General features: G+C 68.9%; 51 protein-coding genes and 3 pseudogenes (2 of these 54 cut by a window edge). 28 read left to right on the top strand and 26 right to left on the bottom strand.

The annotated features are described in order from the left end of the window. Positions 1-49, top strand: the end of a protein-coding gene (locus AC4BEG_RS00545; RefSeq protein WP_490703923.1) for a DUF8017 domain-containing protein. 788 nt of this gene lie to the left of the window's left edge; the window shows 49 of its 837 coding nt (coding positions 789-837); the start codon falls outside the window, past its left edge; the stop codon is at positions 47-49. 230 nt (positions 50-279) lie between these two features. Here the strand turns inward: AC4BEG_RS00545 and AC4BEG_RS00540 are convergent, their stop codons facing one another. Further along, complete coding sequence (locus AC4BEG_RS00540) at positions 280-969, bottom strand: TetR/AcrR family transcriptional regulator (protein WP_490703922.1); 690 nt, start codon at positions 967-969, stop codon at positions 280-282. A gap of 140 nt (positions 970-1,109) precedes the next feature. Here AC4BEG_RS00540 and AC4BEG_RS00535 point away from each other — a divergent pair, with 140 nt between their 5' ends. Together AC4BEG_RS00535 and AC4BEG_RS00530 are read left to right on the top strand one after the other, a co-directional pair. Then, a complete protein-coding gene (locus tag AC4BEG_RS00535; protein WP_490703921.1) occupies positions 1,110-2,576 on the top strand; it encodes an MFS transporter in 1,467 nt (488 codons plus the stop codon). A gap of 116 nt (positions 2,577-2,692) precedes the next feature. Further along, on the top strand, positions 2,693-3,361 hold the full coding sequence (locus AC4BEG_RS00530; protein WP_490707316.1) for an iron-dependent transcriptional repressor DtxR: 669 nt from the start codon (positions 2,693-2,695) through the stop codon (positions 3,359-3,361). Between the two features lie 113 nt (positions 3,362-3,474). On the opposite strand, the gene AC4BEG_RS00525 is transcribed toward AC4BEG_RS00530, so the two are convergent. Together AC4BEG_RS00525 and AC4BEG_RS00520 are read right to left on the bottom strand one after the other, a co-directional pair. Further along, entirely contained in the window at positions 3,475-3,981 is a 507-nt protein-coding gene (locus tag AC4BEG_RS00525) for a hypothetical protein (protein WP_490703920.1), read from the bottom strand. Between the two features lie 442 nt (positions 3,982-4,423). Continuing rightward, on the bottom strand, positions 4,424-4,972 hold the full coding sequence (locus AC4BEG_RS00520; RefSeq protein ID WP_490707315.1) for a YciI family protein: 549 nt from the start codon (positions 4,970-4,972) through the stop codon (positions 4,424-4,426). 187 nt (positions 4,973-5,159) lie between these two features. Here AC4BEG_RS00520 and AC4BEG_RS00515 point away from each other — a divergent pair, with 187 nt between their 5' ends. Then, positions 5,160-6,362, top strand: coding sequence for an erythromycin esterase family protein (locus tag AC4BEG_RS00515; protein ID WP_490703919.1), 1,203 nt, complete (start codon positions 5,160-5,162; stop codon positions 6,360-6,362). Between the two features lie 44 nt (positions 6,363-6,406). Here the strand turns inward: AC4BEG_RS00515 and AC4BEG_RS00510 are convergent, their stop codons facing one another. The 5 genes and pseudogenes from AC4BEG_RS00510 to AC4BEG_RS00490 form a co-directional block, all read right to left on the bottom strand. After that, on the bottom strand, positions 6,407-6,730 hold the full coding sequence (locus tag AC4BEG_RS00510) for a winged helix-turn-helix transcriptional regulator (RefSeq protein ID WP_490703918.1): 324 nt from the start codon (positions 6,728-6,730) through the stop codon (positions 6,407-6,409). Positions 6,731-6,781: 51 nt separating this feature from the next. Beyond that, the gene (locus AC4BEG_RS00505) at positions 6,782-7,543 is read right to left on the bottom strand and encodes an SDR family NAD(P)-dependent oxidoreductase (RefSeq protein WP_490703917.1); all 762 of its coding nucleotides are present in this window, start codon (positions 7,541-7,543) and stop codon (positions 6,782-6,784) included. A 135-nt stretch (positions 7,544-7,678) separates the two neighbouring features. Further along, positions 7,679-8,347, bottom strand: a pseudogene (locus AC4BEG_RS00500) (alpha/beta hydrolase); the annotation flags it as partial. 255 nt (positions 8,348-8,602) lie between these two features. Continuing rightward, a pseudogene (locus AC4BEG_RS00495) lies at positions 8,603-9,511 on the bottom strand (NADP-dependent oxidoreductase); the annotation flags it as partial. A 123-nt stretch (positions 9,512-9,634) separates the two neighbouring features. Next, positions 9,635-10,714: an alkene reductase gene (locus AC4BEG_RS00490; protein ID WP_490703916.1), complete on the bottom strand. Its 1,080-nt coding sequence runs from the start codon at positions 10,712-10,714 to the stop codon at positions 9,635-9,637. Between the two features lie 251 nt (positions 10,715-10,965). Between AC4BEG_RS00490 and AC4BEG_RS00485 the strand changes: the two genes are divergently transcribed. Continuing rightward, positions 10,966-11,568 (top strand): MarR family winged helix-turn-helix transcriptional regulator, encoded by a 603-nt coding sequence (locus tag AC4BEG_RS00485; protein WP_490703915.1) that lies wholly within the window; start codon positions 10,966-10,968, stop codon positions 11,566-11,568. 90 nt (positions 11,569-11,658) lie between these two features. On the opposite strand, the gene AC4BEG_RS00480 is transcribed toward AC4BEG_RS00485, so the two are convergent. Together AC4BEG_RS00480 and AC4BEG_RS00475 are read right to left on the bottom strand one after the other, a co-directional pair. Further along, entirely contained in the window at positions 11,659-12,951 is a 1,293-nt protein-coding gene (locus tag AC4BEG_RS00480; protein ID WP_490703914.1) for an MFS transporter, read from the bottom strand. Between the two features lie 52 nt (positions 12,952-13,003). Beyond that, entirely contained in the window at positions 13,004-14,128 is a 1,125-nt protein-coding gene (locus AC4BEG_RS00475) for an ArsR/SmtB family transcription factor (RefSeq protein ID WP_490703913.1), read from the bottom strand. Positions 14,129-14,395: 267 nt separating this feature from the next. Here AC4BEG_RS00475 and AC4BEG_RS00470 point away from each other — a divergent pair, with 267 nt between their 5' ends. Then, positions 14,396-15,181: a carbon-nitrogen hydrolase family protein gene (locus tag AC4BEG_RS00470; RefSeq protein WP_490703912.1), complete on the top strand. Its 786-nt coding sequence runs from the start codon at positions 14,396-14,398 to the stop codon at positions 15,179-15,181. Here AC4BEG_RS00470 and AC4BEG_RS00465 read toward each other — a convergent pair. Next, positions 15,088-15,291 carry an AMP-binding enzyme gene (locus AC4BEG_RS00465; protein WP_490703911.1) on the bottom strand — a complete coding sequence of 68 codons (204 nt, stop codon included), beginning with the start codon at positions 15,289-15,291 and terminating at the stop codon, positions 15,088-15,090. The genes AC4BEG_RS00470 and AC4BEG_RS00465 overlap by 94 nt on opposite strands. On the opposite strand from AC4BEG_RS00465, the gene AC4BEG_RS00460 reads away from it, so the two are divergent. Then, a complete protein-coding gene (locus AC4BEG_RS00460) occupies positions 15,274-15,795 on the top strand; it encodes an RBBP9/YdeN family alpha/beta hydrolase (protein WP_490703910.1) in 522 nt (173 codons plus the stop codon). The genes AC4BEG_RS00465 and AC4BEG_RS00460 overlap by 18 nt on opposite strands. Before the next feature lie 148 nt (positions 15,796-15,943). Here the strand turns inward: AC4BEG_RS00460 and AC4BEG_RS00455 are convergent, their stop codons facing one another. The 3 genes from AC4BEG_RS00455 to AC4BEG_RS00445 form a co-directional block, all read right to left on the bottom strand. Next, positions 15,944-16,891, bottom strand: a complete 948-nt coding sequence (locus AC4BEG_RS00455; RefSeq protein ID WP_490703909.1) for an immunity 49 family protein — start codon at positions 16,889-16,891, stop codon at positions 15,944-15,946. 127 nt (positions 16,892-17,018) lie between these two features. Next, the gene (locus AC4BEG_RS00450; RefSeq protein ID WP_490703908.1) at positions 17,019-17,702 is read right to left on the bottom strand and encodes a nucleoside/nucleotide kinase family protein; all 684 of its coding nucleotides are present in this window, start codon (positions 17,700-17,702) and stop codon (positions 17,019-17,021) included. Between the two features lie 173 nt (positions 17,703-17,875). Continuing rightward, positions 17,876-18,451, bottom strand: a complete 576-nt coding sequence (locus AC4BEG_RS00445) for a DUF6924 domain-containing protein (protein ID WP_490703907.1) — start codon at positions 18,449-18,451, stop codon at positions 17,876-17,878. 387 nt (positions 18,452-18,838) lie between these two features. Between AC4BEG_RS00445 and AC4BEG_RS00440 the strand changes: the two genes are divergently transcribed. The 3 genes from AC4BEG_RS00440 (at position 18,839) to AC4BEG_RS00430 (ending at position 20,610) form a co-directional block, all read left to right on the top strand. Beyond that, the gene (locus AC4BEG_RS00440) at positions 18,839-19,645 is read left to right on the top strand and encodes a serine hydrolase (protein ID WP_490703906.1); all 807 of its coding nucleotides are present in this window, start codon (positions 18,839-18,841) and stop codon (positions 19,643-19,645) included. 42 nt (positions 19,646-19,687) lie between these two features. Then, positions 19,688-19,927, top strand: coding sequence for a hypothetical protein (locus AC4BEG_RS00435; RefSeq protein ID WP_490703905.1), 240 nt, complete (start codon positions 19,688-19,690; stop codon positions 19,925-19,927). 89 nt (positions 19,928-20,016) lie between these two features. Next, positions 20,017-20,610, top strand: coding sequence for a DinB family protein (locus AC4BEG_RS00430; RefSeq protein ID WP_490703904.1), 594 nt, complete (start codon positions 20,017-20,019; stop codon positions 20,608-20,610). 142 nt (positions 20,611-20,752) lie between these two features. Here AC4BEG_RS00430 and AC4BEG_RS00425 read toward each other — a convergent pair whose 3' ends face one another. The 5 genes and pseudogenes from AC4BEG_RS00425 to AC4BEG_RS00405 all read right to left on the bottom strand — a co-directional run bounded on the left by AC4BEG_RS00425 (position 20,753) and on the right by AC4BEG_RS00405 (position 26,764). Then, the gene (locus AC4BEG_RS00425) at positions 20,753-21,970 is read right to left on the bottom strand and encodes a carboxylesterase family protein (protein WP_490703903.1); all 1,218 of its coding nucleotides are present in this window, start codon (positions 21,968-21,970) and stop codon (positions 20,753-20,755) included. Then, positions 21,967-23,224 (bottom strand): annotated as a pseudogene (locus tag AC4BEG_RS00420) (MFS transporter). The gene AC4BEG_RS00425 and the pseudogene AC4BEG_RS00420 overlap by 4 nt, the downstream one beginning before the upstream one ends. Positions 23,225-23,457: 233 nt before the next feature. After that, complete coding sequence (locus AC4BEG_RS00415; RefSeq protein ID WP_490703902.1) at positions 23,458-24,471, bottom strand: LysR substrate-binding domain-containing protein; 1,014 nt, start codon at positions 24,469-24,471, stop codon at positions 23,458-23,460. A gap of 52 nt (positions 24,472-24,523) precedes the next feature. Next, positions 24,524-25,252 (bottom strand): IclR family transcriptional regulator, encoded by a 729-nt coding sequence (locus tag AC4BEG_RS00410; protein WP_490707314.1) that lies wholly within the window; start codon positions 25,250-25,252, stop codon positions 24,524-24,526. A gap of 171 nt (positions 25,253-25,423) precedes the next feature. Beyond that, positions 25,424-26,764: an MFS transporter gene (locus tag AC4BEG_RS00405; RefSeq protein WP_490703901.1), complete on the bottom strand. Its 1,341-nt coding sequence runs from the start codon at positions 26,762-26,764 to the stop codon at positions 25,424-25,426. A gap of 214 nt (positions 26,765-26,978) precedes the next feature. Between AC4BEG_RS00405 and AC4BEG_RS00400 the strand changes: the two genes are divergently transcribed. After that, positions 26,979-27,416, top strand: a complete 438-nt coding sequence (locus AC4BEG_RS00400) for a cytidine deaminase family protein (protein WP_490703900.1) — start codon at positions 26,979-26,981, stop codon at positions 27,414-27,416. A gap of 19 nt (positions 27,417-27,435) precedes the next feature. On the opposite strand, the gene AC4BEG_RS00395 is transcribed toward AC4BEG_RS00400, so the two are convergent. Further along, entirely contained in the window at positions 27,436-28,308 is an 873-nt protein-coding gene (locus tag AC4BEG_RS00395; protein WP_490707313.1) for a dienelactone hydrolase family protein, read from the bottom strand. Between AC4BEG_RS00395 and AC4BEG_RS00390 the strand changes: the two genes are divergently transcribed. The 4 genes from AC4BEG_RS00390 to AC4BEG_RS00375 are packed head-to-tail and all read left to right on the top strand — an operon-like array spanning position 28,280 to position 32,136. After that, complete coding sequence (locus AC4BEG_RS00390) at positions 28,280-29,356, top strand: GlxA family transcriptional regulator (RefSeq protein ID WP_490703899.1); 1,077 nt, start codon at positions 28,280-28,282, stop codon at positions 29,354-29,356. The genes AC4BEG_RS00395 and AC4BEG_RS00390 overlap by 29 nt on opposite strands. 49 nt (positions 29,357-29,405) lie before the next feature. Beyond that, positions 29,406-30,059: a helix-turn-helix transcriptional regulator gene (locus tag AC4BEG_RS00385; RefSeq protein WP_490703898.1), complete on the top strand. Its 654-nt coding sequence runs from the start codon at positions 29,406-29,408 to the stop codon at positions 30,057-30,059. Continuing rightward, on the top strand, positions 30,056-31,189 hold the full coding sequence (locus AC4BEG_RS00380; RefSeq protein ID WP_490703897.1) for an aminotransferase class I/II-fold pyridoxal phosphate-dependent enzyme: 1,134 nt from the start codon (positions 30,056-30,058) through the stop codon (positions 31,187-31,189). The genes AC4BEG_RS00385 and AC4BEG_RS00380 overlap by 4 nt, the downstream gene beginning before the upstream one ends. Then, positions 31,186-32,136 carry an ornithine cyclodeaminase family protein gene (locus AC4BEG_RS00375; RefSeq protein WP_490703896.1) on the top strand — a complete coding sequence of 317 codons (951 nt, stop codon included), beginning with the start codon at positions 31,186-31,188 and terminating at the stop codon, positions 32,134-32,136. Before AC4BEG_RS00380 ends, AC4BEG_RS00375 begins: the two co-directional genes overlap by 4 nt. A 96-nt stretch (positions 32,137-32,232) precedes the next feature. Here AC4BEG_RS00375 and AC4BEG_RS00370 read toward each other — a convergent pair whose 3' ends face one another. Beyond that, the gene (locus AC4BEG_RS00370) at positions 32,233-33,066 is read right to left on the bottom strand and encodes a MerR family transcriptional regulator (RefSeq protein ID WP_490703895.1); all 834 of its coding nucleotides are present in this window, start codon (positions 33,064-33,066) and stop codon (positions 32,233-32,235) included. A 23-nt stretch (positions 33,067-33,089) separates the two neighbouring features. Then, positions 33,090-33,992, bottom strand: coding sequence for an alpha/beta hydrolase (locus AC4BEG_RS00365; protein ID WP_490703894.1), 903 nt, complete (start codon positions 33,990-33,992; stop codon positions 33,090-33,092). Positions 33,993-34,062: 70 nt separating this feature from the next. Between AC4BEG_RS00365 and AC4BEG_RS00360 the strand changes: the two genes are divergently transcribed. Beyond that, entirely contained in the window at positions 34,063-34,668 is a 606-nt protein-coding gene (locus tag AC4BEG_RS00360) for a GNAT family N-acetyltransferase (RefSeq protein ID WP_490703893.1), read from the top strand. Between the two features lie 266 nt (positions 34,669-34,934). Here the strand turns inward: AC4BEG_RS00360 and AC4BEG_RS00355 are convergent, their stop codons facing one another. After that, positions 34,935-36,509, bottom strand: a complete 1,575-nt coding sequence (locus AC4BEG_RS00355) for an SMI1/KNR4 family protein (protein ID WP_490703892.1) — start codon at positions 36,507-36,509, stop codon at positions 34,935-34,937. Positions 36,510-36,662: 153 nt separating this feature from the next. Between AC4BEG_RS00355 and AC4BEG_RS00350 the strand changes: the two genes are divergently transcribed. Then, positions 36,663-37,265 (top strand): DJ-1/PfpI family protein, encoded by a 603-nt coding sequence (locus AC4BEG_RS00350; protein WP_490703891.1) that lies wholly within the window; start codon positions 36,663-36,665, stop codon positions 37,263-37,265. 155 nt (positions 37,266-37,420) lie between these two features. Here the strand turns inward: AC4BEG_RS00350 and AC4BEG_RS00345 are convergent, their stop codons facing one another. Beyond that, positions 37,421-37,561 carry a hypothetical protein gene (locus AC4BEG_RS00345; RefSeq protein WP_490703890.1) on the bottom strand — a complete coding sequence of 47 codons (141 nt, stop codon included), beginning with the start codon at positions 37,559-37,561 and terminating at the stop codon, positions 37,421-37,423. A 609-nt stretch (positions 37,562-38,170) separates the two neighbouring features. Between AC4BEG_RS00345 and AC4BEG_RS00340 the strand changes: the two genes are divergently transcribed. From AC4BEG_RS00340 to AC4BEG_RS00300, 9 genes are all read left to right on the top strand, one after another. Then, positions 38,171-42,013 carry an nSTAND1 domain-containing NTPase gene (locus AC4BEG_RS00340; RefSeq protein WP_490703889.1) on the top strand — a complete coding sequence of 1,281 codons (3,843 nt, stop codon included), beginning with the start codon at positions 38,171-38,173 and terminating at the stop codon, positions 42,011-42,013. 87 nt (positions 42,014-42,100) lie between these two features. Then, positions 42,101-42,319 (top strand): hypothetical protein, encoded by a 219-nt coding sequence (locus tag AC4BEG_RS00335; RefSeq protein WP_490703888.1) that lies wholly within the window; start codon positions 42,101-42,103, stop codon positions 42,317-42,319. 514 nt (positions 42,320-42,833) lie between these two features. Continuing rightward, positions 42,834-44,153, top strand: coding sequence for a cytochrome P450 (locus AC4BEG_RS00330; protein ID WP_490703887.1), 1,320 nt, complete (start codon positions 42,834-42,836; stop codon positions 44,151-44,153). Between the two features lie 162 nt (positions 44,154-44,315). Further along, positions 44,316-45,260 carry a UbiA family prenyltransferase gene (locus AC4BEG_RS00325; RefSeq protein ID WP_490703886.1) on the top strand — a complete coding sequence of 315 codons (945 nt, stop codon included), beginning with the start codon at positions 44,316-44,318 and terminating at the stop codon, positions 45,258-45,260. Beyond that, on the top strand, positions 45,250-45,957 hold the full coding sequence (locus tag AC4BEG_RS00320) for a ubiquinone/menaquinone biosynthesis methyltransferase (RefSeq protein ID WP_490703885.1): 708 nt from the start codon (positions 45,250-45,252) through the stop codon (positions 45,955-45,957). Before AC4BEG_RS00325 ends, AC4BEG_RS00320 begins: the two co-directional genes overlap by 11 nt. 140 nt (positions 45,958-46,097) lie before the next feature. Then, a complete protein-coding gene (locus AC4BEG_RS00315) occupies positions 46,098-47,873 on the top strand; it encodes a non-ribosomal peptide synthetase (protein ID WP_490703884.1) in 1,776 nt (591 codons plus the stop codon). Further along, complete coding sequence (locus tag AC4BEG_RS00310; RefSeq protein ID WP_490703883.1) at positions 47,870-48,619, top strand: thioesterase II family protein; 750 nt, start codon at positions 47,870-47,872, stop codon at positions 48,617-48,619. Before AC4BEG_RS00315 ends, AC4BEG_RS00310 begins: the two co-directional genes overlap by 4 nt. Next, positions 48,616-49,800 (top strand): cytochrome P450, encoded by a 1,185-nt coding sequence (locus AC4BEG_RS00305; protein WP_490703882.1) that lies wholly within the window; start codon positions 48,616-48,618, stop codon positions 49,798-49,800. Before AC4BEG_RS00310 ends, AC4BEG_RS00305 begins: the two co-directional genes overlap by 4 nt. 26 nt (positions 49,801-49,826) lie before the next feature. After that, the gene (locus AC4BEG_RS00300; RefSeq protein ID WP_490703881.1) at positions 49,827-50,984 is read left to right on the top strand and encodes a DUF711 family protein; all 1,158 of its coding nucleotides are present in this window, start codon (positions 49,827-49,829) and stop codon (positions 50,982-50,984) included. Positions 50,985-50,991: 7 nt separating this feature from the next. Here AC4BEG_RS00300 and AC4BEG_RS00295 read toward each other — a convergent pair whose 3' ends face one another. Continuing rightward, a complete protein-coding gene (locus AC4BEG_RS00295; protein ID WP_490703880.1) occupies positions 50,992-53,934 on the bottom strand; it encodes an ABC transporter ATP-binding protein/permease in 2,943 nt (980 codons plus the stop codon). Between the two features lie 744 nt (positions 53,935-54,678). Between AC4BEG_RS00295 and AC4BEG_RS00290 the strand changes: the two genes are divergently transcribed. Beyond that, positions 54,679-55,332, top strand: a complete 654-nt coding sequence (locus AC4BEG_RS00290) for a DUF4232 domain-containing protein (protein ID WP_490703879.1) — start codon at positions 54,679-54,681, stop codon at positions 55,330-55,332. A 253-nt stretch (positions 55,333-55,585) separates the two neighbouring features. Here the strand turns inward: AC4BEG_RS00290 and AC4BEG_RS00285 are convergent, their stop codons facing one another. Continuing rightward, on the bottom strand, positions 55,586-56,071 hold the full coding sequence (locus tag AC4BEG_RS00285; RefSeq protein WP_490703878.1) for a carboxymuconolactone decarboxylase family protein: 486 nt from the start codon (positions 56,069-56,071) through the stop codon (positions 55,586-55,588). A 157-nt stretch (positions 56,072-56,228) separates the two neighbouring features. Here AC4BEG_RS00285 and AC4BEG_RS00280 point away from each other — a divergent pair, with 157 nt between their 5' ends. Beyond that, positions 56,229-56,813 carry the 5' portion of an RNA polymerase sigma-70 factor gene (locus AC4BEG_RS00280; RefSeq protein WP_490703877.1) on the top strand. The gene runs 396 nt beyond the window's last position, so only the first 585 of its 981 coding nucleotides appear in the window; it begins with the start codon at positions 56,229-56,231; its stop codon lies beyond the right edge, outside the window.

The following is a 56,813-nucleotide window of genomic DNA, read 5'->3' as shown; positions in this document are numbered from 1 at the left end:
CGCCGAGATCAAGAAGATCATGAGCACCGTCCGCTCGACGGGCAACTGACGCCCATTCGGTCAGAGTCCACCTGCTCATCCGTTGGGTGGCAGACATGGGACTGACCGCGGTGTGGGCCGCAGCCGGTTGCGGCCCACACCCTCACAGCGCTCCCTGGCTTGCTCGAGCACCCCAACCTCAACGTCCTGGTGTGTGCTACAGCTTCGCTGCGCCTTCTCCCCGTCTCCCTTGTGCGAGAGACTCCGTCGGGCCGGCCCAGCCCACCCCGACGCTTCTGCTCAGCCGGCGCCACGCGGAGTTGTCGGCGTGGCTTCCGGGAGTAGCCCGTCGACGAACGTACTAAGTCCCTGCGGGTAGATGTCCCGAGCGGCCAGTGCGGCCCATTGGTCGCCGATGGCGGCCAGGTGTGGCACGTGGGACGCGTCGAAGTTCTCGCGGAATGCGGGCAGTTCGTTGTCCGTCCGCCGGTGGGGGGAGCGGGCGCGGACGAGGATCTCGCCGACGGTGTAGTACCAGATGTTGCGGAAGACATCGACGGATTGCGCGGGTGTGCATCCGTGGTCGTCGGCCGCGGCCACGATGGCTTCGACCATCCACAGCGCTGATTCGTCGAGGAGACCGACAAAACCGTCGGCTGTGAGGATTTCAGCCGCCCACGGCCAGGCCGCGAGGGCGTCGTGCATCGCGGTGGCGGCCACGACGATGCGATCCCGTGGATCCCTGGGCAGTCGGGGGCGTTCGATCTCGTCGATGTAGTGATTCAGCAGGAGGACCAGCAGGTCGTCCTTGCCCCGAATGTGGTGGTACAGGGTTGTCGCCCCGATGCCCATCTCAGCCGCCAGCCGGCGGATGGTCAGTTTCTCCCAGCCGTCCTCGTCGATGAGCCGGCGGGCCGCGGTCAGGATCTGCGCACGGGAGGTCAGGGGTGGTCGGCCGGTGCGGCCGTGCGATGCGGGTGGTCGGGGCATCGCCCCATCATGCCGTCCCGCCGCCCTTCATCGTGAAGCCGGTGCTGGTTCGGCCTTTCCTGTTTCCCAGTGGCCGGTCTCAATGCTACTTTCGGAACATGTTCCGAAAGTTAGAGTCAACGCTGCGGACTCGATCCGCGATGACGCATGGTCCGGGTGATCGGCCAGGGCGCACGCTCGCCGCGGTGGCCGTCGTGCAGTTCATGGTGTCGTTGGACCTCTCGGTCGTGAATGTCGGACTCCCGCAGATCGCTGCCGGTCTCGGCTTCGGCGAGGTGGGCGTGACCTGGGTGATCCACGCTTACGCCCTCACCTTCGGCGGGCTGCTCCTCCTGGGCGGCAAGGCCGCGGACCGGTACGGCCGCAAGCGGGTCCTGCTGCTCGGGCTCGGCCTGTTCGGCCTCGCCTCGCTCGTCGGTGGCCTCGCCCAGGAACCGGGCCAGCTTGTCGCCGCCCGAGCCGCACAGGGCATCGGCGCCGCCGCGCTGGCTCCGGCCGCACTGGCGCTGCTGACCGCGACGTTCCCCACGGGCAGGGCCCGTGTCCGGGCCTTCGGGGTGTGGAGCGCGGTGAACGCCGCCGGAGGCGCCTTCGGCGTCCTGATAGGCGGCCTGCTCACCGAGTACGCCAGCTGGCGCTGGGTGATGTTCGTGAACGTACCGATGGCCGCTTGCGCTCTGGCCCTGGCCTGGCGGGGCGTCGCCGCCGGCCCGCCGGCCGCTCGCGGCGGACGTCCGGATGTTCTCGGTGCCGTCCTGGCCACGGCGGGCATGACCTTGCTGGTGTTCGGCGTCGTCCGCACCGATCGGTATGCGTGGACCTCGCCGGCCACCCTGACGACTCTGGCGGTCGCCGCCGCGCTGCTGGCCGCGTTCCTCTACGTCGAGCGGACCACCGCCCGTGAACCGCTGGTCCGGCTCGGCCTGTTCGCCCGCCGCTCGGTCGCCGGCGCGAACGCCTACAACCTGTTGGTCGGTGCGGCCATGGCCTCGGCCTTCTACTTCATGTCCCTCTATCTCCAACGAGTCCTCGGGACGGGGCCGGCGCTGACCGGGGCCATGTTCCTGCCGTTCGCCCTTGGAGTGGTCACCGGCTCCGTGCTCGCCATCAAACTCGGCTACCGTCTCGCCCCGCACACCCTTCTGATCATCGGCGGACTCCTCACCGCGACCGGACTCGCCTGGTTCGGTCTGATCAGCCCCGACGGCTCCTTCACCACCGACGTCCTCGGGCCCTCGATCGTCACCAGCGTCGGCTTCGGGCTCTGCCTCGGACCGGTCGTCTCCCTCGCCACCGCCGGTGTCGCGCCCCGCGAGACCGGCACCGCCTCAGGGCTGCTCAACAGCTCACGCCAAATCGGCGCCTCACTCGGACTCGCCTCCCTCGGCACCGCGGCCCACCACCGCACCGGGCGGACCGCCACACCCGAGACCCTCAACGATGGATACGCGCTCGGTCTGAGCCTGAGCGCCGCGCTCCTGGCCGCCGCCGTCCTCGTTGCCCTCACCGTTCTGCGGCGAACCAGTCCACCGTCACGAGCTGAGCAGACCGATGACCGCGAACCACTCCCCGCACGGGACCGACCGGACAGGCGGTGCGCCGGGTGAGCATCGATGAGATCGATGTGGAACGGGCGGCCGTACGCGCTCGGGCGATGCCGACAGGTGGTGTGCGGGGAGGGGAGAGAAGGTTGACAACTCATAGCCTGGTCGATCCGACGGAGATGTATCTCCGGACCATATTCGAGCTGGAGGAGGAGGGGGTGGTGCCACTTCGGGCGCGGATCGCCGAACGACTTCAGCAGAGCGGGCCGACCGTTTCACAGACTGTGGCCCGGATGCAGCGCGACGGTCTGGTACAGGTGGCCGGTGATCGGCGTCTGGTGATGACGGAGCCGGGCCGCCGACGGGCCGTGCGGGTGATGCGCAAGCATCGCCTGGCCGAGTGCCTTCTGGTGGACGTGATCGGTCTCCAATGGGAGGACGTTCATGTCGAGGCCTCCCGATGGCAGCACGTGATGTCCGACGCGGTGGCGAACCGAGTGACGGAACTCCTCGGCCACCCCGCCACATGCCCGCACGGCAGCCCCATTCCCGCATGGGAGCAGAACGGCGCCGTCCTTGAGTCCGTCCTCACCTTGACGGATGCGGCCAACGCCGCGGAGAGCACGGTGTTGGTCGTCCGGATCAGCGAACTGCTCCAGAACGATCCCTCGGTCCTGCTGCGTCTGAAGCGCGCTGGGATACACCCCGATCACACGGTCACGGTCGTGGCCACCGAGGGCGGAGTGAGGGTCACCGGCGACGAGCGGGCGACGTTGCCGCACGAATTGAGTGATCACATCTTTGTGGAAACCCAGAGTGGTGTACCCCAAGGAGACGAGCCCCGATGATGTGCGTGCGGCCTCGGGCCCCGCGACTCGTGGCACCGCGGTAGGCGGTTCCGACCAAGTGAGCTATGCATGCATGCTCATGACCCTCCGACGGCTGAGTTCGCGTAACCGGCCTACAGCATCACGGAGTTCACCAGGGTGCAGATGCCGCAGCCCAGCAGACCGCCGAAGAGCAGGCTGAGGCCCGTCATGAACATCCCACGCCGCATGGGGCGTGCGCCGGACCGGAAGGCGGAGATCAGCGGGAACGTCGCCACACCGAACATCGCCACGGCGACGCACCAGGCGCGCGCACCCTCGACGTAGAACGACGTGGAGGTGCCACGGTCGAACGACAGCGGGCCGGTCGCCATCGCCTGAACCTTCTCACCCTTGTCGTACTCCGTGCCGGGCTCGAAGTCCTCGACGGTGTAACGGAGTTTGCCGGTGTCGGAGCGGAAGGTGCCGGAGCACTCCACATCGTCCTGGCTGGTGTCCTTGCCGCAGTGTTCGATAGTGATTGTCCCGGGGGTGCTGTCGGCCACCTTCCCGGGGCCCTTCTCGTAACCGACGGCGACGAGGATCAGGCCGAGGAGCACGAAGAGGACGCCCAGCACACCGGCCCCGATGCGGCTCCCCACACTCCGCCTCGCACCAGGCGGCCCCGTGCCGGGCCCGCCCGACCCGACCTTCCCCAGGGCGTTCCCGGCTTTCGCAACCGTCCCCAACGCTGGTCCTCTCCCTCTGCGTGATGCTCACGCCCTGACTGCCTCGGGCGATCTTGCCCAGGTTGATTCGTACAGGTCAAACCACTCGAGCGGTGGCGGGAGCGCCTCCACACCGCTCTGCGACGGAATGCTCACCACGCCTGCCGAGATCCGCGATGCGATCGCTGCCTTCGTCGACCTCGGCTCCGACGACTACGGCCTCGACCCGAACCAGGTGGACCGTCTCGCCGATGTCCTGTGACGGCTTGGCCGGGCAACGACAGAGTGGTTGCCGGGTGGCGGTTGGTGCGTTTGGATTCCTCTCTCCTCCAGGGGGTGTGGGCCGGGACGCGCTGTCCCGGCACACGACGCCTCATCACCGGCGACCGCCGAACTCCCAGTTGTGTACTTCGATGTCGGCGTATCGCTCCGGGGCCAGTACGGTGCGTGCCATGTCCGGGTCCGTCGCCCGGAGCAGCGCCGCCGTGCCCAGCCAGGTGGTGCCGTCGTCGGACAGCAGCGGCCCGTAGGCGATGAACTCGTCCCGGGCGGGTGGCACGGCAAGGTCGGCCTCCCGCCCGGTGCCGAGACCGAGCACGAGGTACCGGTTGCCGTCGGTCCGGCCGCCGGGGAAGTCCCACATGGTGCGCCCCAGAGTGTTGCGCCACCGTCGTAGCATCACGTCCCGGTACACGCCCGCCTGGTAGCCGGGCTCGTCGAAGGCGAACACGCGGGCGGCGGCGGGATCGGGCAGGTCGACGATATGCACACTGCCGGTGGGAGTGTCGCCGTCGTCGGTGAAGGTCGGGCCCCGGGCGACCATCTCCTTGGCGTACCGGTCCATGTAGGACCAATGCTCTTCCAGCAGTTCGTCGCGCAGTGCCAGGGAGTCGGGCCGGTCGCGGTGGTAGCAGAAGAACTCCATGCCCCTAGTCATGCCCGACCGGAATTCGCCGCGCAACGCCTTTACCTTCCCCGCCGATCGGCAAGCACCGTGCCCGAGCGCCGGATCCACCGGCCTGAGTCGCTTACCGCTTTGAAGGTTTTGTCCCATGGTTCTGGCGATACTGCGGAAAAGCTTCAAACGAAAGTTCAACGATACCGTTGAAGGCATGGCTACCGAGATCAAGGACACCGCGCATGCCGTGGACGCCGCCGCCGTGATGAGGCTGCTCCCGGCCCGGCCGCGGCTGCTCGCCCTGGGCGAGCCCACCCACGGCGTGGACACTCCGCTCGACCTGCGCAACGAGCTCTTCCGTCAGCTCGTCGAGCAGGAGGGCTACCGGACGATCGCGATCGAGAGCGACTGCATGATGGGCCTGGTCGTGGACGACTACGTCACCGGGGGCACGGGCACGCTCGACCAGGTCATGGAGCGCGGATTCAGCCACGGGTTCGGCGCGTCCGCGGCCAACCGAGAGCTTGTGCGCTGGATGCGCGCCTACAACGACGGCCGACCCGTGTCCGAGCGGATCCGCTTCGCCGGTTTCGACGGCCCGCTGGAAATCACGGGTGCCGCGAGCCCCCGGCAGGCCCTCACCGCACTCCACGGCTACCTCTCTGCCTGTGTGGACACGGATCTGCTTCCCTGCACCGCGGAAACGCTCGACCGTCTGCTCGGCACCGACGGCCGGTGGACCAACCCCGCCGCGATGATGGACCCGGCCCAGTCCGTGGGGCAGTCGGCCGAGGCCAGGGAGCTGCGGCTGCTCGCCGACGATCTGGTGGCGCTGCTCGACGCGCAGACACCGCACCTGATCACCGCGACCTCGCGGGCCGATTGGGACCGGGCGCGCCTGTACGGGCGTGCCGCCACCGGCCTGTTGCGCTACCACTTCTGGATGGCCGACACCTCACCGTCCCGTATGACGTGGCTGGTGAGCCTGCGGGACCGGATGATGGCCGACAACCTCCTCGCCATCGGCGAACGGGGCCCGGCACTGGTCCACGCACACAACGCCCATCTCCAGCGGGACAAGAGCTCGATGCGGATGGGTGACCTGCCGCTGGAGTGGTGGAGCGCGGGCGCGCTCGTGAACGCCCACCTGGGCGAGGAGTACGCCTTCGTGGCCATGGCTCTTGGCACGATGCGCCACCAGGGCGTGGACACCCCGCCACCGGACACGATCGAAGGACTTCTGTACGCGCTCCCGGAAGACCGCTACGTCATCGACGCCCCCCGGCTGGCCACCGCCCTCGGCGACACGCCACCCGCCCCCCGCGTGTCGCCGTACTTCGGCTACTTCCCTCTCGACCCGGCACACCTGGCCGAGAACGACGGAATCGTATTCCTCAAGGACGTCCCGCAGAGCTAGTGCGACCATGGGCAGTCCTGCCTGTCCTCCGCACCACGCCGCGATCACCTGGCACGGTGCTTCCACCAGCTCGCGACCTGGTCAAGTACAGGCGTCAGAGCGTGCCCGTCGGATGTGAGGGTGTATGCGACCGGACCTGGCGGAAGTCGGGTGTGCGTGACGAGTCCCCTGTCGACGAGTTCCCGTAGCCGGTCACTGAGCATCTTGTCGCTGATGCCGGAGACCGCGCCGCGGAGTTCGCTGAAGCGGGCCGGCCGCTGGGCCAGGGTGTGGAGGATGATTCCGTTCCATTTCTGGCCCAACACCTCGAACGCGCTGATCAATGCGGGGTCCGTGGCCAGTGGTTCCACAGTGTCGGGAATTGCCATCCACGCACTCCCTCCGGGGGTATCCCTCCGCACCAGTCTTTTGACGAGGTGTCAGGCTCGCATGCGGGCCAGTTCGTTTCCCAGCTCCTCCACGGTGCCGAGGGTGATGCTCTCGTCCCGAACGGAGGGGGTGAGGGCCACGGCCACGGCAGCCTCTCCTACCTGATCGGCGGTGAGCCACGACGGGTCGCCGTTCGGACGGCTGCGGTTGATGATCGGGCCGAGGAGCAGGTTGTTGACGCGGCGTCGGCCACCCAGGTCGACACTCAGTGCCTCACGCATCATCAGCATCGCCGCTCCGTGCATGCTGATGATTCCCGCCTGCGGGTAGGGCTCGCGCGCGGCGAATCCGGCGATGAGTGTGTAGCTTCCGGCCGCATCGAGCCTGGGCACAAAGGCCCGGGCAACCGCGAAATGCGACGTGGTGGTCTCCACGAAATGCCGCTGCCAGTCGTTCTCGCTGACCTGCCACAGGGCCTTGCCCATCCACCACCCGCCGATGGAGGGGGCGACGTGGTCCATGCGCCCATGGTCAGCGACGATCCTTTCTGCCAGTTCCGTCGCCTCGGCGAAGGTGCCATATCCCGCCTGGAGCCGGATGAGGCGATTGCCCGGCTGGGGGTCGATCAACTCGGCGAGGTGATCCAGACGTTCCCGGCTCCGGCTGGGCACAACAACGGTGGCGCCGGCGTGGAGGAAACTGCGGACGATGCCTTCCCCGACGTTGCCCGTGCCACCGGGAACGACAACAACCTTGCCCTCGAGCGGTGTGTCACTCGGTGTTTCGGGGGAGGGGGGAGTGCTCATGAACATTGCTTTCTTGTCTCAGGGAGGTGTGCGGAGCGCGTGTGCGTGACCGCGGTTTCGGTGGGGTCGGTGGGCTGAAGACCGGCGTGCCGGCAGGGGTGGGCCCGGCGGTATCCGCCGGGCCCGTCAGCGCCGCATTACTTACGCCGAGGCCCGTCGCAGCGTCGAGGTGACGCGTTCGATGGCCTCCCTGGCCGCGGGGATGGCGGCCGGCATGCTGAAGAATCCGTGGATCTGGCCCTCGTAGCTCACCTGCTCCACCGTGACGCCGGCTTCGCGCAGCCGCTGCGCATACGCCTCGCCCTCGTCCCGCAGCGGGTCGTACCCGGCGGTGATCACCAGAGCCGGTGGGGCGGTGGCCAGCGTGGCGGCGTCCGCGTACAGGGGCGAGACGCGCGGGTCCTTCAGATCGACGTCGGCTCCGAGGTAGTGGCCCTGCAACCACGCGAGGCCGTCCTTGGTCAGCATCAGGCCCTCGCCGTTCTCCTCGTACGAGGGGAAGGGGTGGGTGAGGTCGGTCGCCGGGTACACCAGGACCTGAAGGGTGAAGGTGCCCGGCAGTTCGTTGGCGAGCACAGCACTCAGGTTGGCTCCCGCCGAATCCCCGCCGACGGCCGTCCTGGTGGTGTCGCCGCCGAGCGCCCCGATCTGGCTGGACACCCACTGTGCCACTGCCCGGACATCCTCGACAGCGGCCGGGAAGGGGTGCTCCGGCGCGAGCCGGTAGTCGACGCTGACCACCAGATATCCGGCGAGACGGCACAGATCCCGGGCCGTGGCATCGGATGCGGTGGCGCTTCCCAGCGTCCACCCGCCGCCGTGGATCCAGATCAGCACGGGGTGCGGGCCCTCGCCCTCCGGCCAATACAGCTTGACGGGAACGCCGTTGGCCACCGAGTCCTCGGTCCGGGCCACCGCGGCCGGTTCACCCCCGAGGTCGGCCCACACCCCGTCCATCGCCGCACGGGCCTCGGGCGCGGACAGTTCGTGCAGCTGGGGAACACCGGGCCGCATGGTCATGTCGAGCACCGCCCGCGCTGCCGGGTCGAGGGGCGTCCTGGCAGCGATGACGACCTTCCCTCGCAGATGGCCGTTGTCGAGGCGACGGTAGGCGTCGGCCGCCCGCTCCAGTGGGAAGACCGCTTCGATGGGCATGCGGAGGCGGCCGTCCTCGATCATGGGCAGGATCTCCGCCATGGCCTGCGCTATGGGGAGCATCCCGCTCGAGAAGCGCACGCCGTGCCGGGCGGCGTCGAGGTCGGCAATGGTGATGACCTTCTCCGGGTCTCCGGTCAGTTCGACGGACAGGGGCAGCACACCGCGTCCGGAGGCGTCGAGGACGACGTCGATGCCTTGCGGGGCCGCGGCGCGTATGCGTTCGGCCAGGCCGTCGCCGTAGGTGACGGGCGTGGCGCCGAGGTCACGGAGGAAGGGGTGGTTGGCTTCGCTCGCGGTGCCGATGACGGTGGCACCCCAGGCGCGGGCGAGCTGTACGGCTATGAGACCGACGCCACCGGCGGCGGCGTGGACCAGCAGGGTCTGGCCGGCGCCCAGGCCGAGCCGGCGCAGGGTGCGATGGGCGGTCTCCGCGGCGACCGGAAGGGCCGCGGCCTGTTCGAAGGTGAGGACGTCGGGCTTGGCGACGATGTTGTCGGCGTCGGCCAGGGCATGGGTGGCAACGGCGTTCTGCTGGGCGGCGAGTCCCAGGACCGGCTGACCGGTCTTCCAGCGTGTGACACCGGGACCGAGCGCGTCGATGACACCGGCCATCTCCAGGCCCAGCGGCTGGGGTTCGGCGGGGGCCTCCTGACCGGGAGCGAACAGGCCCCGGCGCTTCTTGGAATCCAGCGCGTTGGCGCCGGCGGCGTGGACACGGACGCGGACCTGGCCGGGGCCGGGCTCGGGCAGCGGTACCTCGGCCACTTCGAGTACTTCGGGGCCGCCGTAGGCGGCGTGCTGGAGTCTGCGGGCGATGGGGGCCACGGGGAATCGAACCTTTCGGATGGGTGTGAATGTCTTCGAGGGGGCGGGCCCTGGCGACAACGCGCCCTGGGCGGGCCGGGGTTCGCCGTGTCCGGCGGGTTGGGGTGGCGCCGGTCAGGCGGGTAGGGCCGGGTAGTCGGTGTAGCCGCGCTCGTCGCCGCCGTAGAAGGTGGCTCGGTCGGGCTCGTTGTAGGGACCGCCGGCCGCGAGGCGACGGGGCAGGTCGGGGTTGGCCAGGAACAGCGCGCCGAAAGCGATCATGTCCGCGGTGCCGTTCTCGATCAGGCCGAGGGAGTCCTGGCCGGTGGGCGAGGGGTGGGTGAACGGGTTGAGGACGAACGTGCCGGGCCAGTCCTTGCGCAGGCGCTCGGTCAGGCTGCGGTCGGGGCCCTCGAGTACGTGCAGATAGGCCAGGCTCAGCGGGGCGAGGCCGGCCACCAGGGCCGTGTAGGTCGCCTCCAGATCCGCCGGGTCCGTCTCGGCGATGTCGTTGAAGGGGGTGCCGGGGGAGATGCGGATACCGGTCCGGTGGGCGCCGATCGCCTCGGCGACGGCCGTGGCGACCTCGACGCCGAAGCGCACCCGGCCCGCGGCATCTCCTCCCCAGGTGTCGGTGCGCTGATTGGCGTTGGGGGCGAGGAACTGGTGGATCAGGTAGCCGTTCGCCCCGTGGAGCTCCACCCCGTCGAAGCCGGCGGCGATCGCGTTGCGCGCCGCGTCGGCGAAGTCGGCGATCGTCCCGACGATCTCGTCGTGGTCCAGCTCCTTCGGCGTGACGAAGTCCTGGGGGCCTTGGTGGGTGTACACCTGCCCCTTTGCCGTGACGGCGGAGGGGCCCACCGGGATCAGGCCGTCGGGCAGCAGGCTGGGGTGGCCGATGCGGCCCGTGTGCATCAGCTGCGCGAAGATCACCCCGCCCTCACGGTGGACCGCGTCGGTGACCCGCCGCCATGCGGCGACCTGCTCCGCGGAGTGCAGGCCCGGTGTGTCGGGGTAGCCCTGGCCGACCACCGATGGCTGGACGCCCTCGGTGACGATCAGACCGGCGGCGGCCCGCTGCGCGTAGTAGGTCGCCATCAGCTCCGTCGCCGTGGCACCCGGCCCGTAGGCACGGCTGCGGGTCATGGGCGCCATGGCTATGCGGTTGGCCAGCCGCTTGCCGCCCAGCTCGATCGGGTCGAATGCGGTCGTCATGATCATTCCTTTGGTCGGGAACGGGAACGGGAACTGTCCGGTCCGGCGTGGGGCGCCGGCCTCCAGACAGCATTACCTGTCCGAACAAGTAAATCAACGTCGACCCTTCCCGTCTCATCCTGTGAACCACGGCACATGCCCGGCTTTCACTCGGTGCTATCCGTGTGTTCAGGGGAGCGTCGCTGGGCTTGGAGGGTCGGTTATCCTGATAGCTGTCCGGCCAGCTTCAGAGCCGGGAAAGGATGATCCTGATGAGCCGGGCAACCGACCCGAACACGCAAGGCCAATCGAGCCGGCCGCCGAAAGCGCCACCGACCTCCTCCACGGTGCCGGTGCCCGCCTCAGCGCACGCGGGGCCCGTCAGCCATGCGATCTTCCGCGTGGCCCGCCTGCACCGCATGATCGCCGGCCAGCTGCTGCGTCCCCTCGGCCTCCACCTCGGCCAGGAACTGGTCATGATGCATCTGTGGGAACTCGGCCCCCAGCGGCAGACCGATCTGGTGCGCCTGCTCGACTCCGACGCCGCCACCATGACCCGCAGCATCAAACGCCTGGAAAACGCCGGGTTCGTCCGCCGCCGCCCCTGCCCCGACGACAAGCGCGCCGTCATCATCGAACCGACTGTCGCCAGCCAGGCGTTGCGCCGAGAAGTCGAACGCATCTGGGCCGAACTCGAACATGCCTCGACCGGCGATCTCACCCCTGATCAGCAAGCCGAAACGCTGGATGCCCTGCGACGCGTCGAAGCCGGCCTCGCCCGTGCCGCCGCACACACTCCCCAGGCAGATGCCCCCGCATCCACCGCGCACGCCGACACTTCAGCCGACAACGAGGGGAAGCCGCACAAGGGATGAGCACGTAATCCGTCAGTCGGCGCGCCTGGGCGCCGCGACCGCCATGGCGACCCCCACCGCGGCGAGCACACCCGGGTGTCGCTGCCCCGCTCAGCGGTCAGTGGCATGACCGTCGTGTGTCACACACGTCACCGGGCCGGCTTGTGAGCAACTGCCCCCTGCCCGTGCCTCCTTACCGGCAGTGCCGTTCCAGGGGCGCGGGGACTGCCTCGCGCTGAGGCGGGCGAGGATAAGGGCAGCGGTCGCGGCCAGTACGGTGAGGGCGGCCCCCGAGAGCATGAAGGCCCTCTCCACTCCGGCGAGTGTGATGACGGTCGAGGCCACGAAGGGTGAGACCGCCAGGGCGCCGGCGACCCCGGCCTCCCACAGGCCCAGCGCCTTCGCGAGATGGTGTTCCGGAATGCGCTGCTGCACCAGTGAGATCAGCGGGATGTCGGTGAGTGCCGAAGCCAGCCCGGTGGCGGTCAGCAGAACCGCTGCCACCGCACCGGAGGCGACCGTTCCCAGCGGAGCACGGAAGATCCCGAGCACGGCCCACGCCAGCACCGCGGCCAGGGCCGGTCTGCGGATGCGCAGTCCGGCGATCAGCAGCGCCCCGACCACCTCGGCAACCCCGGAGAGGCCCAGCAGCAGGCCGTACTGGCTGCCCTCTCCGACCACAGCGACCAACCCGACCGTCAAGAAACCGCTGGTGAGGGTGAGTGCGAGCACGAACGTAGCGATGACCACCAGCACGTCGGGGGCGGCACGCACGGCCCTGAGCCCGGCCGCGAGATCGGACCACAGCCCCGCTTGGCCACCGGTCGGAGCAGGGCGTGTGACGCGGATGGCGGCCACGGCGCCCGCCGAGACGACGAACGTCAGCCCGTTGACCACCAGCACCAACGGCAACGAGCCATGCATGAGCAGCGGGGCGAGCATCAGCGGACCGACGAAGAAGGCGGCCCTGAAGGCCACCTGCAAAAGCCCGTTGGCCTGCTGAAGTCGGTCGTCCGCCACGATCTGCGTGACGATGGCGTTGCGGGCCGGTGCGAACGGGGCGCCGATCAACGCGAGCAACGCGGTTCCCGCCACCAGCAGAGGCAGATCCAGCAGGCCGAGGGACATCAGCACCAGGGCCACCACCAGCACGGCGACCCGGGCAAGGTCGGTGGCGATCATCAGCTTCCGGCGGTCGTAGCGATCGGCGTACGAGGCGCCGATGAACGTGGCCACGAAAGCGGGCGCGAACGCGGACACGCTGACCAGAGCCACAGCGGCCGGATCCTTCGTCAGTGACCAGGCCAGCCACGCGGTCGCGGCGGTGTACAGGCCGTCGCCGAAGCGCGAGACACCCTGGCCGACGAAGAGAAGCAGGAAGTTGCGGTCCCTGAGCAGTGACATGCCGCCACTGTCGGTTCCGCTCAAGCGCGTGATCAACTAATTCGGCAGACAGCTAATCAGTCGCTCGATGGCCCGCATCGTCGCTGTGCAGGAAGCTCTCCAGGCTCGGGGCGAGGCCCGCCACCTGTCCGGGCACGAGCCGGTACAGGACGTAATAGCCCTCGCGGTGGCGCTCGAGCAGGCCCGCGTCCGCCATCACCCGCAGGTGTTTGGACAGCGCCGCCTCACTGACGCCGACGAGCGGAGCGAGTTCCTGGGTGCTGCGCGGACGTTCGGCGATCAGGCGCAGGGCGCGCAGCCGGGTGTCGTCGGCGAGCGCCCGGAGAATGCCGACGAGCCGGGCGGGCGGAATCCTCGGGCGGGCTTCCCGAGCGATCGAGGAGACGGGGAAGACCAGTCCGAGGGGCCAGGGCCCGTCGCAATTGACCCGCACATGCGGCCACACATAGGCGCTGGGGGCGAGCACAAGCCTGTCGTCCGGTCCGACGACGACGTCGTGATCATGAGGTCTCTCGAGCCAGAACATCTCGGCCCGCGCATCACTGCGTACCTCTGGCCACAGACCACGGAGCATTCCGTACAGGCCGCGCTCGGCGATCTGGTGCCCCGCCTCGCTGACGCCGGCGGCCAAGTCAGTTTCAAGCCGTGCCCATTCCTCCTCGAACGCCTCCCGCCAGTAGCGCTCCAGCATGGTCAGGAACCGCTCCATCAGCGCCTGAGGGTCGTCCAGGAGCATCGCGGCCATGGCGTCGTCGCTTTCCCTCACGGCGCGCTCGCGCAGATGGCGGCGCGTTTCCGGGCGGTCCAGGACCCGCGGGTCCCTGCCTTCGTGGCCGCCCGGCCACGGGGTGAGCAACGGGACGGCGAACTCCAGACGGACCAGATCCGGATCCGCCGCGCGCAGACCGGCCAGCTCAGCCTGGAAGTCCGGCAACCCGCCTGTCGGCTGGGGAAAGAGAAATTCGGGAAAGTACGAGCGCACCGCGAAGGAGAAAGCCTCGATCTCCCGCTTCAGCCCCGGTGACAACCTGCGCATCGCGCGCACCCACCCGTGCTGAACAGGATGGTGCTTGGGCTCCACCAGCACGTGAAGACTCAGCACGGCTTCCATCGCCGGCGAGTAGGCGAACCCCACCCGCTCCGCACCACTGGCCGGAATCCGGAACACGATCGTCATGACTCGCCATCCTTGCCGCACAGCGTCCCGGCGGGCGCCGTGCCCCGCCGACGGTGAGCGGTGAACCTCCGGGCGGCTCCGGATTTCCCGGCCGCCGGTGGTGGGGTGGGCCGCGGCCTGAACGCCGGAAGGGTTGCTGGGGCAGATGCGCAACGGCTCGGCGGTGTGACCGCTGTATAGGGTGATCGTGTGATCCGGCGAGGGGAGTTCGGGGTGGAGCGACCGTTGAGCATTGCCGTGGCGCAGCCGAGGTGCGCGGCTCACGACGTGACGGCCAACGCGATGGCCCATGCGGAGGCGGTTCGGGCAGCGGACGCGCGGGTGGTGGTGTTCCCCGAGATGTCCTTGACGGGATACCAGCTGGACGCGGCGCCGGTGTTCCCGGACGATGAACGGCTGGCGCCGATCGTCGCCGCGTGCGCGGCGACCGGGACACTCGCCCTGGTCGGCGCGCCTGTGCCGGGTCCGCACATCGGCATCCTGGCTGTGACCGGAGACGGCGCGCGAGTGGCTTATGGGAAGGTCTATCTGCACGGCAGCGAGGCTGTCCACTTCGTGCCCGGCGAGCCCGCCGTGATCGACGTGGACGGGTGGCGGCTGGGGCTCGCCGTCTGCCGCGACACCGGTATCCCCGAACACGCCGCAAAGACAGCGGCGTTGGGCATCGACGGCTACGTAGCCGGGGTTGTCCACGCCGATCACGAGGCCGAGGTCCACGGTGAGCGCGCCCGCCGGGTCGCCGCCGACCACGGAGTGTGGGTCGCCACGGCGGCGTTCGCCGGTCCGACCGGTGGCGGTTTCGACCGCACATCCGGCCGTTCGGGAATCTGGTCCGCCGATGGGGAGTTGGTCGCCGAGACGAGCGCGACCCCCGATGAGATTGCGCGAGCGGTCCACCAGGTGAGCCTTGCTGTCGGCTGGCGGCGCCATGGGCTGTTGCGGCCGGGATCTCTGGGCACTCACCGCTTCACAACGATCTCCCGCTTGAGGATCTTGCCCGTCGCTCCCTTGGGGAGTCCGTCGGTGAACGTGACGATCCGTGGGTACTTGTAGGCGGCAACCCGCTGTTTGACGTAGTCACGAATCTGACCGGCGGTGGTCTGCGCACCCTCCCGGAGCGTCACTCCGGCGGCCACCTCCTCCCCGTGGATCTCGTGGGGCACGCCCACGACAGCGGCTTCGGCGGAGGCGGGGTGTTCGTAGAGCACCTCCTCGATCTCGCGGGGATAGACGACAGGCTCAGCTGCGACGCCCAGGTTGCCGCCCTGGACGAGGTGCTGTCGGACATCTCCGGACCGGTCGTCCTGATCGCGCACAGCGCCGGGGTGATGACCACCGTGCACTGGGCGCAACGACACTGGCGTCCCGTGAAGGGCGCGCTGCCGGCGGCCCCGCCGGACTTCGACACCCCGCTGCCGGAGGGCTTCCCCACCCTGGATGTCCTGCGCGAAAACGGCTGGACGCCGACGCCGCGGACACCCCTGCCCTTCCCCAGTATCGTCGCGGCGAGCACAAACGACCCGCTGGCCGCCTTCGAGCGCCTCGCCGATCTCGCGCGAGCATGGGGGAGCCGCCTCGAGAACCTTGGCCCGGCCGGACATCTCAACCCTGCTTCCGGCTATGGCGAATGGCCACGGGCGCAGGAGTTCCTTCGCGAGCTCAGCTGAGCCTTGTGCGGCGGGTCCGCTTGGCGCACGACGGTGTTCTCTCACACTCCCTCCCGCTCATCCTCGGCGGGAGGGAGCCGTGTGCGCGCCGAGCACACATCGTCAGAGACGCGTGAGAGGTCTGTGCGCGCTGGGCTGTCGGCATCGACTACTTGGCCGTCCAACCGCCCAGGTCATTGTCGTCGGACCCGCGCAGCAACGCCTCCGGGGAACCCAGCATGCCCTGCGGCAGATAGCCGGAGCGGACGCCCAGCTCCCACCCGTGCACCTGGACCGCGAGAGCGGCCAGGGCAAGGGTGCCGACCGGCAGCAGGGTCCTGGGAGCGGGATCGGAACCCACGCTCTCCCGGTGCTCGACGAGCCGGGCCACGAGAGCCTGCTCGAAGGTGTGCCGGTCGTCATCGAGCAGTACCCGAAGAAGTCGCTGGTCCGGTGTCAGGGGGCCGACGGCGTCCAGTCGGCGGGCCGCCTCGGCTCGTTCGTCGGCGTCCGGCTTGCACAGGGGAACGGTGGGCCAGTCGCTGGGCAGGTGCCCGCGCGCCTCGGTCAGGTAGCCGGACAGAGCATCCATCTCCGCAAGGTCGGCCGGATCGGACATCGAGTCCAGCTTCGAGTGCGGCACCCCATCGCGTATCGCCGGTGCGAAGTCGTCCCGCAGCAGCAGACCGATCACCCGCCGCCATTCCCACACCAGTCCGCTGACCAGGCACATCGCAAACGTGTCGCCCCACGTCCTGGCCGTAGGAGCCTCCTCGATGACATCGGCGAAGGCGATGTCATCGCTGCTGAGCCGCTCGCCGATGAGCGGGAAGAGGATCTCCTGGTCGCCGTTGGGAAAGCAACCAAGGCTCAGCACCCCCAGGGAACACTCCGCCGCGGTCCGCAGAGCCGTACGACATGACTCATCGAGCGCCGGTTCCTCCACGATACGGGCGGCGATGTGGTCGAGGAGCTCGTCACGCATCTCCTCCAACTTCTCCAGGGACGCGCTGTCGTAGCGCATACCGTGCCACCGCCGCCAGGTCCGTCGGCTGATGTCGTCGAGCGCCTGGGCCATGTGCGCTCCGCTGACCTCGTGGCGCGTCACTTCCTGCACGGTTGCCGTCCTCTCATGATCTTTGCGGCTGGATGCGGCACGGTATCAGTGGGCTCGGACACCGCCCCGGGTCCGGACAGGCACGGCCCGAGAACGCGCTCGCTCGCTCGTAAGAGGCTCGCGTCTGCTACGTCGAGGATTGCCCTGGCAGCCCCAGCACATCCATCAACTGGCGCTGGATGTGGGCGTATGCCTCCCGAGCGTTGAACGCTCCTCCATCCACGGTCAGAACGTGCCAGGGGGTTTGTGCGAGGAGGCGATGGGTCAGGTCAGCCTCGAAACGGAGATGAGCGGCGGCCGAAGCGAGGTCATGAACGGCCCGGGTGCCAGGGGAGTCGGCAAGTTTCCGCACGTACCAGTCTTCCCAGGCAGCGCCTTCTCGCTTGACCGCGCGTCGCAGCGCCGTCTCGGGATCGTCATGGACGTACACCACGGTGACCCGGGCTGCTTCCACTGCACGGGCCAGGTCTCCCATGACTTGGACAAGACTGTTCTCCTCGTGGCCCCATGCCACGAGGGACGGGATGAACGGCAGAAGGGCGTCGGTCACCAGGTAGTCCCTGCCCGCCGCGAGTGACTCCGCGACGTAGGCGCGAGTGCACTCGACTAAGGTCGCGGGCTGGACGGAGCCGGCTCCACCAGCGAACTCCTCAGCTACGGGCCGGAAGGCGGACCGTGTCAGAATGTCGGCCTCCTCGAAGTGGTCGACCGATGCGCCGGTGCTGGAAAGCCATTCGGCCACCGCACGGCACAGGGTGGACTTGCCGACGCCAGGGCTGCTCCCGATGACGGAGATGAGATGCATAGTCATCCCGGCAGTCTCGCAACCGGTCCCTCACCCGGTGGCGGTGGGGGCAACGGCCATGACAACCAGGGCCGGAGCCCCGCACCCGCATCCACATGAACGCTGTGTCGCCGGCCGCGGCTCGGTCGGATGCACCGCGAAGGGCAGCCCCGACGACGGTGGTGGGGGAGGGAGCCCAGTCAGCCATCGTCCTCGTCCTCGTCTTCCTCCTGATCCATCCGACGGAACTCCTCGTACAGAGTCGTGCCCGGCCCCGCCACATACACCGTGGAGTCCGACCAGTCGAAGCCGTGGTACTCGCGAAAGAACACATTGGCGATACTGTCGTTGATCTCGACGCCGACCACTTGCAGGGCCGGGACACGGAACGGCTCTGCACGCGGCCAAGGCTCAGCGTCCTCGTAGTCCATGTCGTCCACGTGGATGTCGATGCCGAGCAGCGGAAGATCCTTGGAGGCGAAGGTTTCAGCGTCGGCCAGATAGAGATGGTCGTACGGCAGATCGTGACCGGTGTACGGGGCCGCGGCGAGCACCATCTCAGGCAGCAGACCACGGTACTTCTCCGCACCGATCGGGGTGACGTACGAGATGGCCCGGTCGTAGTCGTAGATGTCCTGCGAGCCCCCCTCGTGGGTGACGGGCATCTCCAGGGCTTGCAGCAGACGATCCCAGCCGACGGAGTCGGTGAAGTCGGTCCGGAGTACGAGAACAGTGTCTATGCGGGGCAGGCGTATCGACTGCGGATCGCGGTTCATGCTGCGGACCCTAGCGCCGGGCACCGACACCACGAGGGTATGCAAACCCTGCCTGTTCCATGCCAGTCGCAAGAGTGCCCTGCCATGGAGCAAAGTTGGTAGTGGTGAGACACCGAAGAGCTGCGTGACCTCAGGTGCGCCAGCGGTGCGAGTAACGACCGTGCTCCCACTCCGCCGGGGACAGCGGAGGCGGACCGGCCGTGAGCACCGCTCGCGCCGCCACGGTACGTATCCGTCCTACGACGGGGTTGTCGGCGAACCACTCGGCCCCCGCTGCGCTGCGTCGGCTCGATGATGACGGCGCCCCGGGCGGTGGCAAGCTGAGCAGGAAGGAGCCGTCGTGTTCACTGGCGCGGCGGGCGATGGATGGTCGTGGGGAGGCTGGGCGTGGACAAGGTATTTGTGGGGCTGGACGAGTGGGTCGGCTGCGGAGATCCCTGGGAGGGGGTGGACACGGAAAAGGTGGCTTTGGCTGCCCGGCAGCAGGCCGAGCGAGCGGTGCCCGGTGTCGAGGACATGGCGTCGTATCTCGCTGCCCAGGTGGCCGACGACTCCCACCGGGAGGTGATCGGCCCGCTGCTGGACGGTCAGGGCGCGAGCGGCGTGATCGTCCGGCGTGGCACGGTGATCGCGTCCTGGGGGAATCCGACGCGCGTGGAGATGGCGTACAGCGCGACGAAAGGCGTGCTGGCACTGGTGGCCGGCATCGCCCATGACGACGAGATGTTGATCCTCGACGAACCGGTCTCTGCCCGCGTCGGGCTGCCGCAATTCGCCGACGCCCATGGGCAAGACATCACTTGGCGGCACCTGCTGGACCAGACGAGCCAGTGGGAGGGCGAGCTGTGGGGCAAGCCGACATCGGTCGACGCGCAAAGCACACGGGAGGGCACCGAGTCGGCCGGCGGGCCGCCCGGTGAGGGCTGGGCATACAACGACGTCCGCGTGAACCTGACTGCCCTCGCGCTCACCACCCTGCTCCGCCGCGCGCTGCCGGACATCCTGCGGGACCGCGTCATGACCCCGATCGGCGCGTCATCGTCCTGGTCCTGGCACGGGTACACCAACTCCTTCGCGGATATCGAGGGTTCCCATGTGCCGGTGGTCTCCGGCGGCGCACACTGGGGCGGAGGACTGTGGATCAACGCGCTCGATCTGGCCCGTATCGGACACCTGTGCCTGCGTGGTGGCTGATGGGGCCACACCCAGGTCATCTCCACCCGTTGGATCGAGCAGATGTGGACACCGTGCCGGGTCAAGCCCCATTACGGTCTGTCCTGGTGGCTCAACGACGACCGCACCGTATGGCCGGCCGCCCCGGCAACCGGACGCTGCGCCCGTGGCAACGGCGGCGGTCACCTGCTGTGGGTCGACCCCGCCCGAGACCTGGTCATCAGCTCTCGCTGGGGCACCGAGGTCGAGAGCCTCCTCGCTGCCGTATCGCAGGCGATCGAACCAGGCCCGCTCAGTGCCTGAGGCGGCATATCCCGTGTCGATAACCTGGTCCGCCGCGAGCGGTGGGCAAAAGCGATGGACAAAGACGGCCCGAGCGGCAGACTGGCCCCATGACCGCATCCGATCCCAAGGCTGACCTTCACTTCTACCTCCAGTCCGCCCGCGATGCCCTGCTGTGGAAGCTCGAAGGACTCTCGGAGTACGACATCCGCCGCCCGCTGACGCCGACCGGCACCAACCTTCTTGGCTTGGTGAAACACGTCGCCGGCGTGGAGCTGGGCTACCTCGGCGACACCTTCGGACGGCCGTCGGGCGAGCCGTTGCCCTGGCTGGAGGACGGTGCTGAGCCCAACGCGGACATGTGGGCCACCGCCGACGAGTCACGCGAGTCCATCGTGGAGCTTTACCGCCGGGCGTGGGCGCACGCGGACGCGACGATCGACGCACTGGCGCTGGACACGATCGGCAAGGTGCCGTGGTGGCCGAAGGAAAGGGATGAGGTGACGTTGCATCATGCCGTAGTGCGTGTGATTGCCGATACGCACCGGCACGCCGGGCACGCCGATATCGTCCGGGAACTCATCGACGGCGCCGTTGGGATGAACGAGCGCAACGACAGCATGGTGTCCGGCGACTCGTCGTGGTGGGAAAACTATCGAAGCCGACTGGAGCGTGCGGCTCAGGAAGCCGACCAAGACGCATAACGTCGACCATAGGCCGCCTTCATACGATGGTTCGGTGGCGGATTCCAGGATGGTGGGGACGGCCTTGACGGTGTCCGGGGTCCTGGAGAGGCCGTCCCGCCAACGCCCGCCCGATGGCGGGCGGAGGGCAGGCGAAGGCGGGTCAGGCGTACGGGTCAGTGAGCGGGGCGGGGAGGGGGCCGGGGGTGCCGGTGCGGATGAAGGAGATCCAGGCGCCGCGGACCGCCCGGCCGAGGGCGGCAACCTCCCTCCAGGGCGTGGAGCCGAGCATGGGCGCGTGTCGCCAGGCCCTCTCGGGCCCCAGCAGCAGCGGGAGTTCGACGCAGTGCGTGGCGCCCAGCTGTGTGCCGGGCGGGCGCCAGTCGAGCCGGTAGGCGTGGGTGCGGGCGCCCGCCCGCCGCAGCTCGGCGGCGAGGCGCCCCAGAGGTTCCCGGTAGCGGAGCGCCGTGCGTTCGCCGACGTCGTCGGGTTCGCCGCGACCCGGCGGGAAAGCGGACATGTCGTCGGCGTTCCAGCCGTAGAACACGTCCGTGCCGCGCACCCCCGGGTCGAGTCCGGTGCCGGGCAGCGCCGGAACCCCGGTGACCGGGGTGAACGGTGGTTCCAGGGCGCTGCCGGTGTGCTGTCGGTGGTCGGCGGCGGTGCGTGCCTGCACTGCCAGCACGGCCGCGGTGGGCGCTGTGCGGGGGTCGGCGGCGCAGAGCCGGCGCAGGTGCTCGGCGAAGGACCGGCCGGTCTCCGCCGCGTCCCGCACCGGGCGTGCCGCGATATCGAGCGGCGCGCTCTGGAGCACCGCGCGGTGGAACAGGCCCCGCGCCGTGGGCATCCGCATCAGCAGTACGGCGGAGAGGGCACCCGCCGACTGCCCGACGACGGTGACGTTCTCCGGGTCACCGCCGTACGCGGCGATGTGGTCCTGGACCCAGCACAGCGCCGCCACTTGGTCGTGCAGGCCGAGGTTGCCCTCGGACACGCCGTCCAGGACCAGGTAACCCAGCGCGCCCAGCCGGTAGTTGACGCTGACGACCACCACCCCGCCCTCGGCGGCGAGCTCCCCGGCGTCGTACCAGGAGCGCAGGCCGGAGCCGCTGCTGAAGCCTCCGCCGTGGAACCAGACCACCACCGGGCGCTCCTTGCCACCGGTCCCGGGCGCGGTGACGGTGAGCTGGAGGCAATCCTCGTCCTGGGCGATCCGGTCGCGGGGCTTGCCCATCACCGCGTCGAGTCGGGAGGGGAGTTGGGGGCAGGCCAGGGCGCGCGGTGGGGTCCGCTCCCGCTCAGTCACCGGCCGGGGGAGGCCGAACCGGCGGGCGGTGGCGTAGCGGAGCGGACCACTGCGCCGGACCGGGGCGTTCCTCACGCCTCTCCGGCGACTTCGGAGAGCCGAGTGGCCCCGACGCTGGGTTGTGGCTCCGGGACCGTACGGAACAGGGCCGTCGCGCCGATCAGGCTCGCTGCGCAGATGGCCACGAGGTACCAGGTGACACCGGTTGAGGAGGCAGATGAGCCGAGCAGCGCTGTGGAGATCATCGGGGCGAGTCCGCCGCCGAGGACGGCACCCGCCGGAGGATCAGGGACGAGCCGGAGTAGCGGACCCGCGCCGGGAAGGTGTCCGCGATGATGGCGCCCTGCACACAGTGCGTCACCGGGATGATCAGACCCATGCCCGCGAGGGCCACCAGGGCGAGTGCCGCATTCCCGGTGTCGAGCAGTGGGAAGAAGGCCCCGCACCACACCAGGATGGCCGCGGACCCGGCAAGGAACATCGTTCGCCGTCCATGCCGGTCGGCGACGGCGGTCCATACCGGGATGGTGGCGAACCACAGCACGGCGGCCCCGCTCACCCCGAGCACCAGGAACTGCTTGTCGTAGCCCGCGTGCTGGGTGCCGTAGGAGAGGGTGAACACCATGAACACGTAGGCTACGGCGGAGTTGGCGACCACCGCGAACAGGGTCAGGGCGAGCCGGGGCAGGCCCACCTGGAAGGCGGCGGCGAGCGGGAAACGGGCCACTTCGCCCTGCTCCCGCACTCGGTCGAAGGGCGGTGACTCCTCGATGCGCAGGCGTATCACCAGGCCGGCCGCCACGAGCACGATGCTGAGCAGGAACGGGATCCGCCACGCCCACGCGGTGAACGTGGCATCCCCGGCGAGGGTGCTGGTGCCGAGGAAGGCGAGGTTGGCGATGACCAGTCCGGCCGGGGTGCCCATCTGCGGGAAGCCCGCGTAGAGGTTGCGCCGTCCGGCGGGGGCGTGCTCCATCGACATCAGGGTGGCGCCGGCCCCTCGCCGCCGAGCCCGATGCCCTGCACCACGCGCAGGACGACGAGGAGGATGGGGGCCCACAGCCCGATGGTGTCGTAGGTGGGGACCACACCGATGAGGGTGGAGCCCAGGCCCATCAGAAGCAGGGAGACGACGAGGGTCGCCCGGCGGCCGACCCGGTCGCCGAAGTGTCCGAAGACGAGCCCGCCCAGTGGCCGGGCGACGAACCCGACGGCGAGCGTGGCGAAGGAGGCGAGGGTGCCGGCGGTGGCACTGAGGGAGGGGAAGAACTGCTCGTTGAAGACGAGAGCGGAGGCGGTTCCGTAGAGGAAGAAGTCGTACCACTCCAGCGTGGTGCCGACGAGGGTGGCGATCGCCGTTCTGCTCACGACGCCCCCTGCGGGCCGTGCTGCGGTGCTCATGGCGGAGACCTCTCGCTGGTGGCGGCAGGCGGTGGGGTGTGCGGGGGGTGGGGTGCGTATCGCTGGATCCTCACGGCACGGGACATGGCGCACAAATGCCGAACCGGGGTGCCGCTATAGCGGTTTCGCTATAGCGGGCGGCCGAGGAGCCGCCGCCGTGTTCAGGCGGACTGCTGGGACGCCGAGGTTCGGCTCGGTCCGCTGTGCCCCGCCCCGTCCGGGTCGGCCGCCTCCTGCTCCGGTGTGCGGCCGGCGCCGGACATCTGCGCGGCAACCTCCTTCAGGCTCCGGATCATCGCACGTGCCGACGGGTTCAGTGTGCGGGTGGCCGAGGTGGTCACCCCCACGCTGTGCCCGACGGCGTCCAGCCGGACCGGCAGCTGTGCCAGCCTGCTGTCGTCACGTACCAGGAGAGCGGGCAGCACGGCCACCACATCGGTGTCCAGAAGGAGTTGGCGGACCGTCAGGAAGGAGGTGGTCTCCACCCGGTTCTCCGGCAGTCCGAGCCCGTGGCGGGCGAACAGCCCCTCCACCTCACGTCGCAATGTGGTCTGCGGCCCGGGCAGGATCCACGGATAGGCCACCAGGTCGGCGAAGCGGATCCCGGAGGTCCCGACGAGCGGATGGCAGGACCGCACCGTCAGCTCGATCGACTCCTCGTAGAGCGGGCGCCGTATCAGCCCTTCCCCGGACGGCGCGGTCAGCCGCCCCACCACCAGGTCGATACGGCCCGCCTCCAGGTCAAGCAGCAGTTCCTCGGGGGAGGATTCGCGCACGATCACCGTCAGGTGAGGGTGGTCGCGCTTCAGCGCGACGATGGCCCGCGGCAGCAGGATGTTCGACCCGGCGAGATGGGTGCCGACCACCACCGTCCCGCGGTCCGCCTCGGCCAGCTCCACCATATGCCGCCCGGCCTGGGTGAGCTGCGCCAGCACCGCCCGGGCGTGCTGGGTGAACGCTTCGCCGAAGACGGTCGGGGTCACCCCGCGGGGGCCGCGCTCGTACAGCTCGACGCCGAGGATGTCCTCCACCTCGTGCAGGCTGCGGGTGGCGGCGGGCTGGGTCACATGGAGTTCGGCGGCGGCGCTGACGACCGTGCCCTGCCGCGAGAGGGCGTCCACCAGCAGCAGATGGCGTATCTTGAGCCGGCCGTCGAACAGGCGGGGCATTTCCACGCCACGACAGTAGCCGACTCCTCGGGGCGGCCTTCCGGCCGATCGCCGACGGTCAGCCGCCGGGGCCGTCGCGCAGCACCCGGGAGAGGCCGAGGGCGGCCGTGCGTACGGCGGGGGCGAGCCGGGCCGCGCTGAACCGCTCCCGGGGCACCGCCACCGAGAGCGCGGCCGCCACCGCCCCCCGGGCGAACACCGGCGCGGCGATGCAGCAGACCCCTGGTGCGGCTTCCTCCTCCTCGTAGGCGAGCCCGGAGACCTGGGCCTTCTCCAGGGCCGAGCGCAACAGCTCCGGGTCGGTGATCGAGCGCGGCGTGAGGCTCCGCAGCGGATGGGACAGCACCTCCGCGGTCAGCTCCGGACCGGAGAAGGCGAGCAGCGCCTTGCCCACCCCGGTGCAGTTCAGCGGCAGGCTGCCGCCGATACGGGAGGGCAGCCGCAGCACGTCATGGCCGTGGACGCGCTCCACGTACACCACGTCCAGGCCCTCCCGGACACCCAGATGGACGGTCTCCCGGGTGGCCTCGAAGAGGTCCTGGAGGAACGGCAGCGCCGCCTCGCGCAGATCCCGGCGCCGGGGCACCCGCGACCCCAGCTCGAAGAGTTTCGCCCCGAGCCGGTAGTGGTTCCCCGTGCGCTCCAGCCACCCCAGCCGGACCAGGTCGGCGGCGAGCCGGTGCGCGGTCGGCTTCGGCAGCCCGGTCCTCCGGCAGAGTTCCGAGAGGCGGTACAGCTCCTGCTCCGGATCGAAGCAGTCCAGGATGGCCGCCGCCTTGTCCAGCATGTTCCCGGGGTCATTGTTCCGTGTCACGGAACGAACTTTGCCGTGATGTCCGGGCGCTGTCCATACCGGAACCCAACGGCCGCAGCCGACCCCGGCGCCCCGGCACCCGCGCCACCCCACCGCCCTCCCCCTTGCTCCAGGACCGCGAGGCCCGCGTCGACCGCGAAACCCTCAGCCTGGATCTGGCGGCGGATCCAGCGGACGCCTGGCGATCGTCTGCGACGATCCCCGATCCACAGCGGAATCGAGGCGGCTCGCGGCCCGTTCCCCGGTGTTCTGGAGGGTGATCTGGTGGGTGTTCTGGTGCGTGTTCTCGCGGCGGGGGAGCAGCAGCGGGGTGGCCAGGAGGAGGACTCCGGCGGCCGCGATCGCGGTGCGGGGGCTGGTGATGGCGGCCAGCAGACCCCACCCGGCGGTCAGCGCCGCGATGGCGGCGCTGGTGCTGACCGACCACGCGGTCAGGGTGCGGGCGACCCGGTCGGGGGCGGTGTGGTTGAGCCGATAGGTGGCCAGCACCGGATTGAACAGCCCGCAGCAGGTCACCAGCCCGAGTTGGATCGTGATGATGAGTACGATCCCGGGGACGCCGGGCTGCACGAACGCCAGGCCGAGGGGCCAGCACGCGCGCAGTGTTCCGGCGGTGAGGAGCACCTTGTGCTGCCCGAACCGCGCCACGAGTCGGTGTGCGAGGCGTGAGCCGACCAGGCCACCGACGCACGGGGCCGCGAACACCAGTCCGTACTGCCAGGGTGCGAACCCGAGGTCGCGCACCAGGAGTACGGCGAGCAGCGGCTGAGGCGCCATGATCAGGCTGTTGACCAGGATGGTGTTGAGGAGCAGCGGGCGCAGCGCGGGGTGGTTGAGGATGTGGCGCCATCCTTCGAGCAGATCGCGTGCCCGCAGCCGCGGTGCACCGGTTCGCGCGGGGAGCGGTTCCGTCCCGCCGATGGCGCGGATGCCCAGCGCCGAGAGCAGGTAGCTGACCGCATCGGCGACCACGGTCGTCACCGGGCCGAACATTCCGATCGCGGCTCCGCCGAGCGGTGGTCCGACCGTGGTCGCGGTCCATGTGGTGGACTCGAACCGGCTGTTCGCGAGGACCAGGTCCTCCGGTGGCACAAGTGCCTTCAGATACGCCCCACTGGCCGCCTTGAAGGCGATGTCTGCCGCGGCGACGACAACCGATACGGCGAGGAGTTGGGCGAAGCTGAGCCGGCCGAGCGCGAACGCGGCGGGGACGCTCATCAACGCCGCGAACCGGGTCAGGTCCATCGCCACCATGACCGGCCGTTTACGGCGGAACTCCACCCATGGACCGAGCGGCACCGCGACCACGGCCCCCACCGCCCGCCCCGCGGCAGACAGCGCCGCCACCTGGGTCGGTCCGGAGTCCAGTACAAGGACCGCGATCAGCGGAAACGCACCGAACCCGAGCGATGTGCCGTATACGCTGACGGCATACGCGGCCCACAGCCGCCCGAACCGCCGCCCCAGCGCCCGTCTGCCCGGCATACCCAACGCACCTCTCCCCGTACTGGACAACCACACGCTGACCATCGGCATCAAAGCGAGTAGCGGGCCGCCCGATCAAACAACCGACCGCCGGTGACGCACAACTGTTCGTTGTGCCGATACGCCGACCGCTGTGGATCTCGATGCCGATATTCGGTTGCACATCACCGTCACTCGGGTCAACGTCGCCTGACACCTGATGAAGGCGGAGAAGATGACCACGAAGGCCCCCCACGTCGACCATGAACTCATCCAGGCCGCAACGAACATCGCCCGCACACGCTGCCGGGGCGACAACCACACCATGGCAGCCGCGGCCCGTGCCCGGGACGGCCGGATCGTCACCGCGGTGAATGCCTACCACTTCACGGGAGGACCCTGCGCCGAGCTGGTCCTCATCGGCGCGGCAGCAGCCCAGGGCGCCTACGAACTGGACACGATCGTTGCCGTGGGAGACCGCGACCGGGGGGTTGTTCCCCCATGCGGCCGGTGCCGTCAGGTCCTGCTCGACTACTTCCCCTCCCTCAAGGTCATCGTCGGCAAAGATGACAACATCCGAACTGCTCTCATCACTGACTTGCTGCCCGAAAGCTACGTCTGGGCCGACCATCAGCTCAAGGCCGCGAAAACCGAGCCGTTTGGCACGAGTTGACATTCCTTGCGCCAAGGGCTCATTCCGGCTGTGTCCCGAGTTGCTCGGCCAGGAAGGCGATGATCTCGTTCCGGGCTTCCATGGTGGGGTGGCCGTCCTGGTCGACGAGGTGTGCCGTGACGACGCTGTGGGCGCAGCCGACGACGTCACGGAAGAAGGGCGGAGGGTTGGTGTTCGCCGTTTCGGCCTTGAGTACGCGGCCATCGAACGCGTCCCCGAGCAGTGCTCGGTAGGCCGCGAACCGCTGGCCAGTGCACCACCTGTCGTTGTCGAAGCGGTAGGCGAGTACTTTCAGGCCGTCTCGCGCGACACGTTCAGCCACGGCCGCAGCGTCGTCGTCGCTGATCTCCAGACCGCCGGGGTCGTCGAGCGGTAGCGAGGGATGGTTGACCACGGGTGCGATGACAGCGGGTTCGAGCGCCATGGTCAAGGCGAAGTTGCCGGTGAAGCACAGACCGACGGCACCGACACCGGGCCCGCCACGTTCGGCGTGCGCCAGCCGAGCGAGGCCGCGCAGCCATGTGACGACGGGGCTGGTGCCGCCACCGGCGAACGCCCGGAACTCGGCGCTGACGCATGCGCGCCGAACGACGGTCTCACGTGCCTCGGCGAGCGGGTAGGCACCGTCGACACCGAAAAGCGAGGGCACGTACACGGAGAAGCCGGCATCACGCACCCACCGGGCGAACCGCGCGACGTCGGGGCTGATACCCGGCATCTCAGGCATGAGGATGACTGCCGGTCCGGCCCCGGCGACGTACACGGTCTTGTCGACGTCATCGACGCTGATGGCTCGCCGCGTGAAGTCGTCCAGGGGGTCGCTCTGTCCTCGCATGGTTGTCATGAACCGAGATGATTGATGAGTGACCGCCCCCGTGAGAAGCGGCGGCATCGCCACGTATCCCGTTGATATCGCCACCCGTTCACTGGTGCCGGAGGGCCGCATGAGTCCGCTGCGAGTTGGTGTGCTGGCCTACCCCGGCTGCTTCGCGTCGGAGGTGTTCGGAGTCCCCGACATCCTCGCCATGGCAACGCACGTCGCCGCGGCGCAAGGCTCCGTTCAGTCGGCCTACGAGGCGTCGGTCATCTCACCCCGGCGGCGTGTGATCGCGTCCGGTGGCTGGGCCCTCGACGTCTCGGCGGTGCGCCCGGTGGATGTCCTGATCGTGCCGGGCTTCGAACTTTCCCCCACCCTCGATCTCGATGCGACACTCGCACACCTGGGACCGGAAGTAGCGTCGATTCGATCGCTGGCGGCCTCGGGGACCGCTGTGGTGTCGATCTGCGTAGGCGCTTTCCTGGCCGCTGAAGCCGGGCTGCTCGGCGGGCGCGAGGCGACCACGTCCTGGTTGTTCGCGGATCGGTTCGCCCGCCGGTACGCCGATGTACACCTCCGCCCGGAGCGTTTGGTCGTGACCGACCGGGGGGTGACGACCACGGCGGCCTTCAGCGCCATGTACGACTTCGCGCTGCACTTCATCCGCGAACACGACGGCCCCCGCGTCGCCCGTAGCACCGCACGTATCGCGCTCGTTGATGATGCGCGCTCCACGCAGGCTCCCTATGTCGACTCGGGGCTCATACCCACGGTGGGCGAGGAGTTCTCGCTCAGCGTCAAGCGGTGGCTCGACCAGCGCCTCAGCGCTCGCTATGACCTGGCCACCCTCGCCCAGGAGTTCCACGTCAGCACCAGAACCATGCTCCGTCGCTTCGGCGACGAAGCGGGCGAGACGCCACTCGCGTACCTGCAGACGGCCCGGGTGCGCCGGGCCAGACACCTGCTGGAGACGACCGGCATGAGCGTCGCACGCATCGCCGCCGACGTCGGATACCGCGACCCCGGGGCGTTCAGCGGCATCTTTGCCAGACACACGGGCCAGCGGCCGAGGGAGTACCGCGCGAGATTCCATCGTCGCGGCGACCACCACGGGTCAACCTGACGAGCGCCTGTGTGGACACTTCGTCCAGCTTGGACTTATAGTCCATTCCATGGAGGCAGTCGAAGAGAGCACGGATCCTCGGGTGCGGCTGTGGGCCCCCGTGGGTCAGGCCATCGCCCTGTTGCTCGGCCCGTACGCCGAGGTCGTGCTGCACGACCCGGATGCCGACCGGATCCTGGCGATCTGGAATCCGATGAGTTCCCGCAGCCCGGGGGATTCCTCACTGCTGGGCGAACTGGACGAGCTGGACCCGTCGGCGCGCGACGTCTTCGGACCGTACGAGAAGCTGCTCGCGGACGGCCGGCGCCTGTCGTCGGTCAGCGCTGTCCTGCGCGACGCGGACGGCAAGGCCGGCGCGGTGCTGTGCGTCAATCTCGACCGCACGCCACTGGAGCAGGCCGCGGCCGTGCTGTCCGCGTTCGGCGCCCCGACCGCGCCCCGGCCGGAGCCACTGTTCGAGCAGGACTGGACCGAGCGCGTCCAGCACATCGTCGGCGCGTACGTACGCGAGTGCGGCCGCCCGGTCGAGCGGCTGACCCGCGCCGACCGGCTGGCCGTCCTCGCCCGGCTGGACGAGGCCAAGGTCTTCGCAGTGCGCCGTGCCGCCCCCGTCGTCACCAGTGCCCTGCGGGTCTCCCGATCCACTCTCTACGGCCTGCTGGCCGAACTCCGAGCACCCAGCACAAAGGACCACACACAATGACCCGACTGCCCGACTTCCGCCTGGAAACCTACTTCTCCCGGTGGGAGTTCACCGCGCGCCACCACCTGACCGCCTCCGACGTCCAGACCATGCACCTCGGCGAGTTGCTCGACCTGGCCGACGATCAGGACCGCGCGGCGTTCCAGAACCTCTCCCTGGGCTACACCGAGACCTTCGGCGACCCGGCTCTGCGCGAGGCGATCTCCGGCATGTACGAGCGGGCCGACGCGGCGGACATCATCTGCTTCGCGGGCGCCGAGGAGGCCCTGTACCTGGCGATGAACGTGCTGCTGGACGCGGGCGACCACGCGGTTGTGGTGACCCCGAACTACCAGGCGGCCGAGACTGTGCCGCTCGCCCTGTGCGAGGTGACCGGTGTCGCCCTGGACGCCGGCCGCGACTGGGCTCTGGACCTCGACCAGGTGAAAGCGGCGCTCCGCCCCAACACCCGGATCGTTTCGGTGAACTTCCCCAACAACCCCACCGGCAAGGTCATCAGCGCCGCCGACTTCACCGAGCTGGCAGGCATGTGCGACGAGCGTGGCATTCACCTGTTCAGCGACGAGGTGTACCGCGGCCTGGAGCGCGACCCGTCCCGCACCCTGCCGCAGGCCGCCGACCTGTCCGAGCGCGCCCTGTCTCTGAACGTGACCTCCAAGTCGCTCGGCCTGCCCGGCCTGCGGATCGGCTGGATCGCCTGCCGCGACCGGGAGTTGCTGTCCAGGCTGGAGCGGGCCAAGCATTACACCACCATCTGCAACTCTGCCCCCAGTGAGGTCCTGGCCCGTATCGCGCTCAAGGCGCGCACGACGATCCTGGACCGCAACCGGGCGCTCATCGAGGCCAACCTGCCGCTCTTCGACGCGTTCTTCGCCGAGTTCGCCGACCTCTTCGAGTGGCAGTCCCCGGACGGCGGCTGCGTCGCCTACCCCCGCTACCTCGGCCCCGAAGGGGTGGAGGAGTTCTGCACCCGCCTGGTCGAGGAGGCCGGTGTCCTGCTGCTGCCCGCGAGCATCTACCGTTCCGAGCTCACCCCCACCCCCACCGACCGGTTCCGCATCGGCGTCGGCCGCGCCAACCCTGAAGCGGGCCTGGACGCCTTCACCCAGTGGCTGCGGGCCAACCGATGACCCCGCTCATCCTCGGCACCGCCGAGATCAAGCGCGCCACCACGCCGGAGCTGGTCCTCGCCGCCGTCCGTGACGCGCTGATCGCCCACGCCCACGGCCGCACCAGCGTGCCACCACCGCTGCACCTCGAGTTTCCCGATGACGACGGTGACTGCCACGTCAAGGCCGGCTGGGTCACCGGCACGCCCGACTTCACCGTCAAGATCGCCACCGGCTTCTACCGCAACACCGCAGTCGGCCTGCCCACCAACCATGGCCTGGTCTGCGTCGTCAGCGCCCGCACCGGCCACATCCGTGCGGTCCTCGACGATCAGGGCCTGCTCACAGCGTGGCGCACCGCCGCGGCGGGCGCGCTGGTCACCCATGCCATGGCCCGACCCGACGCCGCTACCCTGGGCGTCTTCGGCACCGGCGAACAGGCCCGGCTCCAGGTTGAATGGCTGGCCAGGCTCCGCCCGATCGACACGGTGCTCGTCCACGGCCGCAGCCAGGACAAGGCCCAATCGCTGTGCGCGACGTTCCATGCGCTCGGGCATCACGCCCGGCCCGCCTCGGCCGACGAAGCAGCCGCTGCCGACATCATCATCACCACCACACCGGCCACGGCTCCGGTCCTGCGAGCCGATCAGGTCCGCGAGGGCGCGCACGTGACCGGCATCGGCACCGACATGCCGCACAAGAACGAACTGCCACCGGCGCTCTTCGCCCGCGCGGCGCTGATCGCCGTGGACGACCACCAGCAGTGCCTGGACCACGGCGACTTCGGCTGTGCCGTGCGTGCAGGATCCACCACCGACACCAGCGATACGCCCGTCGGCCTTTTGCTCGAAAGCCCCATCGATCGGCCGGACGGGGCGATGACGGTCGCCGACCTCACCGGCGTGGGCGCACTCGACGCAGCACTCGCCACGGCCGTCCTGCGCGAACTGGCGCCGGAGGCGAAGTGACCGCCTGGGCGGGCGAGGCGGCGGCTGGTACGAGCGGTTGCGCAACGCCTACGTCGACTCCATCTGAGAGCACGAGGATCCCCGCTCTCCAAGGGGCTACGCAGATCCTGGATCGGCACCAGACTCGGTGTCTTCCTGCCGTGTTCCGGCCGCATCCCGTGTCGGGTCCACGCGCTCGAGCTTGGTCCAGCCGGTCCAGCCTCGCTCCTTCAGCAGCTCGATCAGTCGGCGGGCCGGGGGCAAGGCGTCGAAGGCCAGCGTGTCCATCAGCTTGACGAACGGTGGCTCGATGTCGGTGTCGTCGACGTAGTCCTCGCCCCGCTCGTCGGCCATCTGCGTGACGTAGGCGGCCAGTTCGTCGGCCAGCTCGACCAGCCGAGGGTCGTCGTCGGACCGGTCGAGAGCCTGGCCCAGGATGAGATAGAAGTCGATGAGCCGCGGGTCGGCGATCTGCTCCCGCTTGCGTGCCATCCACTCCGGGATTCGCTCGGGGGAGTGTGCGGCCAGCGGGATCCAGCCGTCGCGTTCGACCTGGACGATCCGCTCGTCGACCCCGAGCGCCCGCAGTCGGTCCAGGAACTGGACCACCTCCGTGGGCAGCGCCAGGTTGTCCCCGGCGGCGAGGCGGGCGATGCGCTCGCGGTGAAGCTGCCGCTCCCGGATCTCCGCCCGCAGCCTCCTGTCGATGTCCGCGACCGCCGCGGCGAACTCCTCCTCGTCGGCCCGCAGTAGCTCCCGCACGCGCGCCAGCGGGACCCCGGCCCCGGCGAGGGTCCGGATCCTGATCAGCTCGACCACGGCGTCGGCGCCGTACCTTCGATAGCCGGAGTGGTCCCGCTCCGGCTCCGGTAGCAACCCCTTGGCGTGATAGTGCCTCACCGCGCGCACCGTCACTCCGGCGTACGACGCCAGCTCGCCGATCGTCAGCATCGGACCAGTCTCCTGGGAACGGCTCAAGAAGTCGGCCTGTCGGCTGGGTGGAGTGTGTTGCGGATGATCTGGGCGATGACCGGGGCGTGGGTGAAGACCAGCCGGTGGCCGGTGTCGAGCCAGGACGTGGCGATGTCCGGCCGCTCGTGAACGAGCCGTTCGACACCGGCACGCCAGAGCTGGTTGTGCCGCGGCACCCGCCCTTCGGTGCTGTCACCGGCGATCGCGGCCGACATGATCATGCTGATGGGGTGCTCGATCGTCCGGTACCGGTCGAGGAGGGCGGACCGAACCACATCGATCTCGAGGTTCAGGTCGAAGATGTCCTGGGCGGTGAGCGAGACCTGACGCGCGCTGCCCTTGGCCCGCTCGGCCTCTTGCCGCGTGGCCAAGTCTTCGGCCATTGCGCGGAATTCGGCCAGGTCGGCATCGGTGATGAACGGTTCGGGCAGCGGGTTCGCCCCGTCGATGAGGACAAGCTCGGCGACGGTGTCAGGATGCTCGGAGGTGTAGTGCACGGCCAGGTCCGCGCCCAGCGAGTAGCCCACGAGTACGGGCGCCGAAGGCAGGCCGGGACGTCCCAGCTCCGTGAGCACGGCGACGAGATCGCTCAGGAACGCGTCAAAGGTGTAGCGGTCGGCGGGCGAGGCGAGGCCATGGCCCCTGAGGTCGAAGGTCACCACGTCGTGGTCGCGTCGAAGGAGCGCGGTCAGCTCGTGCAGATCGGCCTGTGTCGAGTTCAGGCCAGGGCACAGGACCAGCGGTCGTCCCCGGCCGCCGCGGGATACCGGGATCGTGACGCCGTCGTGATGGACGGTGAAGTGCCGCATTGTCGTGTCGCCTCTCTCGATCCGCGCCGCCTCGTCGCCTGTCGGCAATGGCGCGTGCGGTCCGGAGACCTCGATCGTTCTGCGTCGTGTCGTCATGCTGAGCATGCTGAGTGGTTGACCCTGCGTCAGGGTCAACCGTCGTGACGACACGCCCTAGGATCCCCGGATGGCAAGCACGAGATACCTCCTGCGGGGCCCGCGAGTGGCCGTTCGACACATCTGTCACCAGGACTATGGCGAGCTCACAGCGCTGGCCCGGGACAGCGCCGAGATGCTCCGCCGCTGGCTGGGCGTCGCCGAGCACACGGTCGAGGCGTTCGGGAATCGGCTCAAGCGGTTCGAGGGGCCCACCCACGAAGGCTTCGTGATCTGCCTGCGCGGCACCGGCGCGATCCTGGGTGGTGTCAACATCAACAACATCGTCCGGGGCGCCCTCCAGAGCGGGACTCTGGGGTACTCCGCCTACGCCTCCACGACCGGCCGCGGCTACATGACCGAGGGGCTCGGACTGGTCGTCCGACATGCCTTCGGTGATCTCGGACTGCATCGGCTGGAGGCGAACATCCAGCCGGACAACACCCCCTCGCTGAACCTCGTCAAACGCCTCGGCTTCCAACGGGAGGGCTACTCGACCGCCTTCCAGTTCATCAACGGCGAGTGGCGAGACCATGAGCGCTGGGCCATCACCGCGGAGATGGCACAGTCGAGCGATCCGGCCCAGATCAGAGGAGTTTCCGGAGGTATGGAGAATGGCGGTCATGACGACGTGTAGGAAGTGCGGCGGACAGCGGCGCCGGTGGCCTCGGTCTTGTTCCCAGTGCCGTTCGAGGTTGGACCGGGCGGACATGGCCGCTGACGCTGGGGAAGTCGCCGCGGAGTTCGGGTTGTTCGGGTGGATTGGGCGTGGGATTGCGGGAGCGGGGCGGTTCATCCTGCGGGTTTTCGACTGACCGACCGCACGCGGGCACGGACCGCTGTTCGTGCAGGAGCTGGCCCGGTTGTGTGACCACGACCGGGTCGGCTCCAGAGCGTCGTATGTCAACCGCCGACGGTCTCGAGGGTGCCGGTGATGCGGAGGGCGTTCTCCGTGCTGAGGCCGAGGCGGGCAGCCCAGGCGAGGGCGTCGTCGAAGGTGGCGTTCGGGTCGGCCAGGAGGGCTGCGGTGAGGGTGGGTGGCACCTTGGCCTCATCGAGGAGGGTGGTCCACTGGCGGGCGGTGAGGGAGAGGTAGCGGAGATCCGGAAGGTCGGCCAGGACGGGCAGGTTGGTGACCTCGGCTTCCGAGAGGTCGAGGCCCCGCAGGTGGGGGATGGTGCGCAGGGAGGTGATGTCGGCTGGGGCGGTGGTGGTCAGGTCGATGGAGGTGAGGTGGGGGTGGGCTTCGAGGGGAGTCAGATCGCCTTCGGTGAGGCTGATGCGCAGCGATTCGACGGGCAGTTCGCGCACGGGCGTCAGGTCGGCGGTGGTGGCGCTATTGAGGTGTAGGCGCTGGAGCTTGGGGGCGGCGGTGAGCGGGGCGAGGTCGACGAGGCCGGTGACGTTGTTGATGTGCATCGCCTGGAGGGTGGGCGGGACCTCGTCGGGGATATCGCCACCGATGATCTGCTGGGGAGCGGGATCGTGGTCGGGCTCGAGCAGGAAGATATGGTCGCCGTCCTTCTCGTAGGCGCCCTGGTCCATCAGTTCCAGGTAGTGGCCCAGGAGCGAGGTGACCGAATCGGCGACGTAGGCGGGTCCCTCCTCGTAGTCGCGGCCGGTCCGGATGAGCTGGCCGGGGCGACCGTCGCGGGCCGGAGCGGTGTCCACGGCCAGGAAGTTGCCGTCCTCACCGGTGCCGAAGCGCAACCACCCGGGGTGGCCTCCACAGCGGCGGACGGTGTCGGCGGGTGTGGTGTCGAAGACGACGGCGTCCCATTCCAGATCCCAGCCGTACCAGGGCCGTTCGCCCGCGCCCCACTCGGTGTGCTCGGCCACCATGCTCTCCAGCGACAGCCAGGCGTTGCCCTGGAACAGGTAGCGGTGGTGGTGGCCGAGGCCGTCGCCGTCGGCGATCAGGTAGAGCGCCCGCAGGTCGGCGGGCAGGCGGTGGCCCAGACGGCGTTCGGCCTCTTCGATCGCGGCGGCGGTGGCGGGCGGGGGCAGTTCCTCGGGGTGTCCCAGGATCGCGGCACGCCGCTCGAGGTAGGCGCGGAAGCGGGCCACGGCCAACTCGGGGTCGCCCGCCGGCGTGGCGGTGCCGGGCTGCTGATGCCGGCCGGGCTGGGGCAACCGGTAGTCGGGGTCCAGGACCACCTGGAATCCGGTGCCCATCCCGGTCACCCTGCTGATGGCGTCGCTGAAGGCGACGAGCCGGTACTCGCCGGACGGCCGGCACTGAATCTCCAGGCTGATGGGCTCCCAGCCACGGTCCTCGCGCACTCTCTCCGCCAGTGCCATGAGTTCCTTGTAGGGATTGGGCAGGCCCGTGTTCAAGCGCTCCTGCTGCCGGCTGTAGCCGCCGGTCGCTCCGGTGCCGCCCCGCCCTGCCCGGCCGTGCAGCACCGCATGCGTCCAGCCGTTCGGGGCCTCGGCCACGATCGCCTCGACTATCGGTCGTACCGCCTGCTCCACCATGCTCTGCTCCTGTGCCGTCGAACGTGCCGGGCATCATGGCACTGACCACCGACATGGAGACTGGGTGTCCTGAACGCGCCGGACATCGGATGTCGCCACGGGCGCGGGGCGAAGCCCGTGGTCGGGTGGGAGCGGGTCTGTTTGGATGGCGGCATGGCCCGTAATGACGCGCGGAAGATAGGGATCCTGCTGTTCCCGGAGGTCGAGGAGCTCGACGCCGTCGGTCCGTGGGAGGTCCTGTCGTACTGGACACGCAACTTTGCCGAGGACGGATGGCAGGTGTTCTGCTTCTCTGCCGACGGCAAGCCTGTGACCTGTGCGAAGGGGCTGACCATCGAGGCGCATCATTCGATGGCCGACATGCCGGGGCTGGATGTGCTGCTGCACCCCGGCGGCCGGGGAACTCGTCCTCAGCTCAACGATGACGAGCACCTGGAGTGGGTCCGGTCCCAGCGGCGATCGGTTCCTCTGATGGCGAGTGTGTGCACGGGCTCGCTGGTCTTCGCAGCGGCTGGGTTGCTGGCAGGACGGCCGGCAACGACACACTGGGCGTCGTTGGAACGGCTCGCGGAGCTCGACCCGACCATCGACGTGCGGGCGGACGAGCGGTTTGTCGACGATGGTGACGTGGTCACCTCTGCGGGGATCTCAGCCGGTATCGACATGGCTCTTCACCTGGTCGCCCGGCTGGCATCGCCAGAGCGCGCGCGTGAGGTGCGACGCGGCATCCAGTACGACCCGCAGCCACCGGTATGAGGTGCCCCGTCCAGCCGCCACTGAAGGCTGCTGTGGCCGGTGTCGCCCGCCGCCCGCCGCCGACCGAGGCCGAGACCCTGGCCGAGCCGTCGCCGCCGGGATCACCGCGGTCTACCGCCGGTGGCAGCACCCGCCCATCCCCCTCACTCTCGCCGCTACCGGCGCGCGGTCAGCACCGAGCCGGGACCCACCTCCTGGGAGCCTGTGGCCGGGTGATCACCGACGACGTCGATGGTCCGGCCCGAGACCGAGACGGCCCACGCATACGGCTTGGCGCCGTCGGCGGGCAGGTGCATCGACGGAGTGGCGGAGCGCGGCGCTGGTCCGCTCCGTCTTCAACTCCAGGGACAGGGTCACCCTGACTGATCGCGACCGAGTTCAGAGGCTTGGTTCCCTTCGGCAGCGGGACCTTGCCCCACTTCTTGCCGTCGTAGCGCAGCGCCAGCCCCTGCCAACGGGCGTCAGCCGTCCAGGTGCCACCCACTGCCCACACGTCATCGGCGGCGAGCGCGGTGACGTCGCTCAGGGCCCAGCCGTTGTGCCCCTTGCCGATGTCAGGGAGCTTCCGCGCCTTCCAGCGGGTGCCGTCCCAGTGCTGGAGCAGCCCCACAGTGTGGGCCCTGTTCTTCATCGGTTTCCAGCCGGATCCCTTGCGTTCGTTGCGCTCCCACACGGTGGGCACCATGTAGGGCACCTCGTCCTCCGCCCTGGGGATGAGCTTTATGCCCGCCGCCCATGTGGTGTGTGCGTCAGGCCGAGTGGAGGCGGTGAGCGTAGCGTTGCCCGCTCCGCCGTTCCAGTGGCTGTACGGTTGTTCAGCAGCCCGCTTCCGAAGCGCTGAACAATGAAGAAGGCGCTGGTGGTTGGGGGTGCGACGGGGAGCGGTACAACAAGGGGGAGAACAGATGGGCCGCCGTGAGAGGCCGGTGGACCCGAGTGCGGGTCCGGTTCAGCGTTTCGCTTACGAGCTGCGCAAGTTACGTCAGGAGGCCGGAGGGCTGACCTACCGGGCGATGGCGCAGCGGGTGCGGTACTCGGTCACGGCCCTGTCCCAGGCGGCGGCGGGCGAGCAGTTGCCCTCGCTGCCGGTGACGCTGGCGTACGTCGAAGTGTGCGGCGGGGACCGGGCGGAGTGGGAGGAGCGCTGGCGGGAGGCGGCCACGGAGGCGGCGGAGGAGGCGGTCGGGGAACGGGCCGAGGACGACGCCGCCGTCGACCCGCCCTATCGCGGCCTGGCCCGCTTCGAACCGGGCGACCGCGAGCGCTTCTTCGGCCGGGACAGGCTCGTGGCCGATGTCGTGGAGCTGGTGCGGAGCAACCGGTTCACCGCCGTCTTCGGCCCCTCCGGAAGCGGCAAGTCCTCGCTTCTGCGGGCGGGCCTGATCCCCGCCCTCCGGAACCCCGGGAACGGCGGTGGCGCCCCGTCGGCGGTACCACCGCCCGTCGTCATCCGGGTCCTGACGCCGGGTGAGCACCCGGTCCGTACCCATCGCGCGGCGCTGATCCCGAAGGCCGGCGACGGCGACACCTGGCTGATCGTCGATCAGTTCGAGGAAGTGTTCACACTCTGTCAGGATCCTGCGGAGCGGCAGGAGTTCATTGATGCGCTGCTCTCGGCGCGCGAACCGGAGAGCCGGCTGCGCGTCGTCGTCGCCGTACGGGCCGACTTCTTCGGCCGGTGCGCCGGACACCGTGGGCTGACGGCCGCGCTGCGCGGCGCCACACTGCTCGTCGGCCCGATGGGACCGGCCGAGCTGCGCGAGGCGATCGTGAGGCCGGCCGCCGCGGCGGGCCTGATCGTGGAGCGGTCGCTGACCGCCCGGATCGTGGCCGAGGTCGCCGACGAACCGGGCGGTCTGCCGCTGATGTCCCATGCCCTGCTGGAGACTTGGCGCCGACGGCGCGGACGGACGCTGACGGAGGAGGCGTACGAGTCCGTGGGCGGGGTGCACGGCGCGATCGCCGCGACGGCGGAGCGGGTCCACGGCGAACTGTCCGCGCGCCAAGCGGAGCTGGCCCGCCGGATCCTGCTGCGGCTGGTCACCCCCGGCGAGGGCGCACAAGACACCAGGCGTCCGGCGGACCGGACGGAGCTGGAAACGGACGGAACACCGGGGGATACGTCGGACAACACCTCGGTGGTGCTGGAGCGCCTGGTCCGGGCCCGCCTGGTGACGGTGGACGACGGGGTGGTCGACCTCGCCCACGAGGCGCTGATCACCGCTTGGCCGCGGCTGCGGGGCTGGATCGAGGAGGACCGTGGGCGGCTGCGCGTCCACCGGAAGTTGACTGAGGCCGCCCGGGCGTGGCAGGAGCTGGACCGGGATCGGGGCGCGCTGTACCGCGGGGCGCGGCTGACGGAGGCGGCGGAGGCGTTCGGCTCGGACCGGGAGCGGGCCGCCCTCACCTCCGTGGAGCGGGCGTTCCTCACCGCGAGCAGCGGCGGGCGGCAACGCGAGCGCCGTCGGGTCCGGGCCGTGGTCGGCACGCTGTCCCTGCTGCTCGTCCTGGCGATGGTGGCGGGCACGGTGGCCTGGCAGCAGAACCGCGAGGGCGACCGGCGCCGCGCGGAGGCCACCTCCCGCCGGGTCGCGTCGATCACGGAGAACATGCGCTCCGCCGACCCGGTGACGGCGCTGCGGCTGAGCGTCGCCGCGTGGCGGATCAGCCACACGGACGAGGCGCGGGCGGCGCTGCTGGGGGCGGTGACGCAGCAGGAGCAGGACTCCTTCACCGTGCCCGGTGCGGAGGCCGGCGATAACGCCTACTTCAGCGCGGACGGGCGAACGGTGGTGAAGGTCGCGGCCGGCCGGGCACAGCGCTGGGATATGCCCGGCCACCGCCGGACTGGTGGACTCCGCCTGGCCGGCGAGGAGCAGGTGATGGACCTGTCCCCGGACGGGCGGCGGTTGCTGGTGGCGGCGGGCGGTCAGTTGACGATCCGTGACCTGGACACCGGGAAGCCGGTCGGTCCGCGCCTCGCTCTCGGCCACGAGGACACCCCGGACGCCGTGTACGCCCCGAGCGGGCGCACGGTGCTCCTTGCCGACGAGCACTCGGTCAGGCTGTGGGATGTGCGGCGCGGGCGCTTGGTGTTCCAGCGCGCGGGCAAGGACGTCTACCAACCGGTCGTCAGTCCGGACGACCGGCTCGTAACGCTGTGCGCGGGGAGCGCCCTGGAAGTCTGGGACATCGCCGCGCGGCGTCAGATGCGCCCGCCCCGCGCCGCGGCGCTGTCGCACGCCGTCTGTAGTGCCGGCCCGACCCCCGACGGCGGCAAGGCGTGGGAGTTCGATCCGCGGGGCCGCAGGCTGGCGGTCGGCCGCAAGAAGTTGGACCTCTGGGATCTGGGGACCGGGAAGACCATGCGGATCCCCTACGGCGCCGACACGCTGGAAGACGTCCGTTTCAGCCGCGACGGGCGGTTCGTCTCCACGGTGGACGACCAGAAGCTCACGCTGTGGCGGATCTCCGCGGACACCGCCGAGGCGGTCTACTCACACCGGCTGGCCAGCGACTACGCCCCGGGCCACTGGCTCGATCCGGACCGGGGCGTGATCCGGTACCAGGAGGGGACCAGCGACGGCGACGGCGCCGTGCGGACGCTGTTCCTCGGCGATGCCACCGCCTCCCCCCGGCGCCGGGAACCAGCCCAGAAGGCCGCGTTCAGCCCCGACGGGCGGCTGGTCGTCACGGCCCGCCGCCACGGGGATCAGATGCGGTTCGAGGCGCGGCCCACCGACGGCGGCGGCCGGGCGGCCCCGCTGCCACCGGTCGACTGCGGAACGGCCGACCGGTCGCTGAGGAAGAGCGAGCAGTGCTGGGCGTACCTGGCGTTCAGCGGCGACGGGCGGACTCTGGCCTATGGGGTCGGCACGCAGCGGGTACGCGATGCCCCGGAGGACCGAGTGGGGACCGGGGCGCACCCGCAGCGGATCACGGTGTGGGATCTACGGGAGAACCGCAAGCGGGCGGAGCTGGTGCTCACGGAGGACGTCAAGGAGGCGGAGAGCGTCGATGCCATCGCGCTGAGCCCGGACGGCTCCTCCCTCTTCGCCCTCCGCCAAGGCGCCGGAGCCGTGCTGGAGAAGTGGGACGCACAGCGCCGCACGCACAGGGCGCGACATACCGAGAAGGCCCCCGACGGAGCCCCCTCCTGGTCGGCTCCTCCGGCCGGCGCCATGGCGGTGCGTCCCGACGGGCGACAGCTGGCCACCACGCACGGGTTCGGCTTCACACTGCCCTCGGCCCGTCGGGCCCCGAACACCACCGGGCAGCTGAACGCCCGGGCGCTCGCCTACAGCCCCGACGGCGAACGGCTCGCCCTGGGCAGCCGCTCCGGCCGGGTGACCGTGTATGACGGCGACGGGGTGCGACGCCTGGGCTTGCTCTCCGGAACGTACGCGGGACAGGCCCGGACGCGGGAGCCGGTGGCCGCCCTCGCCTACTCGCACGACGGCGCGACGCTGGCCGTGGCCGGTACGAAAGGCACGGTCCAGCTGTGGGACGCCGCCTCGGGGCGTCCGCTGGGGGGCACGCTCAGCACCGCTGCCGACCCCGTCCGGGCGATCGCGTTCAGCCCCGACGACCGGACGCTGCTTGTGGCCGGGGCCCGCACCCCCCTCAGGGCCTACCCCGTCGACCCCGCCCGCGCCACCGCCGCCATCTGCGAACGCGCGGGCGGCGGCCTGTCGCGCGCCGACTGGTCCACGTACATCCCAGAGGTCCCGTACCGCGACATCTGCTGACCCCGGCTGGGGGCGGTTACGGGGAGGGGTGGGGGACCGTTGGCCCTTCACAGCCACAAGTGCACTCATTGGCAACGCAGTTCTTCCTTGCGCGTACTGCCGCTGCGGCAGGCGCCGCAATCATCACCGCGGCCCTTCGGCTCGCGTGGCGAGGCGTCCGTAGGCATCAAGATCAGCACCAGCGGATCAGGTGACCGCGTCCAGCGGACCAAGGATGTCGCCGAGGGCCGCAAGCTGCACGTCAATCTGTGCATGAGCAACTCCTCGGGTGCCCTGTGCTCGCCCGGCCTGACGGTGAAGGCGTGATCCGCCTCGCCTTGACCGCCTGCTGTGCGGGCAACAGGTACAACGACTGCTCACTGCCGGTGCCGGTGTATTCCTGACCGGTCCGAGGGGAGCATGGACGAGGGGGCCGCACCCGTTCGGGGTGCGGTCCCCTCGTGGTGTGTGGCCCACAACCGCGCCTCACCTTGGCGCCATTCGCCGGGTGATCCACGATCGTTCCTGCGCCACTTCAACGCCTCGCCATCTGCGGGGAAAGGCCGTGGACTGGCTGGCAGCTTCCTGTCAGATCGTTGTGCCACTTGACCTTTACAGGGTAGGAAAGATCTTCGTGACAACCGGGGGATGTCGGTATGCCTGCTGTAGGCGAAAGCAACTGTCTTCTCCGTGTACTCGATTTGGACTCTCTATCCAGCGCTCTGCGAGACACATCGGCTGACCATGGGGATCGGGGATGGCGGGAACTGCAAGCAGCGCACTGCCCACGAGGCAGATACGGCATAACAGCGGTGTTCTCTCGTCGCCGACAGCACCAGGGATGCGCGTTCCGGTGCTCGGAGATGCTCTGCGACTGCGGGCGAACCTGCTGAATGCCATCCAGTACGCCGCCTCGGACGGCAGCGAAGTGTCGTCTTTCCGTGTCGGCCCCAAGAGCATACTTTTCGTCAATCGAAGCACGGCGGCGGACATTGTCCTCTCGGACATTCATACCTTCGGCAAGCCGGACGGCAAGAATCCGCTGAGGCTGGTGCTCGGGGACGGGTTGATCAGTAATCCGAACCATGACAACTGGCTGAAGCGGCGGAGGGCTCTCCAGCCCATGTACAGCCGCTCCAGCCTTGCGGGCATGCAGCGCAAGATGGCCACCGTGATGGCTGAACGCACCAGGCGATGGGAACATCAGGACCGAACCGACCTGAATGTTCATGAGGAAATGCTGGGCGTCGCCCTCGACAGCGTGTCGATCTGCATGTTCAGCCGGTACGGCGACACAGTGTCCGACATCATCACGCCAGTCACGGCCTCGTTCCTGCTCGACTTCGTCGAACGTCGACTCCGGGGGCCGTTCTCCTTACCGGTGAGCGTGCCGAGCCGACGTAACCGTCAATTCACGTCGACCTTGCAAACTCTCGATGATCTCGTCTATCGGCTCATCCAGGAACGACGCAGATCCGACGAACAGCACGACGACCTTCTGGATCTTCTGCTGGATGCCAGAGTCGGCGACGCCGCGGAACCATTGACCGATCTCGAGGTGCGGGACGAAGTTCTGACCACGTTCTTGGCCGCATACGAGACCACGGCCAGTGCACTGACGTGGATCCTCTACCTGCTCGCGTGTTACCCGGACATTCAGCAGAGCGTTCGCCAGGAGGTGCGTTCGTCTGCATCGATTGATCACGAGGGTGCTCCATGCGGTCACAAGGAGCTGCGAAGCGGCGCATTTCTGGAATGCGTCATCAACGAGAGTATGCGGCTGTTCCCGCCGTCCCCGACCATTCCACGGCATGCGAAGAAGGATGCGCTCATCGGCTCGGCCGAGGCTCCCGAAGGGGCGCTCGTGATGCTCAACGTCGCAGCCATCCAGCGGGATCCGGCCGTCTGGGAACGGCCTGACGAATTCATTCCGGAGCGCTTCATGAACGGCGCACCCGGCAAGGGAACGTATTTGCCCTTCGGTGCCGGTGCCCATATGTGCATCGGCAAGGGATTCGCCATGATGGAGATGAGTCTGCTGGTGATGAATGTGGTCGACAAGTTCGAGATCTCGCTGCGGGACTCCACAGGGCCGGAGCCCATGGCGCTGATCACCCTCAGGCCGCGAGACGGGTTCGGACTGACCCTCACAAGAATCTGAACCCCCGCCGCTGGTAGCTGCTGCTGGTACATGCCGCTGGTACATGTCTTCTGGAACGCACGACATCATGAGAGGTGGCCAATGCGCCGCGTGGCACGTTTCAACGCGATAGTTGAGCTCGTGCGTCCTCGTACACTTCTGGTCACCCCACTCTCATTCTGCGTGGGTGTCTCCGTGGCTGATCACGGTTTCGACCTCGTGGTGGTGCTCGGCATCGTGTTTCATGTTCTCGCTCCGCTGGCCGCCAATGCGCACAACGCCGTGACGGATCTCGTGGAGGACGGGAAGAACGTACCCGGCCGCTTGAAGCTGGTCGAAACAGCGGGCGAGCAGCTGCTCCAGAGGATTGTGTACGCAAGCCTGGGCCTCATGCTCGTGCTATCGCTGGTGATGTCGCTCGCCCAGAGCATCATCTGGGTGTTCAGCGTGTTCCTGGTTCTCGGCTACTCCTCACCGAGATTCCGGCTCAAGGGCCGTCCGGTCACCGGGATGGCTGTGTTCGCCATGGCGGTCACCGAACCGTTCATCGCGGGCGCACTTCTGGGGGACTCGTGGTGGGAGATTCCTCAGTACGACTCCTATCAGCCAGTTGCCCTTGGCTCCTTCCTGTTCTGCTGGTACTTCGCGAAGGGAATCATGAAAAATGTTCCCGACTACGCCGGAGACAAGGCGGCAGGACTCAGGACGATTCCAGCGCTCATGTCATCACAGCGCTCCGCCGCCTGGGCCGCCGCGATAGCGACCACACTGGTCTATGCCGCGTTCCCGGTGCTCGTTCTGGTCACCGGGCTGCCCGATCGCCTGGCTTATGTGGGCCTCATGACGCTGCCGGCCGTGGCTAACATGATCTCCATGGTCCGGGCCCGAACGCAGCTGGAGTACAACCTGGTCGGCCAACGCGACATGTATGTGTCCGTTGTGTTCCTCGGCCTCCTGCTCTTCGCGTGGCGACCGTCAGTGGGCTCAGCGCTGATCGGGCTCCTCGCTCTTGCGGTCATGGTCTGGACGGATGTGTCCGGAAGGGACTCCAGGGCCAGTCGCCATCTGGACCGGGCGGAGTCAGAGGTGAGCATTCCAGTGGGAGGAGGCCCCAACGGTGACCATTGACCGCACGCCCCGCGGCAAAGGCTCCGACGTGCACGGGATCTTCGAGAAGATCGCCGGGTACTACGATCGAATGAACTTTGTCATGACGCTCGGCCGTCATGACAAATGGTGTCGTGAGGTGGCCGCACGTGTCGCACCGCCGGCGGGCGGACAGCTGTTGGACTTGGCCACCGGGACCGGCGTGATCGCCTTGGCGGCGGCACGCAGGTACCCCGCCGCCACCGTGACGGGCGTCGACTTCTCGGAGGAGATGCTGCGGCGTGCGAGGACCAAGTCCGGGGCAGACGCGGTGCGATGGCGGCAGGCGGACGCAGCCTGCCTGCCGTTCGAAAACGAGTCAATCGACGGAATCACCCAGGGCTATCTCCTCAGGAATGTCGAAGACCTGGACGGAGTGCTTCGCGAGCAGTACCGAGTTCTCAAGCCCGGTGGCCGGATCGTGATTCTCGAAACGTGCCCCCCGAGCGGTCTCGCGAAGCCGGTGGTGAAGTGGGGAGTGCGCACTGTCGTTCCGCTGCTGGGGCAGGTTGTGGCCCGCGACCGATCCTCCTACAGCTATCTGGAATCCAGTACGCTCGCCTTCGAGTCGCCACAACACATCGCCGAAATTCTGAGTGGACTTGGTTTCAAGGGCATCGGCTGGCGAAAGAAGTTCTTCGGCACGAATGTCATCCTGTGGGCCACCAAGCCGCGATGATGGAGGCGGCGTGCCGAACCACAGTGTCGCCTTTGTCTCCCGAGCAGGGTTCTCGGAGTAGGGCTGTGCAGAGGGGCAGTTGACAGCAGAGGTATCTCGAAGCGCCGGGAGCTTCTTGATGAACCCACGGGGGAGATGTCGTGAGCAGACCTGTTTTAACCAGCACTCCAGCCATTCCTCATGTATCGCGCGCGATGAAGGTGCTGGAACGCTGGGCATCTGAGTACCCCGGCGGAGCGGGGTCCATCGGAATCGACGACGGCGAGCTGACCTGGGGAGAAATCGCCACTTCGACGCGGACGCTGGCAGGGCGACTTGAGCGGGCCGGAGTCGGGGCAGGCGATCGAGTCGCCGTGATGGCCGGCCGGTCGCGCTACGCACTGAGCAGCCTGCTGGCGATCTGGGCAAACGGTTCGTCGGCGGTGCTGCTCGACGAACGGCACCCGGTCGAGCGGCTGCGCTGGACAACGCAGGATGCCGGTTGCTCCGCGCTCGTGTCATCGGAACCGAATGCCGCAGATCTGGGTCTCATGGTCATCGAGACGTCCCGCTCCGAGACCGAGTCCACCGGCCGTCCCCTCGCCGAGCTGGCGTACGGCGACGAGACCGGAAGGGAGCGCGGGGCGGAGGCGTACGTCGTCTACACCTCAGGCACCACCGGTCGCCCGAAGGGCGTTCGCGTCGGATGTGCCGCCCTGGAGAACCTTCTGGACAATGCCGAATCGCTGGGATACCGGCCGGGCAGTCGAGCCGTTTCGGTAGTCTCTCCGGGTTTCGACGGCTGGCTGTGGTCGATACTCACTCCCTTCGTCAACGGCGTCACATGCGTCGCGCTCGACCCCACGCTCGGGAACGTGGAACAGGCCCTCGCCGCACAGCGGATCGACAACCTCTGCATGACCCCCTCGCTCTACGCCGCGATCGACAACCTCCCGCCGGTCGAGGTTGCCGTGGTGGCCGGAGAGCACTGCCCGGACTCCCTCGTCGTGCGGCTCCAGGAGATCGCCGACCGAGTGATCAATGTCTACGGGCCGACCGAAACCACTATCGCCGCCACCATGGCCGATACCGTTCGCGGCGACGACCCCCGCTCGATCGGTCGTCCGTTGTCGGGCTACACCGTTACCGTCGTCGATGCCCACCTGAACGAGGTTCCGGCCGGCGTCACCGGTGAGGTTCTCATCGGTGGCGCCGGAGTCGCCCTCGGATACGTCAGGACGGGCGCGGCGGGCGCGGATCGGTTCATCGACTGGAACGGCACCCGACATTTCCGTACGGGGGACCTTGGGGTACTGCGCGCCGATGGGCAGTTGCATTGCCTCGGCAGGATGGACGACCAGGTCAAAGTCGGTGGCTTCCGTATCGAGCTGGAAGAAATCGAGAGCATCGCCCGCGAGATACCGGACATCGCAAGGGCGGTGGCCTATCTGCGAGGTGAGCCGCACACACTCGCCATCGGTCTCCAAACGGTATCCGGCGCCCCACTGGACCGTGGCCTGCGAGAGCAGCTCACTTCCCGGTTTGCCGCCCGGTTGCCACGACAGCTGTGCCCGACGTTCCTACATCGCATCGTCGATGTTCCCCTCGAGCCGACCGGTAAGGTTTCGCGTCGCGAGGTGGCCGCGCTCGGCGATGCCGAACGATCCCGCCAGGATGATGGGGGCGCGGACGACACCCAGCCCGTGCGTGACGGCCACGTCCTCGACAGCGTCCTCGGTGCCTGGAGCGGAGTGTTCGGGCACAGCGTCGCCGCGGACTCCGACTTCTTCGCGGTCGGTGGACATTCACTTCTTGCCGCTCAACTGGCCTCTCGGATAGAGGCGGAACTCGAGGTCACCGTCTCGATCACCGACGTCCTCACGGCCAGGACGCCTCGGGCACTGGCCACCCTGATCGACGAGACGAGGCCGGCGTGACCTACCTGCGATCCTTCACCGCGGCCGACGTGAGCGCCGCCACGACGGTTGCCGCCACGACGGTTGTGGTGTTCCCGCAGTCGGGAGCGGGTTGCCTGCGCCTGCGATCGATCGCATTGGCGTGTCCCCCGGGACTGAACCTGGTGGGGGTGCAGTTGCCGGGACGTGAGGACCGATTGCAGGATCCCTCGCCGGGCAACCTGTCCGAGGTTGTCGATTGCCTCAGCTCCGCATTACGCGATCCGAGGCGAAGCGGACCGATGGTTTTCCTCGGCATCAGCCTCGGTGCGGTCATCGCCCATGAGGTTGCGCGGAAGCTGGAAGCCGAAGGGGCGGCGCCTGATTCGCTGGTGGTGGCCGCGGCCCGATCACCGGAGTACTGGAGCACCTTCCCCGCTGCGAACCCGCCCTTGGCGGAGTTGACGGCCCTGCTGCCTCCCTGGGTCCGCGAGTCCGATTCCGCCGGTTACGCCGTCGCGACGATGCGCTCCGACCTGCGTCTCATGGCCGACTACAGCGTTCCGTCCGCACCGCTGACGCGTACCTCGCTCCGATCGGTGTCGGGACGCCGCGACACTATCGTCACCACCGAGCAGATGTCCGGGTGGCAGGCGAGAACGACGGACTATGAAGGCCATCATGTGATCGATGCGGATCATCACGAATTCATGGACCGTGACGTCCTCATCGGGCTTCTCCTGGACGCTGTGGTCGCGGCCGCTCCACGGCAGGCGGTGCGCGGATGAACCAGCGCACGGCGCCGGACCTGTTCGAGCCAGGTCTGTTCCAGGGAACCACGTTCTACGAGGTCTTCGCCTGGTACCGGGCACACGATCCAGTGTCCTGGCAGCATCCGGCAGGGGAGCCGGAAGGGTTCTGGAGCGTCACCAAGTACCACGACGTGGTGTCCGTTCACAGAGACACCACGAGGATGAGCTCGGTGAAAGGGATGCGGCTCGGCTCGGCGGACTCCGCTGTCGACGCCGTCGCGAACAAGATGCTCATCGTGTCCGACCCGCCCGATCACACGCGGATGAAGCGCGTGCTCATCCAGCCCTTCTCGAACGAGATTCTCGGCAGGGCCGAAGAGTATGTGGAGAAAGTCGTCGCCGATGTCGTGGCAACGGCTCTTCAGAACCCGGAACCGGATCTGATCAAGCATCTGGAACGCATCCCGACCGATGTCATCTGCGCGATCATGGGGTTACCCCGTTCGGACTGGGAATGGATAGGGAAACAGACCACCGAGGCCTTCGAATCCCCCTCGGAAGTGCGCCGTATCGCGGCAAACGGTGAGATTTTCAAGTATTTCACCGACAGGGTGAAGGAGAACCGCGGAACCGCTGCGAACGACTTCATCAGCGGGATCACCGCTCGGACTCACGGCAGTCCGCAACTGACCGACGAGGAGCTGGTCTTCAACTTCAGCGGCATTCTGGCCGGTGGGAACGAAACAACCCGGTACACGCTGGCAGCGCTGACGCATCAGCTGGCGGAGCACCCGGACCAGTGGTGTCGAATCGTCCGAGGGGAGGTCGACCCGGCCGTTGCCACCGAGGAAGGACTGCGCTGGTCGGTGCCCGGGATGCATGTGCTGCGGACCGCGACCGAGGCAGTCCGGATCGGTGAGGCCGAGATCGCGCCCGGCCAACGCATCGTGACCTGGATCGGCTCAGCCAACCGGGACGAAGAGATATTCGACAACCCGGACACGTTCGACGTCGGACGGACCGGCAACCGGCATCTGAGCTTCGGTGCGGGCCGCCATATGTGTCTGGGGAGCCGACTGGCGAGGCTGGAAATCGCGGCGTATCTTCGGACGCTGCGCAGCATGGTGATGTCGATGACACTCGAGGGCGAGCCCCGTTACAACGGGTCGAATTTCACCTGGGGCTTGAACGAACTTCCGGTGGTGCTCCACACATGAGAAACACCTCATCTCATATACGCGCCGTGACCCTCTGCCTTCCTGACGAGGCGTTCCAGGGCGGGCGCGTCAGTGTCGCCGGCATCAGGGAATACGGTGAGAAGGCACGGGAGATCGGCGACGAGATCGCGCGGGCCGGGTTCGACGTCCAGACGGTCCGCCTGTCCAGCCCGGCCCTCGACGAGCCGCTGGACCACGACCAACTCCTCGCGCGGGCCGCTGATCTGGTGGAAGGCTGCCGACGTGCGGGCGTGGGCAGCGCCTCGCTGGCCGCATTGCGGCCTGCTGCGCTGGTGGATCTCGAACCTTCTGACGTCGCGGACGTGTTGACCGCGTACCCATCGCTGTTCATGGCTGTTGTGGTCGCCGACGGTGCCACCGTGGACCACGCTGCCGTCGACTTCAGCGGGTCCGTCGTCCGCGAGCTGGCGAGCCGTGACGGAGATGCCAACTTCCGCTTCGCGGCAGCCGCCAATCTGGACGCCAACGCTCCGCTGTTCCCGGGATCCTTCAGCGACGGCCTTCGCGCAGGCGTGAGCGTGGGGTTGCAGTCGACCGGCACGCTGCTCGCACACGCCCGAGCCAATCGCCCCCGTGACCTCGCGGAGGCGACACAACTGACCAGGACATGCCTGGAAGAACAGCTGGCCGCCATCGAATGCCTGCTGAGACCATCGTGCGAACGACGCGGTCTGCTGTTCCACGGTTTCGATCCGTCGCCGGCCTGCGCGCCGGATGCCAGCATCGGGGCATTCCTGGAAATCGTCGGCGGCATCCGGTTCGGTTCGCCCGGCACCCTCGCGACCTGCGCCGCTGTGACGGCCGGTATCCGGTCGGTCAGCCAACCCACCGTCGGATACGCGGGTCTGATGCTCCCCGTACTCGAAGACAGGGTGCTCGCGCACGCCTGGCAGGAGGGCCGGATCGACGCCGACTCGGTGCTGGCGTATTCGTCGGTCTGCGGTGCGGGTCTGGACACGATCCCCTTGCCCGGCTCGGTTCCTGAGCACGAGATCGCCGCCATGATCAGGGATATGGCAGCACTGTCCGCACGGTGGCGGAAACCGCTGTCCGCCCGGTTGATGCTTGCGCCGGTCGGCTCCGACCCGCGGCGAACAGAGTTCCAGGCGGAACAGATCATCAACATCGACTATCCGGCCGTGTACCACGGACCCGGCACCTGACGACGTACTACTCGTCGCGCATGACCTCGGGTTCGTGCCGACGCAGCAGGCGGGCCACGATGAAACCGCAGATCAGCCCGATCGCCAGGAGCACGCCGAGATCGATGCCCCACTGGGTGACGGTGTGGGCCCACAGCGGGTCGAGATCGTCCGGCCTGTCGAGGTTCCAGGGCGGCATGGTGTGCGCGAGGTCCAGTGTGGTCCCGGCGCCGGCGACCCCCCAGCGGGCGGGCATCAGCCAGCCGGCTTGTTCGATGCCCGGAGCGTTGAACAGCTTGAAGAGGACGCCGGTGAAGACCACCTGGACGACGGCGAACATCACCAGCAGCGGCATGGTCTTCTCGGAGGTCCTCACCAGCGCGGAGATGACCAGGCCGAACATCATGGACGTGAAGCCCAGCGCACCGATCACCACACAGACCTCGACCGCCGTGGGCATGAGCAGTCCCTGAGCGGGCAGTTGCCGGACGGAGAAGCCGATCGCGCAGATGACAACACCCTGCATCGCGGTGATCAGACCGAGGACGACCACCTTCGACATCAGATACGCGGACCGGGACAGACCTGTGGCTCTCTCCCGTTCGTAGATCACCCGTTCCTTGATCAATTCGCGTACGGAGTTGGCCGCGCCGGAGAAACACATGCCGACGACCAGCACCAGCAGAATGGTTCCGGCCTCCTGGTTGTAGCGGAATCGGCTGTCGGGCGGTGGCGGGGCGAGTCCGTACGTCGCCGGAATCAGACAGCTCACTCCGCCCAGCACGGCCGGGAGCAGCAGCATCAGTGCCATGAAGCCCTTGTCGGAGGCGATGACCGACACATAGCGGCGGATCAGGGTCCACAGCTGGCCGATCCAGCGCTGTGGTTTGGGCTGCGGAGCTCGCGCGGGACGCTGCGCCGGGAGGGCGCCCGGCTCCTGCGGCGGTACGACCGAGGCGATCTCCGCGGCGCACCGGTCGTACTGCGGGGAAGCCCGCCAGCGCCCGCCCCAGTCGTCCTCGCGATGGTTCTCGAAGGCGGAGAAGACATCGGCCCAGCTTTCGTGGCCGAAGAAGTCCAGCGCCTCGTCCGGGGCACCGAAGTAGGCCATGGAGCCGCCGGGAGCCAGTACCAACACCCGGTCGCACAAGGGCAGTTCGGCCACGGAGTGGGTGACCACCAGGACGGTGCGGCCGTCGTCGGCGAGCCCCCGCAGCAACTTCATGACATCGCGGTCCAGGCCCGGGTCCAGACCGGAGGTGGGCTCGTCGAGGAAGAGCAGAGAGGGCTTGGTGAGCAGTTCCAGGGCGACGGACACCCGCTTGCGCTGACCGCCGGAGAGCGAGACGACCTTCTTGTCCCGGTGGACGTCGAGTCTCAGCTCTTGGAGCACCTCGTCGATACGGGCCTTGCGCTCGGCGGCCTTGGTGTCACCGGGGAAGCGGAGCCTGGCGGCGTACATCAGAGCGGTGTCGACGGTCAGCTCCTTGTGCAGGATGTCGTCCTGCGGAACGAGGCCGATTCGGCGGCGCAACTCGGCGAACTGGGTGTAGAGATCGCGGTGGTCGTAGAGGACCTGGCCGCGGTCGGCAGGCCGGTAGCCGGTGAGCGCGCGCAGAAGGGTGGACTTCCCGGAGCCGGACGGCCCGATCACCGCCACCAACGACTTCTCCGGGACACCGAAGGAGACATCGTCCAGGATGGTCTTGCCGCGCCCGACCGTCACCGTCAAGTTCCGGGCGGCGAAGGAGACTTCACCGGTGTCGACGAACTCCTCCAGCCGGTCCCCGGCGAGGCGGAAGGTGGAGTGGCCGACACCGACGATGTCGTACGGGCCGATGATCCGGCGGTCCACGGGCTGCCCGTTGACGTAGGTGCCGTTGTGGCTGCCGAGGTCGACGATCTCGAAGCGGCCATCGGGCAGGGGCCGGAACTCCGCGTGGTGGCGGGAGACGTGCGGGCCCTCCACCACGAGTTCGTTGTCCGGCGCGCGGCCGATGCGCAGATGCTCCCCCAGGACGATCGGGTGGACGCCCGACGGATCCCGGTCGATGGAGAGGGCCGCGGCCGCTCCACGGGGCCCGTCTGCGTCTCCGCCGGGCCGGGTGGAGCGATGGGGGTCCCGGGCGTAGCCCGCCCCTGCGGGAGCCCCGGGAAAGGGGGCATTGGCGGGGCCGGATACGCCGCGGTGGGGGAGGGGTCGGAAGGGGCCGTCGCCGGGGGCTGCCTTGTGCTGGGGACGTGGTTCGCTGACCGTGGCGGGCTTCGGTTCGCGAGGCGGCCGGGCAGCGGAGGACGACGGGGCGGGGGCCGGAGCCGGAGCCGGAGCCGACGTGGTCGCCGGTCGTGCCGACGGGTCGGAGGCGGACGGGCTGGAGGCGGACGGGCTGGAGGGGGACGGGCCGGAGTGGACGGAGCCCGCCACGGCGCCGGTGGGGGCGGCCGTACCGGCGGGGGCAGCGGTACCGGTCGGGGCCGCTGGCCACGCTGAGGCTGCCGCGCCCGCCGGGGCTCCCGGAGCCGTCCCCGCCCGGGGTCCGGGCGCTACTGGGGGTGCGACGGGGGCCGCCGCCGTACCCCGACCCGAGGCACCTTTGGCCGCGTCATGCGCCTCGCCCTGGTGCGCCGACGCGTGGCCCTGCGCGGCAGCACGCGCCTGGTCGCCACGCACCTCCGGCGAGGCCCCGGTGAAGTCCAGCCGCATGCCGCTGGAGACATCCCCCAGCCGGACGATCGAACCGTGGCCGATCTCGATCCGCTGGATACGGCGTCCCTCCGCGAACGTGCCATTCGCGCTGCTGAGGTCCTCGATGACCCAGGTCCCGCCGTCGCAGCGGATCGTGACGTGTCGCCGGGAGACGCGGCGGTCGATGCACGAGATGTCGGCCTGATGGTCGCGCCCGACGGTGTAGCTCCGGGACGGGTCCAGGGTCCAGGTGCGTCCATTGGCATGCAGTACAAGTTCCGGCACGTCTGCCCCAAGTCGGTCGTGTGCACCGAGGCCGACTGCGTGAGGGCAGACGACGGCTCGGAGGGTTCCAGCGATTCCGGCGTGCGCCCGGACGGCCCGGGTGCCGGCGAACGTCATACGGTCTGCGGCGCGAGGCGGCGAACTACCACCGGCCTGTACGTGCCCCGATTCCTCGGCGGGCCGTCCGCCGGCCGGCGAGAGCCGGAACGTCGACCACCGGTGTCCGCGGAACGGTCGGCACCCGAGCTGTGCGTTTCCCGACGAACGCAACGGGTTGCGCGCCGACGGTCGATGAGATCGTCGGCGATGCGGTCGACGTGTTCGTCGGGTGTCACGGCGGTGTGTCCTCGTGGGGTCGGTCGGCCGGTGTACGGCCGGGACCGCGCACGCCTGCGCGTACGGTCACGGCCGGTATGGAAGAGGGCGTGGAGCGTGAGGAGGTTGCGTGTCACGGTACGGAGCCGGACATCCCGATGTCGTACGGCCTGCCGTCGGCGGTGCCCTGCACCGGGCCGCAGCTGAGCCGGAACGGACTGTCCAGCGCCGCACCCGTTGGAACACGGGCTGTAGGGGGTGTCGAAGAAGCGGAGGCAGTCATGGTCAACGCCCCGCCACACGACGGTGCGCGGGGCGCGTTAGTGAGACGTTAGCGGTGCGGTAGCGGTACAGCAGTCGTACGCCAGCGGCGCCGGACAGTCTTGAGACGTACCGCAAGACGACCGCGTCCCGCTGGGGAGAACCACCATGTCGATCACCGCCACCAACGCCCGCACCATGCGCACCGCCGTCGCTGGCGTGACCCTCATGGCCGCCGCCCTCACCCTGGCCGCCTGCAACAGCGATGACGCGGACGGCGTCAAGCGGTCCGGCCCCGCGGAGAGTTCGTCCGCCGCCCCGGGCTCCGACGCCAAGGACGGCGGTAAGCAGGACACGAACGCGGGAGGCGGCGCCGACGCCGGTGCTCAGGGTGGCGCCCAGGCGGGCGGCTCCAAGACCGGCACCTGTGATCCGGACAAGGTGTCGATGAGCGTCACCAAGGCCCCCCGGCCGGTCAACTACCTGCTGCTCCAGGCCACCAACAAGTCCGGTGCCACCTGCAACCTCCCGGGCGCCCCCGCGCTGCGGTTCGACGACGGGCAGGCGGCCACCCCGGTCGTGGAGGCCACGAAGCCGCAGGCCGTCGTCACCCTCGCGCCCGGCAAGTCCGGCTACGCGGGCATCCTCACCTCCAGCGCCGACGGCTCGGGCACGAACGGCACCAAGGTCACCAAGCTGGAGGTGTACCTCAAGGGCTCCGACACCGCCACCTCCGTCTCGCTGCCCGGCTCGGTGTACATCGACGACAGCGCGAAGGTCACGTACTGGCAGAGCGACAGCTCCAACGCGCTCAACGGATAAGGCAGCGGGCCACGCCCGCACCCGAAAGACCCGGGCAGCCGTCTCCCCCGCGGCTGCCCGCCGGCCGACGGCCCCCGGCTCCCGAGGGCCGTCCCAACACCTCAACGAGAGAATCCGGGAGGCCCACCCCGCCGGTTGAACGTGTTCAACTCGGCCTGCCCACGTTCCGCCGGCCGGTCAGGACGGCCGACCACGATGCGCGGCCCGGCTGGAGATCGAAGGATTCCCGGCCGGGCCGTGAACGACCTGTCGATCAGCTCGACAAGCTGGTGAACATGCCGGGCTGGTAGGAACCGCCCGGGTTGCGCACGATCACACCGAGCCGGTTGGCCGCGTTGATCACGGCCACCAGGTAGACCATTGCGGCGATCTGGTCGTCGTCGTAGTGCTTACGCACCTGAGCCCAGGTCTCGTCGGACACGCCCCGGTGGGCGTCGGCGAGCCGAGTGCCCTCCTCGGCGAGTGCCAGCGCGGCTCGCTCGGCCTCGGTGAAGACGGTGGATTCGCGCCAGGCGGCGACCAGGTGGAGCCGCACAGCGGTCTCTCCGGCAGCCGCGGCATCCTTGGTGTGGAAGTCGACGCAGAAACCACACCCGTTGATCTGGCTGGCGCGCAGCATCACCAGCTCCTGGGTGGCCTGGGGCAGCGATGACTGCTGGATCGCCATGCTCACGTGGTAGAACCGCTTGCCGATCTGGGCGCCGAGCTCATTGGCCATCAGGTCGAAACGAGATTCCATAGCGTGGTCCTCACTCGTGGTGTTGTCTGCCGCGCGGCTCGTCCGCGCAGCGTCCCGACGCACAAGAGATGCCGGCGACCCGAACTCTGTGACGCCGTGATGATGTGGCACGCGCCACCGCTCAGGGATGTCACAAAGCGCTGGGGATCGGCGTCTTGTGCGTGTGACTCAGTCGAGAGCGGACAGACGGGAAGAAGCCGTGAGCGCATGCAGTGAGCCGACAACGAAGACAGCCGAGTCGTCCGCCCGGAGCGACCGCGCGGGCTCCGCTGTGGACGCGGCCACCAAGGCGTTCGTCGCCCACCACAACCTGTTGTTCACCGTCGCCTACGAGATGCTCGGCTCGGCCGCGGACGCCGAAGATGTCGTGCAGGAGACCTGGTTGCGCTGGGTGGCCGTCGACCTCGACATCGTGCGGGATCAGCGTGCCTACCTGGTGCGCATCGCCACCCGCCAGGCGCTGAGCCGACTGCGCACGCTCAGTCGGCGCAAGGAGTCCTACGTCGGTCCCTGGCTGCCCGAACCGTTGCTGACCGCGCCGGATGTGGCGCAGGACGTCGAGCTGGCCGAAAGCGTCTCGATGGCGATGCTGCTGGTCCTGGAGACGCTCACCCCGAGCGAGCGGGCGGTGTTCGTGCTGCGTGAGGTGTTCGACGTCGACTATGACGAGATTGCGGAAGCCGTCGACAAGAGCCCGGCCGCGGTCCGCCAGATCGCCCACCGGGCACGGAAACATGTCGCG

The sequence above is a fragment of the Streptomyces sp. JLBJ103 genome, assembly GCF_058215575.1.
Note: the sequence above shows the minus strand (reverse complement) of the source record. Positions and strands in the feature narration are given on the sequence as shown.

Bases quoted from the DNA above. Each gene is read 5' to 3' on its own strand.
- AC4BEG_RS00540 (WP_490703922.1), bottom strand. From the start codon at position 969: ATGCCCCGACCACCCGCATCGCACGGCCGCACCGGCCGACCACCCCTG.
- AC4BEG_RS00535 (WP_490703921.1), top strand. From the start codon at position 1,110: ATGACGCATGGTCCGGGTGATCGGCCAGGGCGCACGCTCGCCGCGGTG.
- AC4BEG_RS00530 (WP_490707316.1), top strand. From the start codon at position 2,693: ATGTATCTCCGGACCATATTCGAGCTGGAGGAGGAGGGGGTGGTGCCA.
- AC4BEG_RS00520 (WP_490707315.1), bottom strand. From the start codon at position 4,972: ATGGAGTTCTTCTGCTACCACCGCGACCGGCCCGACTCCCTGGCACTG.
- AC4BEG_RS00515 (WP_490703919.1), top strand. From the start codon at position 5,160: ATGGCTACCGAGATCAAGGACACCGCGCATGCCGTGGACGCCGCCGCC.
- AC4BEG_RS00510 (WP_490703918.1), bottom strand. From the start codon at position 6,730: ATGGCAATTCCCGACACTGTGGAACCACTGGCCACGGACCCCGCATTG.
- AC4BEG_RS00505 (WP_490703917.1), bottom strand. From the start codon at position 7,543: ATGTTCATGAGCACTCCCCCCTCCCCCGAAACACCGAGTGACACACCG.
- AC4BEG_RS00490 (WP_490703916.1), bottom strand. From the start codon at position 10,714: ATGACGACCGCATTCGACCCGATCGAGCTGGGCGGCAAGCGGCTGGCC.
- AC4BEG_RS00485 (WP_490703915.1), top strand. From the start codon at position 10,966: ATGAGCCGGGCAACCGACCCGAACACGCAAGGCCAATCGAGCCGGCCG.
- AC4BEG_RS00480 (WP_490703914.1), bottom strand. From the start codon at position 12,951: ATGTCACTGCTCAGGGACCGCAACTTCCTGCTTCTCTTCGTCGGCCAG.
- AC4BEG_RS00475 (WP_490703913.1), bottom strand. From the start codon at position 14,128: ATGACGATCGTGTTCCGGATTCCGGCCAGTGGTGCGGAGCGGGTGGGG.
- AC4BEG_RS00450 (WP_490703908.1), bottom strand. From the start codon at position 17,702: ATGACTATGCATCTCATCTCCGTCATCGGGAGCAGCCCTGGCGTCGGC.
- AC4BEG_RS00445 (WP_490703907.1), bottom strand. From the start codon at position 18,451: ATGAACCGCGATCCGCAGTCGATACGCCTGCCCCGCATAGACACTGTT.
- AC4BEG_RS00435 (WP_490703905.1), top strand. From the start codon at position 19,688: ATGTGGACACCGTGCCGGGTCAAGCCCCATTACGGTCTGTCCTGGTGG.
- AC4BEG_RS00430 (WP_490703904.1), top strand. From the start codon at position 20,017: ATGACCGCATCCGATCCCAAGGCTGACCTTCACTTCTACCTCCAGTCC.
- AC4BEG_RS00410 (WP_490707314.1), bottom strand. From the start codon at position 25,252: ATGCTGGACAAGGCGGCGGCCATCCTGGACTGCTTCGATCCGGAGCAG.
- AC4BEG_RS00405 (WP_490703901.1), bottom strand. From the start codon at position 26,764: ATGCCGGGCAGACGGGCGCTGGGGCGGCGGTTCGGGCGGCTGTGGGCC.
- AC4BEG_RS00400 (WP_490703900.1), top strand. From the start codon at position 26,979: ATGACCACGAAGGCCCCCCACGTCGACCATGAACTCATCCAGGCCGCA.
- AC4BEG_RS00395 (WP_490707313.1), bottom strand. From the start codon at position 28,308: ATGCCGCCGCTTCTCACGGGGGCGGTCACTCATCAATCATCTCGGTTC.
- AC4BEG_RS00385 (WP_490703898.1), top strand. From the start codon at position 29,406: ATGGAGGCAGTCGAAGAGAGCACGGATCCTCGGGTGCGGCTGTGGGCC.
- AC4BEG_RS00380 (WP_490703897.1), top strand. From the start codon at position 30,056: ATGACCCGACTGCCCGACTTCCGCCTGGAAACCTACTTCTCCCGGTGG.
- AC4BEG_RS00375 (WP_490703896.1), top strand. From the start codon at position 31,186: ATGACCCCGCTCATCCTCGGCACCGCCGAGATCAAGCGCGCCACCACG.
- AC4BEG_RS00370 (WP_490703895.1), bottom strand. From the start codon at position 33,066: ATGCTGACGATCGGCGAGCTGGCGTCGTACGCCGGAGTGACGGTGCGC.
- AC4BEG_RS00365 (WP_490703894.1), bottom strand. From the start codon at position 33,992: ATGACGACACGACGCAGAACGATCGAGGTCTCCGGACCGCACGCGCCA.
- AC4BEG_RS00360 (WP_490703893.1), top strand. From the start codon at position 34,063: ATGGCAAGCACGAGATACCTCCTGCGGGGCCCGCGAGTGGCCGTTCGA.
- AC4BEG_RS00355 (WP_490703892.1), bottom strand. From the start codon at position 36,509: ATGGTGGAGCAGGCGGTACGACCGATAGTCGAGGCGATCGTGGCCGAG.
- AC4BEG_RS00350 (WP_490703891.1), top strand. From the start codon at position 36,663: ATGGCCCGTAATGACGCGCGGAAGATAGGGATCCTGCTGTTCCCGGAG.
- AC4BEG_RS00345 (WP_490703890.1), bottom strand. From the start codon at position 37,561: ATGCACCTGCCCGCCGACGGCGCCAAGCCGTATGCGTGGGCCGTCTCG.
- AC4BEG_RS00340 (WP_490703889.1), top strand. From the start codon at position 38,171: ATGGGCCGCCGTGAGAGGCCGGTGGACCCGAGTGCGGGTCCGGTTCAG.
- AC4BEG_RS00330 (WP_490703887.1), top strand. From the start codon at position 42,834: ATGCGCGTTCCGGTGCTCGGAGATGCTCTGCGACTGCGGGCGAACCTG.
- AC4BEG_RS00305 (WP_490703882.1), top strand. From the start codon at position 48,616: ATGAACCAGCGCACGGCGCCGGACCTGTTCGAGCCAGGTCTGTTCCAG.
- AC4BEG_RS00290 (WP_490703879.1), top strand. From the start codon at position 54,679: ATGTCGATCACCGCCACCAACGCCCGCACCATGCGCACCGCCGTCGCT.
- AC4BEG_RS00285 (WP_490703878.1), bottom strand. From the start codon at position 56,071: ATGGAATCTCGTTTCGACCTGATGGCCAATGAGCTCGGCGCCCAGATC.